At 35.9% G+C, this 57,671-nt stretch carries 41 protein-coding genes and 1 other RNA gene (2 of these 42 cut by a window edge); 17 read left to right on the plus strand and 25 right to left on the minus strand.

All coding sequences use genetic code 11. The features are described 5' to 3' along the window. Positions 1-249, plus strand: the end of a protein-coding gene (galU, locus tag GYW75_RS10665) for a UTP--glucose-1-phosphate uridylyltransferase GalU (RefSeq protein WP_174799340.1). It extends 666 nt beyond the left edge of the window; only the last 249 of its 915 coding nucleotides appear in the window; its start codon lies off the left edge, out of view; its stop codon occupies positions 247-249. A 558-nt stretch (positions 250-807) separates the two neighbouring features. After that, entirely contained in the window at positions 808-2,313 is a 1,506-nt protein-coding gene (locus GYW75_RS10670) for a hypothetical protein (RefSeq protein ID WP_174799341.1), read from the plus strand. A gap of 450 nt (positions 2,314-2,763) precedes the next feature. Here GYW75_RS10670 and gyrB read toward each other — a convergent pair whose 3' ends face one another. The 7 genes from gyrB to GYW75_RS10705 all read right to left on the minus strand — a co-directional run bounded on the left by gyrB (position 2,764) and on the right by GYW75_RS10705 (position 12,034). Further along, a complete protein-coding gene (gene gyrB / locus GYW75_RS10675; RefSeq protein ID WP_174799342.1) occupies positions 2,764-5,175 on the minus strand; it encodes a DNA topoisomerase (ATP-hydrolyzing) subunit B in 2,412 nt (803 codons plus the stop codon). A gap of 42 nt (positions 5,176-5,217) precedes the next feature. Further along, complete coding sequence (recF, locus tag GYW75_RS10680) at positions 5,218-6,291, minus strand: DNA replication/repair protein RecF (protein ID WP_174799343.1); 1,074 nt, start codon at positions 6,289-6,291, stop codon at positions 5,218-5,220. A 48-nt stretch (positions 6,292-6,339) separates the two neighbouring features. Next, positions 6,340-7,443 carry a DNA polymerase III subunit beta gene (gene dnaN, locus GYW75_RS10685; protein ID WP_065589226.1) on the minus strand — a complete coding sequence of 368 codons (1,104 nt, stop codon included), beginning with the start codon at positions 7,441-7,443 and terminating at the stop codon, positions 6,340-6,342. Positions 7,444-7,457: 14 nt separating this feature from the next. Beyond that, positions 7,458-8,816, minus strand: coding sequence for a chromosomal replication initiator protein DnaA (gene dnaA / locus GYW75_RS10690; RefSeq protein ID WP_034914300.1), 1,359 nt, complete (start codon positions 8,814-8,816; stop codon positions 7,458-7,460). Between the two features lie 165 nt (positions 8,817-8,981). After that, positions 8,982-10,067 carry a porin OmpA gene (gene ompA, locus GYW75_RS10695; RefSeq protein ID WP_174799344.1) on the minus strand — a complete coding sequence of 362 codons (1,086 nt, stop codon included), beginning with the start codon at positions 10,065-10,067 and terminating at the stop codon, positions 8,982-8,984. Positions 10,068-10,261: 194 nt separating this feature from the next. After that, entirely contained in the window at positions 10,262-11,170 is a 909-nt protein-coding gene (locus GYW75_RS10700; RefSeq protein ID WP_174799345.1) for a recombination-associated protein RdgC, read from the minus strand. Positions 11,171-11,284: 114 nt separating this feature from the next. Then, positions 11,285-12,034, minus strand: coding sequence for a MipA/OmpV family protein (locus GYW75_RS10705; protein WP_085164497.1), 750 nt, complete (start codon positions 12,032-12,034; stop codon positions 11,285-11,287). Between the two features lie 180 nt (positions 12,035-12,214). On the opposite strand from GYW75_RS10705, the gene GYW75_RS10710 reads away from it, so the two are divergent. From GYW75_RS10710 to GYW75_RS10720, 3 genes are all read left to right on the plus strand, one after another. Continuing rightward, positions 12,215-13,624, plus strand: coding sequence for an aspartate aminotransferase family protein (locus tag GYW75_RS10710; RefSeq protein ID WP_141671132.1), 1,410 nt, complete (start codon positions 12,215-12,217; stop codon positions 13,622-13,624). A 73-nt stretch (positions 13,625-13,697) separates the two neighbouring features. Beyond that, positions 13,698-14,747 carry a GNAT family N-acetyltransferase gene (locus tag GYW75_RS10715; RefSeq protein ID WP_174799346.1) on the plus strand — a complete coding sequence of 350 codons (1,050 nt, stop codon included), beginning with the start codon at positions 13,698-13,700 and terminating at the stop codon, positions 14,745-14,747. Next, the gene (locus GYW75_RS10720; protein WP_085164501.1) at positions 14,744-15,616 is read left to right on the plus strand and encodes an arginase family protein; all 873 of its coding nucleotides are present in this window, start codon (positions 14,744-14,746) and stop codon (positions 15,614-15,616) included. The genes GYW75_RS10715 and GYW75_RS10720 overlap by 4 nt, the downstream gene beginning before the upstream one ends. Before the next feature lie 76 nt (positions 15,617-15,692). Here the strand turns inward: GYW75_RS10720 and GYW75_RS10725 are convergent, their stop codons facing one another. The 4 genes from GYW75_RS10725 to GYW75_RS10740 are packed head-to-tail and all read right to left on the minus strand — an operon-like array spanning position 15,693 to position 18,024. Next, a complete protein-coding gene (locus tag GYW75_RS10725) occupies positions 15,693-16,094 on the minus strand; it encodes a DMT family transporter (protein ID WP_034914280.1) in 402 nt (133 codons plus the stop codon). Position 16,095: 1 nt separating this feature from the next. Further along, on the minus strand, positions 16,096-16,452 hold the full coding sequence (locus GYW75_RS10730) for an EamA family transporter (protein WP_034914277.1): 357 nt from the start codon (positions 16,450-16,452) through the stop codon (positions 16,096-16,098). Then, positions 16,452-17,285: an alpha/beta hydrolase gene (locus GYW75_RS10735; protein ID WP_034914274.1), complete on the minus strand. Its 834-nt coding sequence runs from the start codon at positions 17,283-17,285 to the stop codon at positions 16,452-16,454. The genes GYW75_RS10730 and GYW75_RS10735 overlap by 1 nt, the downstream gene beginning before the upstream one ends. Before the next feature lie 10 nt (positions 17,286-17,295). Next, positions 17,296-18,024: an MtnX-like HAD-IB family phosphatase gene (locus tag GYW75_RS10740; protein ID WP_174799362.1), complete on the minus strand. Its 729-nt coding sequence runs from the start codon at positions 18,022-18,024 to the stop codon at positions 17,296-17,298. 158 nt (positions 18,025-18,182) lie between these two features. On the opposite strand from GYW75_RS10740, the gene GYW75_RS10745 reads away from it, so the two are divergent. The 3 genes from GYW75_RS10745 (at position 18,183) to glnS (ending at position 22,190) form a co-directional block, all read left to right on the plus strand. After that, on the plus strand, positions 18,183-18,911 hold the full coding sequence (locus GYW75_RS10745; RefSeq protein ID WP_034914270.1) for a winged helix-turn-helix domain-containing protein: 729 nt from the start codon (positions 18,183-18,185) through the stop codon (positions 18,909-18,911). Continuing rightward, a complete protein-coding gene (locus GYW75_RS10750; protein ID WP_174799347.1) occupies positions 18,908-20,251 on the plus strand; it encodes an ATP-binding protein in 1,344 nt (447 codons plus the stop codon). The genes GYW75_RS10745 and GYW75_RS10750 overlap by 4 nt, the downstream gene beginning before the upstream one ends. Positions 20,252-20,513: 262 nt before the next feature. Next, a complete protein-coding gene (glnS, locus tag GYW75_RS10755) occupies positions 20,514-22,190 on the plus strand; it encodes a glutamine--tRNA ligase (RefSeq protein WP_174799348.1) in 1,677 nt (558 codons plus the stop codon). A 199-nt stretch (positions 22,191-22,389) separates the two neighbouring features. On the opposite strand, the gene GYW75_RS10760 is transcribed toward glnS, so the two are convergent. Both GYW75_RS10760 and GYW75_RS10765 read right to left on the minus strand, forming a co-directional pair. Beyond that, entirely contained in the window at positions 22,390-23,760 is a 1,371-nt protein-coding gene (locus GYW75_RS10760; RefSeq protein ID WP_174799349.1) for a DUF3999 family protein, read from the minus strand. A 129-nt stretch (positions 23,761-23,889) separates the two neighbouring features. Next, on the minus strand, positions 23,890-26,886 hold the full coding sequence (locus GYW75_RS10765) for a DUF2339 domain-containing protein (protein ID WP_174799350.1): 2,997 nt from the start codon (positions 26,884-26,886) through the stop codon (positions 23,890-23,892). 623 nt (positions 26,887-27,509) lie between these two features. Between GYW75_RS10765 and purL the strand changes: the two genes are divergently transcribed. Further along, a complete protein-coding gene (gene purL, locus GYW75_RS10770; protein WP_174799351.1) occupies positions 27,510-31,412 on the plus strand; it encodes a phosphoribosylformylglycinamidine synthase in 3,903 nt (1,300 codons plus the stop codon). A gap of 55 nt (positions 31,413-31,467) precedes the next feature. Here purL and GYW75_RS10775 read toward each other — a convergent pair whose 3' ends face one another. Continuing rightward, positions 31,468-32,553, minus strand: a complete 1,086-nt coding sequence (locus GYW75_RS10775) for a 3-deoxy-7-phosphoheptulonate synthase (RefSeq protein WP_174799352.1) — start codon at positions 32,551-32,553, stop codon at positions 31,468-31,470. A 398-nt stretch (positions 32,554-32,951) separates the two neighbouring features. Here GYW75_RS10775 and GYW75_RS12830 point away from each other — a divergent pair, with 398 nt between their 5' ends. Together GYW75_RS12830 and ssrA are read left to right on the plus strand one after the other, a co-directional pair. Then, positions 32,952-33,125, plus strand: a complete 174-nt coding sequence (locus tag GYW75_RS12830; RefSeq protein ID WP_174799363.1) for an NAD(P)-dependent oxidoreductase — start codon at positions 32,952-32,954, stop codon at positions 33,123-33,125. Positions 33,126-33,412: 287 nt separating this feature from the next. Then, positions 33,413-33,777: a transfer-messenger RNA gene (gene ssrA / locus GYW75_RS10785) on the plus strand. A 547-nt stretch (positions 33,778-34,324) separates the two neighbouring features. Here the strand turns inward: ssrA and GYW75_RS10790 are convergent. The 9 genes from GYW75_RS10790 to GYW75_RS10830 all read right to left on the minus strand — a co-directional run bounded on the left by GYW75_RS10790 (position 34,325) and on the right by GYW75_RS10830 (position 46,125). Continuing rightward, entirely contained in the window at positions 34,325-35,287 is a 963-nt protein-coding gene (locus tag GYW75_RS10790; RefSeq protein WP_174799353.1) for an aldo/keto reductase, read from the minus strand. Between the two features lie 407 nt (positions 35,288-35,694). Next, positions 35,695-36,879 carry an elongation factor Tu gene (gene tuf / locus GYW75_RS10795; RefSeq protein ID WP_065610821.1) on the minus strand — a complete coding sequence of 395 codons (1,185 nt, stop codon included), beginning with the start codon at positions 36,877-36,879 and terminating at the stop codon, positions 35,695-35,697. A gap of 68 nt (positions 36,880-36,947) precedes the next feature. After that, positions 36,948-39,050: an elongation factor G gene (gene fusA, locus GYW75_RS10800; RefSeq protein WP_065590403.1), complete on the minus strand. Its 2,103-nt coding sequence runs from the start codon at positions 39,048-39,050 to the stop codon at positions 36,948-36,950. A gap of 113 nt (positions 39,051-39,163) precedes the next feature. Continuing rightward, positions 39,164-39,634, minus strand: a complete 471-nt coding sequence (gene rpsG, locus GYW75_RS10805) for a 30S ribosomal protein S7 (RefSeq protein ID WP_034915550.1) — start codon at positions 39,632-39,634, stop codon at positions 39,164-39,166. Between the two features lie 99 nt (positions 39,635-39,733). After that, positions 39,734-40,108, minus strand: coding sequence for a 30S ribosomal protein S12 (rpsL, locus tag GYW75_RS10810; protein WP_034883792.1), 375 nt, complete (start codon positions 40,106-40,108; stop codon positions 39,734-39,736). A 302-nt stretch (positions 40,109-40,410) separates the two neighbouring features. Beyond that, a complete protein-coding gene (locus tag GYW75_RS10815) occupies positions 40,411-41,256 on the minus strand; it encodes a dimethyl sulfoxide reductase anchor subunit family protein (protein WP_174799354.1) in 846 nt (281 codons plus the stop codon). Continuing rightward, positions 41,253-41,867, minus strand: coding sequence for a DMSO/selenate family reductase complex B subunit (locus tag GYW75_RS10820; protein ID WP_174799355.1), 615 nt, complete (start codon positions 41,865-41,867; stop codon positions 41,253-41,255). The genes GYW75_RS10815 and GYW75_RS10820 overlap by 4 nt, the downstream gene beginning before the upstream one ends. A 21-nt stretch (positions 41,868-41,888) precedes the next feature. Continuing rightward, a complete protein-coding gene (locus GYW75_RS10825) occupies positions 41,889-44,342 on the minus strand; it encodes a DMSO/selenate family reductase complex A subunit (protein ID WP_174799356.1) in 2,454 nt (817 codons plus the stop codon). A 229-nt stretch (positions 44,343-44,571) separates the two neighbouring features. After that, complete coding sequence (locus GYW75_RS10830; RefSeq protein ID WP_174799357.1) at positions 44,572-46,125, minus strand: hypothetical protein; 1,554 nt, start codon at positions 46,123-46,125, stop codon at positions 44,572-44,574. Between the two features lie 541 nt (positions 46,126-46,666). Here GYW75_RS10830 and parE point away from each other — a divergent pair. From parE to GYW75_RS10860, 6 genes are all read left to right on the plus strand, one after another. After that, positions 46,667-48,556 carry a DNA topoisomerase IV subunit B gene (gene parE, locus GYW75_RS10835; RefSeq protein ID WP_174799358.1) on the plus strand — a complete coding sequence of 630 codons (1,890 nt, stop codon included), beginning with the start codon at positions 46,667-46,669 and terminating at the stop codon, positions 48,554-48,556. Positions 48,557-48,583: 27 nt separating this feature from the next. Continuing rightward, positions 48,584-50,812 carry a DNA topoisomerase IV subunit A gene (parC, locus tag GYW75_RS10840; protein WP_085165643.1) on the plus strand — a complete coding sequence of 743 codons (2,229 nt, stop codon included), beginning with the start codon at positions 48,584-48,586 and terminating at the stop codon, positions 50,810-50,812. A gap of 1 nt (position 50,813) precedes the next feature. Continuing rightward, the gene (djlA, locus tag GYW75_RS10845) at positions 50,814-51,659 is read left to right on the plus strand and encodes a co-chaperone DjlA (RefSeq protein ID WP_085165641.1); all 846 of its coding nucleotides are present in this window, start codon (positions 50,814-50,816) and stop codon (positions 51,657-51,659) included. Positions 51,660-51,673: 14 nt separating this feature from the next. Beyond that, positions 51,674-53,116: a TrkH family potassium uptake protein gene (locus GYW75_RS10850; RefSeq protein WP_065561201.1), complete on the plus strand. Its 1,443-nt coding sequence runs from the start codon at positions 51,674-51,676 to the stop codon at positions 53,114-53,116. 142 nt (positions 53,117-53,258) lie between these two features. Beyond that, complete coding sequence (locus tag GYW75_RS10855) at positions 53,259-54,833, plus strand: TerC family protein (protein ID WP_034913350.1); 1,575 nt, start codon at positions 53,259-53,261, stop codon at positions 54,831-54,833. Positions 54,834-55,033: 200 nt separating this feature from the next. Continuing rightward, positions 55,034-56,344: an NCS2 family permease gene (locus GYW75_RS10860; RefSeq protein ID WP_065610808.1), complete on the plus strand. Its 1,311-nt coding sequence runs from the start codon at positions 55,034-55,036 to the stop codon at positions 56,342-56,344. Positions 56,345-56,412: 68 nt separating this feature from the next. Here GYW75_RS10860 and GYW75_RS10865 read toward each other — a convergent pair whose 3' ends face one another. Together GYW75_RS10865 and GYW75_RS10870 are read right to left on the minus strand one after the other, a co-directional pair. Continuing rightward, positions 56,413-57,267: a 23S rRNA (adenine(2030)-N(6))-methyltransferase RlmJ gene (locus GYW75_RS10865; RefSeq protein ID WP_174799359.1), complete on the minus strand. Its 855-nt coding sequence runs from the start codon at positions 57,265-57,267 to the stop codon at positions 56,413-56,415. Beyond that, positions 57,261-57,671, minus strand: the 3' portion of a protein-coding gene (locus GYW75_RS10870) for a hypothetical protein (protein ID WP_174799360.1). 207 nt of this gene lie beyond the right edge of the window; the window shows 411 of its 618 coding nt (coding positions 208-618); its start codon lies off the right edge, out of view; its stop codon occupies positions 57,261-57,263. The genes GYW75_RS10865 and GYW75_RS10870 overlap by 7 nt, the downstream gene beginning before the upstream one ends.

The raw sequence follows: 57,671 nt of genomic DNA on the forward strand, positions 1-57,671 counted from the left end.
GGACGTTATGTTCTATCTGAAAAAATCTGGCCTCTACTTGCCAAAACTCCATTAGGTGCTGGCGGCGAAATTCAATTGACCGACGCAATTGCCATGTTACTTAAAGAAGATCGTGTTGATGCCTATTGCATAAAAGGTCGTAGTCATGACTGCGGTAATAAACTTGGCTATGTACAAACATTTGTACAATACGCAATGCGACATAAAAGCTTAGGTAGCGATGTTAAAGCTTGGTTAAAAACGCTTTAATTTTTGATTTAGGTTAGCTAGGTTTCGAATGTTTTGACCTTTTGTGGAAATAATTAACATCAGTGACAACATCCGAAACCAATACACTGCCCCCTCTAAGCCTGCAATAACCGTTAGGTTTATTTAAAAATAAAAATTTAAATAAAATCAATAGTTTACCTGAACAATTTTAGAGCAAGAAACACGCTTATAGCACTACAATGTTAATCAGCCAGCCTTATCACAGCATCAAAATATGCCGATAACGAAGTAAAGCTAGTACGCTAAACTAGGTTGTTGGGCGTGTTTGTGTTTTAGATGTTATCAGCAATATTAATCATTCCGCAAAATACAAAAAATTATAAAACTAACAGCTTATTTTAATTAGAAAATTCACCTATCTATAAAGACAAATCGTTTTTATATTTACATTTCTTTACAAAAAATTCCGCTAAAAAACTAGCCAACTATTTTATAAATGGTTATACTTTCGCCGTTATAGGAAAACAAGCTTATTAAATAAGCAAATAATTATAAAAATCTAAATAAAATAAATAATTAATTAATAGGTAAACCATAATGCATTATCATTCTAGGTACAAGCACCGGCAAACTTATGTCTTAAATTTATCAAATAATCCTATTCGACGAGTTTTTGCACGAAACTCATTTATATCATCGAAATTATCCACAAAACTATCTTTAAAAATCCCATTGGCATTAGCGCCGTTGTTGTTATTGCCGTACTCCTTAGAATCGCAGGCATTATCGGCTACTACTTTTAATTACATTCAGGGTACTGCACCTTATTTAACCTTTGATGGCGGTGTTACTAAAGTGACTAAAACAGAGGATTTATTAGGTATTAAGTTATCGGATGGTCGAACATTCGCACCGCAAGATAATCCTTCATCACCAACCTCGCCAATCGAGTTATCTAATGTAGGGGATACCTTGGCTGATATTGAAATGATAGTCCCGCCATCAAGCGACTCAATAAATATAAATGATTTAGTGACACAAGGTAAATGGAGAGACGATGATGGAGATGGACAGGGAGCAAGTGAAATTACTGCATCAGGAAGTATATCGTTATCAATAACGGATAAAGATGGCAATACCATTAATCGTAGTGATGCATTAGATATATGTAATGCACCTTATAAGGTAACTTTAAGTAGTACTGGAGGGAATTTAGCTACGCAGTATGGTGAGCCAAGAAGTAGTACTTTTAGTGGAGGAACAGCGGAGTATTATATCACTTTACCGTCACAGCCCGTTATTTGTGCGGTCAGGCCAAATCTAAATAACGGTACAGGCGATTATGCAGGTCCACCTAGCATGTGGAATCCAGCAAAGGGTTTTTTAGTTCAGTCAACAAATCCATCATCTTACGGTTTAAATTTTCCAACAACAGGTGCAGATAGATTGTATTTTGATTTGGATATAGTTGGGATAGATGCAAGTCAGTTGAGTTGGTCTGTTACCACATATGGTGGTAGTGGTGATATAACAGCAACGGTGAATTGGGTTTACTCAAACACGCGGGTAACATTGAATGGTCCTAAAGCTGATAGTACTCAGATGAATTCAGATAATCCAAGTCCACTTAGACGTCCTTCTTTGCCACAGACATTTGAGTTGGTTGGTAGGGATAGTCAAGGTAATGAGGTTAGGTATGGATTTGTGTTGAGGCAGTGGTTCGTTGATCGGGGAATTCGAGGAGATAGCCTTTCTAATCAAAGCACATGGTGTAATAGTTTGGGTTATCGTTTGTCACGGGTAAGGGATTTAACCAATGCGGTTTGTTCTGGTTGGGGCATGAATAGTTACGCTCCTTGTACTGGTGCAGTAGGTGCCACGCCGTCGTCTAGTGGTAATGGTTACATGCGTCATATAGGAGCAGGTTTTTTCACGGAGTGGGGCTACTTGCGCAACTATATTGGTGCGGGCTTCTTCAATAACACCTGTTGGACAAGCGACACGATCGGTAGCAATGGCTTCTTTGTTCCCTCGTCCGGCGGCTCCGTCGGCGGCACTGGCGCTTCTTCCTACGCCTTCGGTGCTGTTTGCACCACACCTTAGTTTTTAGCGTTTAGTTCTTAATCCTTAGGGCGCGGAAGGTGGTTATGGTGCCAGAGAGGAAAATATAAAAAAGAATAAAGCCCCAGCGCAAGTGTTGGGGCGCTGAGCAGGCAAAGTTTGTGAGCCTTGAGCTTTAATGGCAGAAAACCAAAATAGCACCTCGACCGATACGCCTTAAAAGCTTGCGCTTTTGCTATTAACTGGTTGTTATTAACAAGTTGTTATTAATAGCTATTATCAAATAACAAAAACGCTTTCCTTAAAAAGCCAAATTCAACGTAATAAAAAAATAGCTAGCCTATAATTGTTTGATTTCATTTAAAAATAAAAAATTTAATAAAATCAATGGTCTACCTGAGCAATTTTAGAGTAAAAAACAACGCCTAATTCCTTTGCACAAAAAAAATCAGACATTATGTCTGATTTTTTTACTTTTTATCACGACAATATTTAAAAATCTAAATTCGCCGCTTTAAGGGCATTTTCTTCAATAAATAGTCGGCGTGGTTCAACTTCATCCCCCATTAATGTGGTAAATAATTGATCCGCTTCAATTGCATCTTTTATGGTGACTTGCAACATGCGACGACTGGTTGGATCCATTGTGGTTTCCCATAACTGTTCTGGGTTCATTTCACCTAGTCCTTTATAACGCTGAATAGTTAATCCACGACGTGATTCTTTAATTAACCAATCAACAGCTTCATCAAAAGATTCTACGGGTTGTTTGCGTTCTCCACGTTGAATAAAGGCGCTGTCTTCAAGTAGATCTTTTAATTGTGCACCAAGGTGGCAGATATTACGGTATTCATTACTATGGATGAATACTTGATCTAATGGATAATGAGTATCTACACCATGAGTTTTTACTTTAATGATTGGCACATATAGTTGTGCTTTTTCATTATATTCAGCTGAATAAAGGTAGCTGCTACCATGTTGTTCTTTATTTGATAGTTTTTCAACAAGGTTTTTTGCCCAATTTTCGGCTTGTTGTTGGTTTTGTAAAATACTTTCGTTTAATACATCATGATAAACTAATTCCGATAGCAACGCTTTTGGATAGCGACGTTCCATTTTTGTAATAAGTTTTTCGACTTTTTGATATTCAGCAATTAGTTTTTCTAATGCTTCGCCTGCAAGTGCAGGTGCATGGTCATTGACATGTAACGATGCATCTTCAAGCGCTAAGGCAATTTGAAATTGCGTCATTGCCTCATCATCTTTGATATATTGTTCTTGCTTGCCTTTTTTGACTTTGTATAAAGGTGGCTGTGCAATATAAACATAACCTCGCTCAATGATTTCTGGCATTTGTCGGTAGAAGAATGTTAATAATAATGTTCGAATATGCGAGCCATCAACGTCGGCATCGGTCATGATAATAATGCTGTGGTAACGCATTTTGTCTGGGTTATATTCATCACGGCCAATTCCACAACCTAATGCGGTAATTAGTGTTCCGACTTCTTGAGATGAGAGCATTTTGTCAAAACGGGCTTTTTCGACATTTAAAATTTTACCTTTAAGCGGTAAGATTGCTTGATTTTTGCGGTTGCGCCCCTGTTTTGCTGAGCCCCCCGCAGAGTCCCCTTCCACTAAGTATAATTCAGATAAAGCTGGGTCTTTTTCTTGGCAATCAGCAAGTTTACCTGGTAATCCGCCTAAGTCTAAGGCGCCTTTTCGACGTGTCATTTCGCGCGCTTTACGGGCGGCTTCTCGTGCTCTTGCAGCATCGATGATTTTTCCGACAACAATTTTGGCATCACTTGGGTTTTCAAGTAGATATTCTGTTAACTTTTCGCCCATTACGGATTCAACGGCGGATTTTACTTCTGATGATACCAATTTGTCTTTGGTTTGTGATGAGAATTTTGGGTCAGGTACTTTAACTGATACTACCGCAATTAAACCCTCACGAGCATCATCACCCGTGGCGCTGATTTTGGCTTTTTTGCTGTATCCTTCAGCTTCCATATAGTTGTTTAATGTGCGCGTCATTGCTCCACGGAAACCCGCCAAGTGAGTACCGCCATCTCGTTGTGGAATGTTGTTAGTAAAGCAATAGATGTTTTCTTGGTAACCATCGTTCCATTGTAGTGCTACTTCAACACCAATACCGTCTTTTTCTGTGCTGAAGTAAAATATTTTAGGATGAATAGGATTTTTATTTTTGTTTAAGTATTCAACAAACGCTTGAATGCCACCTTCGTAGTGGTAATGTTCATTTTTGCCTGTGCGCTCATCAAGTAATCTTATTGATACGCCTGAGTTTAAGAATGATAATTCTCGTAGTCGTTTTGCTAATATTTCGTAGACAAACTCAATATTGGTAAATGTTTCTGGGCTTGGCCAGAAGCGTACATAGGTGCCAGATTCAGATGTTTCGCCAATTACTTTTAGTGGCTCTTGCGGTACACCTAAGTTATAAACTTGTTGGTGGATTTTTCCATCACGATAAATAACTAATTCTAATTTATCTGATAAGGCGTTAACAACTGAAACACCTACACCATGCAAACCACCAGATACTTTGTAAGAATTATCATCAAATTTACCGCCAGCATGCAATACGGTCATGATAACTTCTGCTGCTGAAATACCTTCTTCTTCATGAATACCTGTTGGAATACCGCGACCATCGTCACGTACAGAAACAGAGTTATCAGGGTGGATTGTTACTTCAATATGGTGACAATATCCAGCTAATGCTTCATCTATGGCATTATCAACAACTTCAAAAACCATATGGTGAAGTCCTGTACCATCATCAGTATCACCAATATACATACCTGGACGTTTACGGACAGCATCAAGCCCTTTGAGTACTTTAATGCTAGAAGAATCATAAGAATTGGACATGGATTTCTCGACTTTTTTGATTGTTTATATCGTTCTGTATATTTACGAAATTATACCAGATTTTATGTGAAAAATCTTATCATTTTCATCGATCATATGGGTAATTTGCGATTGGTTAACTGCAGTAATAAATACTTGTGAATTAGCTTGTTTTAAACGTTTGGCTAACAATTCGCGTTTATTGTTATCTAATTCAGATGCAAAATCATCAAGTAGGTAGATACAAGCTTGGGTATTTTGCTTAGAGTAATATTCACCTTGAGATAAACGTAATGCGCACATTAATAATTTTAATTGACCACGTGATAACAGATCTTCAACTGGAGTGTTATCAACACGTAATCGAATATCTGCTTTATGTGGTCCGGCTGATGTGTAGTTAAGGAGTTTGTCTCGTTCATACTGTTTGCGTAATATTTCAGCATAATCAGTACCATGCTCCCAACCTTGGTAATATTGGCAATTAAGTTGGTATTCGGGTAAAAAATCATGGCAAGTTTGTATAATTTCAGGAAAAATATGTTGTGAGTAGTTTTCTCTAATGTGGCTAATTTTTTCAGCGATGGGCGCAAGTTCTTTGTCCCAAGGTAATAATTGATTATAGTTATGGGATTGCTTTAATAATGCATTGCGTTGTTTAAATAAACGCTTTAAATTGTTCCATAAATGAACAAATTCAGGGTGATGATGAAAACATCCCCAATCAATAAATGCTCGGCGATATTTAGGTCCACCAGTCAATAAATCAAATCCTTCAGGTGTGATTAGTTGAATGGGTAATAATTTGGCTAAATCGGTTAATCGATAACCTTCATCTCCATCTATTCTGATTTTATTATCATTATTACGCGATTTAGCAAGCCCAATTGAGTGATTTTGTTGATTGGCTGTGTTTAGTTCGCTGAATAATACTAGTTCTGGCTGTTCGTGTTGAATAATTCGATTAGATTGAGTATGTCTAAATGCACGACCATGACCAAGCATATAAATAGCTTCAAGTAAGCTCGTTTTTCCACTCCCGTTATCGCCAACAATGAAGTTGAAATGTGGCGATAAAGATAATTGTGCATAACTAATATTACGAAAATGATGAACTTTAATTTTTGAAAGAGTCATATGCTTTAAATTATTCCGGACGAAGCCGGAATATTAAGTAAGATTGGATTATAAGCGCATTGGCATAACAACATAAGTTGCTGTTTGATTATTGATATCTTCTATTTGTACACTTGATGTTGCATCGGTTAATAATAGTTGTACGCTATCACATTTCAATGTATTTAATATATCAAGTAGATAGGTTACATTGAAGCCAATTTCAAGCTCTGCGGATTCATATTTTACGTCAATAACTTCTTCTGCTTCTTCTTGTTCTGGGTTGTTTGCTGTAATCTTTATTTGATTGTTATGGACATAAAGTCGAATACCACGGAATTTTTCATTAGATAAGATCGCAACTCTTGATAGGGCGTTTCTGAGTTCTTCGCAAGATACTTCAAGTGGTTTATCTGGGTTGCGTGGCAATACTCGTTTGTAGTCAGGGAATCTTCCATCAATGAGTTTTGATGTGAAAGTGAAATCACCAAGATTAACCCGTAAGTTATTATTACCAATTTGCATATTGATTAATTCTTCGTTATCACTAACCAGTTTTGCAAGCTCTAGTACCCCTTTTCTTGGTAAAATGACAGAATGATTAGTTTTAGTATCTTGTTCAATAGGTTGTGAGCATAAAGCTAATCGATGTCCATCTGTTGCAACTGATTTTAGTAAACCATCTTCAATTTCAAATAACATGCCATTTAGGTAATATCTTACGTCTTGATTCGCCATTGAAAATTGTACCGCATCAATAAGGCGTTTAATGGTTTTTTGTGGAACTGAAAGTTCAACATCACTTTGCCAATTTTCTAGATTTGGAAAATCGGTAGCTGGTAGTGTTGATAATGAAAATTTACTACGTCCTGATTGAATCATCAATCGGTTATCGTCAACGCTTATCGAAATTTTGGCGTCATTAGGTAAGTTTCGACAGATATCAAGAAACTTTCTTGCTGGCACGGTTGTTGCGCCAGGTTCACTTGGTTCAATTAATGGTAGATGAGATATCATCTCTATTTCAAGATCAGTTCCTGTCATCGATAGCGTGTTATCACTCACTTGTAATAATAAATTCCCCAAAATTGGTAGTGTAGGGCGACTACTTAATGGTGCACTTACAAGTTGTAATGGCTTTATTAGTTTTTCACGATCTATAATAAATTTCATAGTATTGATTCTTTTTAAGTTGATAATGTTCGAATTAAATTGGAGTAATCTTCTTTAATGTTATTACTTTCTTCTTTTAACTCTGCGATCTTTCTACATGCATGTAATACAGTCGTGTGATCTCTTCCACCAAAGCCGTCACCGATTTCAGGTAGGCTTTTATTGGTGAGCTCTTTGGCAAGCGCCATTGCTACTTGCCGTGGTCTTGCCACAGAACGAGAACGACGTTTAGAAAGTAAATCTGATACTTTAATTTTATAATATTCGGCAACTGTCTTTTGTATATTTTCAATGGTGACAAGTTTTTCTTGTAAAGCGAGTAAATCTTTTAAGGCATCTTTAACAAAATCAATGGTAATGGCCTTACCAGTAAAATTAGCATTAGCGATAACCCGATTAAGAGCGCCTTCTAATTCACGAACATTAGAGCGTAATCGTTTAGCAATAAAAAAAGCGACTTCTTCAGGTAATTTAATATGATTTTCCTCGGCTTTTTTCATTAAAATTGCAACCCGTGTTTCTAGTTCAGGTGGCTCAATTGCAATGGTTAGTCCCCAACCAAAACGTGATTTTAGTCGGTCTTCAACGCCATTAATTTCTTTAGGATAGCGATCTGACGTTAAAATAATTTGCTGATTACCTTCTAATAAAGAGTTAAAGGTATGGAAAAATTCTTCTTGAGATCGCTCTTTATTTGCAAAAAACTGAATGTCATCGATAAGTAAAGCATCAACAGAACGGTAGTAATTTTTAAATTCTTCGATAGCGTTATTTTGTAGTGCTTTGACCATGTCTTGCACAAAGCGCTCGGAATGCATGTAAACAACTTTGGCGTTGGCTTTTTTTGCCATTATTTGATTGCCAACTGCATGTAATAAATGCGTTTTACCTAAACCGGTGGAACCATATAAGAATAGTGGATTATAAGCTTTTCCTGGATTTTCAGCTACTTGTTTTGCAGCCGCAACAGCAAGTTGGTTTGATTTACCCTCAACAAAACTATTAAAAGTGTGCTTATGGTTAATACCTGAATGATACACATGATTATTATTGGTTTCTTTTGTTGTTTTCCATGCAGGAACAACCTCTGCTTTCTTTTGGTTATTTTGTTCTTTTTTATCTGCGGATACGGTTGAACCAACCTCAAGAAATAATTTTAGAGAATCGTCATTAATTAGTTTATTTAATAGTTGAGAAATAGTAGTTAAATATTTATTTCTTACCCAATCTAGGACAAATCTATTGGGCGCATAGATATAGAGTTTATTATCAACCATTTCCGCTTGCAACGGGCGAATCCATAAGTTGAATTCTGTTGTGGGGATTTCTTCTTGTAATTGAGAAAGGCAATCTTGCCAAATAGCGGTAGGCACGGCAACTCCTTTAACTTTGCTTACTAACAATATCGTGAAGTATTATAATCTTTTTTGTGGATAATTTGTAGATCTAAGGTAATATTTAATTTAGTTGTTAACAATAAAAATAAGAAAAACCCGGCTTATAACCGGGTCTTAATGAAGTATCTAAATAACAAAAAATTAATTTGTTTCATTAGTTACTTGAACTTCTTTCTCGTTAAGTGCTTTAACTTCAATTTCAACACGACGATCTGGAGCTAAACAAGCTTTTAAGCTAGCACCACGAAGGGCATTACATTTTGTACCAGTAACTGGTTGAGATTTACCCACACCACGAGCACTAATTAGGTTAGAAGGAACACCTTTAGCAATTAAATATTTCATTACTGAGTTAGCACGTTGTTCTGATAGTTTTTGGTTATAACTAACTGAACCGATACGGTCAGTATGACCAATTACTACGATAGCGCTTTCAGTTGGGTTAAGTTTAACAAGATTTGTTAGTAAGTTGTCTAATGCTTGGCGACCTTCTTCTTTTAAGTCAGCTTTCGCATAAGCAAATAGCACATCTTCATTTAATACATAGCGGTTTACTTCAGTTTTTAATTCAACTGGTGCTGGAGTAGCTGGTGAACCTAAACGATAAGTAATACCCAAGCTTACAGTACCTGCGTCTGGAGTTGCTTTGCTTTTAGTATGAATATGTTGAACATATTGGTATTCTAAACGAGTAGAGAAGTCTTCGTCTAAACGATAGTCAAGACCTAATGCATAAACTGGAGATAGGTCAGTTTTTGTGCCACCACGTCCGTATCTTTCTTTAATATCATTCTTCCATTTAGCAATAGTAACCATGCCTCCAGCACGACCATAAATATCTAGATCGCCAATGATAGGGTAGCTTAATTTACCGGTTAATGAAACGCCTTGTGCAGAAAGTTTACTATTACCCGCTTTAGTCTTATCATCAGTCCAAGTTCTTTTATATTTAGCAGAACCTAACCAATCATAACCTAACTCAAATGCTAAATATGGGTTTGCTTGGAAGCCAAGGAAAGCGCCACCAGCAACATTGCTACGATTTGAAGTTTTAATACCAACTTCATCTTTATCAAAGCCACGAACTTTATGTGCATCTAATCGATAAAGCTCTGACCAACCTAATTTAGCACCTGTATAAAAAGTGTTGTCTTCGTATGCTGCGTTAGCTGCAGTAGCTGTTAAACTTGCAACTGCGATTGCTAGAGCTAGAGTAGTTTTTTTCATTTTATTGCCTCAACTTATATGTTGTTATAGACGATGTTTAGTTTCTTTTATTGTTTAAAATTCATTTAAATTAAAAAGAACAATACTTATTTTTATATAATTATGTTACCCATAATCTGTTGTCAAGTATAGCATAGATAATAGGCAAATCTATAGTTATTGCAGTTACAATAAAAAAAATTTAGATAATTTTATCAAATAATTTTGTTAATTGTTATGTAAAAGTCATTAATAGTATTTGCTAATGCATTAGCCATAATAAAAAAGTCAGCTTCTAATCGCTTATTAAATTCATCTGAACCGATATCTTCGTTTTCATCCAAAATAGCAGAATCAAACTTAATTCGTTTAAATGTTAAGTCACTATTAACAATAAAGCTAACGCCTCTTTCATCAATAATTTTAATTTTAGTGATCCATTTCCCTGAATCGAAATGGACACGCATTTCATCACTGGTGATTTCTTGATTTTTACAGCTAATAATTCCATTTCCTTCAAGAGGATCTTTTAGTTCGGCTTGATCGCCTAATAAAAATGGTGGGAATTTTAGGTTTTCCTTAGCCCATGAGGTCATAACCTGTTCAAGTGGTTTATCAATCGATAAAGGGGTTAAAGCGAGTGAGCCAAGCTCTTTACGTAAAATCGCTAAGATATCTTCTGATTGTTTAAAGCTACTACAGTCAACAATAATGCGTTTATTATGCGTATCTAACCATAACCAATAATGATTATATTTACTAAAAGCCCTTGGCATTAGATCAATCATAACTTCATCTTTTAAAGTCGCCTTTTCGTTTTTAGTTAGTTTTCTGCTTAGTGCTTGTTCTTGTTTATCGATTTTTTCTAATAAAGCTTGTTTTATTACGGGTGCTGGTAATATTTTTGTTTCTTTTTTGATCCGTAATAATAAATGCCCTTGCATATCAACTATAAAATCATCTTGGTTATTATCATGATAAGGCGAAACCCAACCCATTTTTGTGGTGTCTAAATTACCACATGGAGTAAAAGGGTGAGACTTTAGCGCTTTTTCTATTGGATCTTTATTAAGTAACGTGTCGCTATTAAGTTGGTAAATTATGGCATTTTTAAACCAAAGCATACTTTTCTATTTCCTGCATTTTGTGATAAAGGGTTATCATTGTTTAAATAAGTAACAGCTTATAGAGAATAATAAGCTGTCATTATTTGGTTATTGAGTATAAATGTATATTTATCAGAAGCTATAAGATACACCCATATAAATCGAGGTTACCGTGCTATTGTCCACCATTGGGCTATCTGCCACATCACCAGTTAATTTGTCAATATGAACACCACCAAATGTCGCAATATTTGGGGTTAATGAATATTGTGCAGCTAATTCAGCATAAGGTGTCAATGACGCATCAGCATTAAAGTATCGTAATCCTGAACGAGAGGTTTCTTTATGTGAAACACCATAATAATAATCATTGTGCTTATTATTAGCCCAATTTATACCGATGGTGGGCGCAACAATCAAATTGCCTTGCATGTAAGGAATGGTATAATCAGCATTTACTAAAATACTATTACTTTCATTTAATACATCAGTTCCTACACTACTGGAAAAACTTCCCCAATTGGTATCAATAGAATACTCGATTTCTGCAAGTAATGTTGAATGGCGGCTATCAAGTAGTCTTAATTGGTGGTTATCTGAATCATGTGGCTTAAATTCGTTAGATAAATAACGTGCGCCAATAGACACGCTTTGATTGTCCTGATTATAAGCATAAATACCAGCTGACAAGTCATCGATAAAAAACAGACCATTATCATAATCAATATGAGGAATAGGGTAATAATTAGCACTATAACTTTTATACGGTGAATTAGTCCGACCCACACCAACCCCGATAGAGGTAGTGTCAGCTAATGCAATTTGGGTAACTCCTAAAGTTATTATTGATAAAATAGATAGTGTACAAAATGTTTTTTTCATTTTTCATACCCATATATAAAAGGTGATCACCTGTCGTTATTTATACTAATTTTATATCTTATTGATGGTTAGTTTTGTCGTCACACAATCTATACATTAATTGTACATTGTAACAAACAAATTTCCTGAATAATAATGACACATTTTATCATGTTTGAATATCAATTAGTGAGACAACTTATGAGTAAACCAACTTTAGAAATGATTAATAGCCGTCCTGATGATGCTACTTTGTTAGCAGATGAGGCAAAATATTGTTCTTTCGGTGATACAGTGCATTATGTAGAACCACCAAAAATTTTTGATGGCTGTGAAGGTAGTTATATGTATGACAAAGAAGGCAAAGCTTTCCTTGATCTGCAAATGTGGTATTCTGCATGTAACTTCGGTTATGCCAATGAGCGTTTAAATAATGTTCTTAAAAAGCAAATTGATACCTTACCACAATGTGCTAGCCAATATTTACACCCAACTAAAATTGAATTAGCTAAAACTATTGCTCAAGGTATGGAAAAGCGATTTGGTTATGAAGGGCGGGTACATTTCAATGTAGGTGGTTCACAGTGTATTGAAGACTCTTTAAAAGTTGTTCGTAATGCTACTGGTGGTAAATCATTAATGTTCGCTTTCCAAGGTGGATACCATGGCCGAACTCTAGGTGCTTCATCAATTACATCAAGTTATCGTTATCGTCGTCGCTATGGTCATTTTGGTGATCGTGCTATGTTTGTTCCATTCCCATATCCTTTCCGTCGTCCAAAAGGCATGACAGCGGAGGAGTATGGTGAACATCTAGTCGCAGAATTTGCGCGTTTATTTGAAACTGAATACCACGGTGTTTGGGATCCAAAAGTTGGGCAAGCTGAATATGCAGCGTTCTATGCTGAACCTTTACAGGCAACAGGTGGTTATATTGTTCCTCCTCGTAATTACTTTAAAGGACTTAAAAAAGTTTTAGATCAGTATGGTATTTTATTGGTGGTTGATGAAATCCAAATGGGCTTTTATCGTACAGGTAAACTTTGGTCAATTGAACACTTTGATGTTAAACCTGATGTTGTTGTTTTTGCTAAAGCATTAACTAATGGTCTTAATCCACTAGGTGGTTTATGGGCGCGTGAAGAATTAATCAATCCTCAAGTATTCCCAGTTGGCTCAACCCACTCAACTTTTGCATCAAATCCATTAGGTACAGCTGTTGGTCTTGAAGTATTAAAAATGACTTCTGAAACAGATTACGAAAAAATGGTAATGGATAGTGGTGCTTATTTCCTTGAGGGTTTAAAAACACTTGAGAAGAAACATAAAGAAATTGGTGAAGTTGATGGTTTAGGCTTGGCACTTCGCGCAGAAATTTGTACAGAAGATGGCTTTACGGCTAATAAAGCCTTAGTTGACAAAATGGTTGATATTGGTATGTCAGGTGATCTTGATTGGAAAGGTACCAAAATGGGATTAGTGCTTGATATTGGTGGTTACTATAAAAATGTGATTACTTTTGCACCATCATTACACATTTCACGTCAGGAAATTGATCAAGGTATTGAACTTCTAGATCAGTTAATTACCCGAGCGAAAAAAGAACTTTAATTGTTTGATCTTCATAATCCCGTCAATGTCTATTGGCGGGATTATGTGTTACAGCTAATCATAGATTTACCTTATGAAATACCTTAATCAGTTAGAACCTAATGAATTAATAGACAATTTTTTAGCCCATCCTCCGCAAGATTTTTCAGCATGGCTGAGCGAAGATGGTGTGCCTATTTTTTCTGCTAAGTTTGATCTTCTTACTACTGCAGATGATGATTTCAGGCATAAAGTTCAGAAACTTCCTTTTTATAATAAATGGCGGCGTTATTTACAACCTCATACTTGTTTTGTTGGTGCTACTGTTTCGGAATATGCATTATTAACTGATAACGTTGATGCGAATCAATTGGCTGAACACCTCAAAGCAGCTTATGCTAAGCAGTATCCTTTTTTTATTGTTAAAGATATTCCTGTTGCGTCTCCTTTACTAAACGAAAAAGACAACCATTATTCAATGGATTTTATTTCGTCATTAAAAGAAAATGGTTTTATCGAAGTTGAAGGGCAGGCATTAGCTTGGGTTCCGATTGATTTTGCAAATATGGACGAGGTTTTTTTACAGTTTTCTTATAGCCGACGTAAAAATTTTAGAAGAAAATTAAGATCACGTGAAAAATTAAATATTAATGTTTTGCATAGTGGTGATGATTGTTTTTTTAATGATACTGTTCTAGATGAGTATTATCAATTGTATCTTAATGTTTATCAGCAAAGTGAAATACATTTTGACTTATTGGCCAAACCATTTTTCACCCAACTATTACAATGTAAAACCCAAAATGCACATATAGTGACTTATCACTATAATGATAGGTTGGTGGGGTTCAATATTTGTTTTGTTGTTAATAATATGCTAGTTGATAAATATATCGGTATGGTTTATCCGCAGGCAAGGGAACTTAATCTCTATTTTGTAAGTTGGTTTGTTAATCTTGAATATGCTTTACAGCAAGGTTTTAGTCACTATATTGCAGGTTGGACTGATCCCGAAGTAAAAGCTTCGTTAGGTGCAAAATTCACCTTTACTAAACATCTTGTCTATATTCGCAATCCATTATTAAGAACCGTATTGCGTAGATTCATTGGTCATTTTGAAAGTGACAAGGAGAAAGTAACATGACATGTCCTATTATTCTCAATTTTGATAGAAGTGTTGGTGAAATTTATCATGCTAAAACGATTGATTTTACCCAATGGCAAGATGCGATTCGTTTTGGTTGTACTAAGAAAAAATTTCACCAATTTAAAAATGTGTTACAGCAATCTTTACCTGAAAACCATGGTACGGTATTAATGGGTAGCGGTGATTATCACCATATTTCATTATTACTGATTGAAAATCTAGCTAAACAATATTCTGCCGAAAATCCAATTCAAGTCGTGATTTTTGATAATCATCCAGACAATATGCGATATTTGTTTGGTATTCATTGTGGCTCATGGGTTAGTTATGTGGCAAGTTTGCCTTTTGTTAGTCATGTACATGTACTTGGTATTACGTCTCATGATATTGGGCTTTCTCATTTTTGGGAAAATAGATGGTCAGCGCTTTTTCATAAAAAGTTGACTTATTGGAGCTTGGAGGTCAATGTTGCATGGGCCAAAAAAATTGGTTTAGGACACGCTTTTCGACATTTTGCAACACCAGATGATCTTATTGCGAGCTTTTTATCAGAACAGTATCACAGTGCACAACCCGTTTACTTATCGATTGATAAAGATGTATTGAGCGAAGATGTAATTCATACCAATTGGGATCAAGGTAAGCTACAAACATATCATATTCTTGATACTATATCATCAATAAAACCTAGAATTATTGGTAGTGATATTACGGGAGAGCTATCTATATGGCAATCATCAAATTGGTTTAAACGTTTACTCAGTTCACTCGATAAACAACCTACCATATCGCCAGATAAGCTTATCAATTGGCAACAAGAACAACATCAACTTAATTTAACCTTATTAAGGGCATTAGCAGTATAAACTTGTAAAAAGGTTTTAGGAAAGCGGTACTTTAAGTATAAACCTTTACCTACCTTTCCATTATTGTGTTCAGAATTTAATGTTGATGATTGTGTAAATTTTGTTTAGATAATTTATTTTCAGCTAGGGCTAAAAAGAGAATACCTGAAACAATTAATATTGCACCTATTAACTTGAATAATGTAATCGGTTCGTGAAATAACCAGATTGAAACAATCATAACTGTCACAATTTCAAAGTGTGATGCAGCAAAAGCAGGACCTACAGGTGCTTTTTTTAATAATGTCATCCAAGTGAAGAAAGTAAGAATATATCCTACTATTGAAATATAAATCCAAGGATTGGTAAATACTCGGATTAACCATTGAATACTCATTTCTAATGGTTGAGCTTCGATAGCCGTTAATTTAAAACTACATTGCGCAATTGTGTCAAAAAAGAGCAATACAGAAAATCCAATTAAATAAAATCTAGCCATATTAAGACATTCCTACAAAAATGACACCAGCTGTAATTAATAGCATCCCAATTAAGCGATAAATAGTTAGTAATTCTTTAAAAATAATTCGACCAACTAACATAATCGTAATGATATTAAATGAAGCAAGTAATACGCCTTGAGAAAGAGGGACTAAGGTTAAAAAGGCTAACCATAATAAAAATTCAGCAATATAAGATATAACACCAACCCAAATCCACTTATTTTTCGATAAATCTAGCCAGTAGTACCAACCATCGCGATTATTTGGCGCGATGGCTGCAAATTTAAAAGCGACTTGTCCTAGCGTATCAAAACAGATATTACTAATCCAAAGTATAATAACTAATGGTGACATTATGCTTTTATTCCTTCTGCGATATTATCAAAGAACGATGCACACTCTTTGATTACTTCACGGCGTTGGCTGTCAATAGTAATTAAATGATAACTATCATTTAAGACCACTAATTTTGTTGAGCCTGATACTGATTTTTCAACTAATTTGGCATTAGTTTCTATATTGGCGATATCATCATTGCCTGAATGCATAATTAAACAAGGCGAAATTACTTTAGGTAATTGTTTGCGCATCTCTTTTGCCAATAACTGCATTTCGGCAAGTGCAGGAAACGGGTTACCAGCAAGCCCTGCTGATGCCGCATCGCCACTTAACATGCTTTCGGACACTACTGCGCGAATGCGTTCATCTTTAAGCCCATAAGGTGGTTTTTCAATGAAAACCTTTTTTTGAAAAATACCCAATTTTTTAAAATAGACTAATAAGAAGAAAAGTTTTTTTGCCCAAAATGGCATACTCCAACCATCATAACAAAATGTGGGGGCTAAAACGCCAACACCTTTAATTTGTTCAGGTCTATCGGCAGCAAGTTTTAGTGCAAGTAGCGCACCCATTGATAATCCAGCAACAAAAACATTATCTACATGCTGTGCTAAATAATCTGCGCCATCTTGTACGCTTTTATACCAATCTTGCCATGTTGTTTTACACAGATCTTCTTCAGTACCACAATGCCCAGCTAATTGGATTGCATAAACAGTAAATCCAGCTTTATTTAATCCATTAGCTAAAATGCGCATTTCATTAGGGGTACCAGTTAAACCATGAATCAAAAGTACGCCATTTTTGTTACCTGGTAGAAAGTAAGATAAATTTTGAATTGTACTCATTAATATTCCTTTATTTTACCATCATGACAGGGATAACGGCATGTTGTGCCCGTTTTAATGCCGAGGTTACATCTGCGAAACTAGTAATCTTACAATGTTCAATTTTATTTTTTTCACAATAATTAACTAACTTGTCTTTGGCAAAAACGAAATCAACATTATGTGATACGCAATAGTCTGATGTACCGTCACCAACATATAATATTTGCGAAAAGTGCTGTTGTTTTTTTACATGATTACATTTGCAATTGCCACTTTGCTTAATACAGTCCTTGTTTGCGTAAGGAAACTCAAGGCGCCAGCTGCGTGCGTTATTATGCATTAATTTATTAGCAAAAATTGGTAAATGTTCAATACCATGACGTTTTAAAATAAACTCAATGGCATAATCTAAACCGTCGCTGACCACATGAACGGGAATATTGTTCTGTTCGGTATAATGAATAAAAGCTTTAAAATCCATGTCTATTTCAATTTGTGATAAAACTTGATTGAGTTCATCTAAGCTTGCATCCATTAATGCAATTTGTTTACTCATACATTCTTGAGAGCCAATTTTACCGTTAACCCACAATTCTTCAAGCTCATCACAACCATTTTGACCAAAGTGGCTTAGTAAAGTATCGGTGACATCTTTAACACTAATCGTACCATCAAAATCACACAAAACAATTGGCGTGTGATTTTGTGGATAAGATGGATGAAAAAGATGGTTCGCTATTGATGAAAAAGTATTCATTTTGATAAAAAATAGTCTATTTATAGATATTGGCGTAAATTCTCTCATAGAGTTGCTATAAACTTTGTAGCCTCTTTGTATATATTTTGTAACGGGAAAAAAATTATCTGTATAATGAGGTATCTCTAGGTACAAGCTACAGTAATCGAGAACAGATAATGAGTGAACGTATATTAATCATTGAAGATGATCAGCGCTTAGCTAATTTAATTCAAGTTTATCTAATTCGGCAAGGATATCTTGTTGAATGGCATAATAGTGGAGAAGGGGCAGAAGAAAAGATTCAACAACTTAATCCCGATCTAGTTATTTTAGATGTAATGTTACCTGTAAAAACAGGTTTTGATATTTGTCGAGATATTCGTACATGGTTTAGTAATTTTATACTGATCATGACAGCAAGTGAAGATAATATTGATGAAATTGTTGGGCTTGAATTGGGAGCGGATGATTATTTAGCAAAACCAGTTGAACCCAGATTATTACTAGCGCGAATACGAGCTTTATTACGACGGAAACAGATAGAAACCGACAAAGACAATACGAAAGAGTTTGTTTTACCACAGAATAATAAAACTTTAATATTTGATAATCTAGTCATAGACGGTGAAAACCGAAAAGTACTCTTGCACGAGCAAGAAATTGATTTAACCACAGCCGAATTCGATCTGCTATGGTTGCTTGCTTATAATGCGGGAACTATTCTTTCTCGAGATGATATTTTTTCTCAAGTAAGAGGGATCGATTTTGATGGTAGCGATCGTTCTATTGATGCTCGTGTTTCAAGACTTCGTCGTAAATTACTCGATGATCCAGATAATCCGTCTCGCATAAAAACAGTGCGAGGAAAAGGCTACTTATTTATGCGAGAAGGAGAAAATCATTGAGTCAATTATTAGCCAAGCCGCTATTTTTTAATCGCCGTATTGTATTTTATCTAGTTATTTTACTTTTATTGCAAAGTATTATTGCTTATGGGGCTTTATTGGTTTTTGATTCATTACCTTCATCATTAACCGATATGCCAGATGATCATGTTGTATTTCGTGAATCTCAACGAGGTACAGTGAATCTGATTCGTATGCAAATTAAAGAACATAAAGATCGACCCCTTCAAGAAGTGGTTAATGAATTGCAACCTTATTTTGGCTACCCTATCGAAGTGTTACCAATTAACACACCGTTACCTGATACTGTGCTTAATGAGTTAAAAAAACTTGGTTTTTCTTATGATGGTGATAATGAGATTGTTTATATAGATTTAAAAGATGGCAATTTGCTTCAATTAGGCCCGATTGTAATGCGGGATATTTTGGCATCCAATACCATGTCCTTGACCATCTTTCTTGTTATTTGGGCTTTGTTTAGTGCTATTGTTTTTTTTATTTTAATTTATATGGCTTTTAGTGCCGTATGGAAGGATCTAGTTAATATCAGACAAACTGCCGAGCAGTTAGGGCAAGGTAATTTAAAAGCCCGAACCGAAAATGTTAAAGGTTGGTTATTTAAGCCGCTAGCAAATGTTTTAAATAATATGGGAACGCATATTGAACATCTAGTTGGTACCAATCAAACAATCTCTCATGCGATGGCTCATGAATTACGTACACCTCTTGCCCGTATGCGATTTGAACTTAGTATGCTTGAAGAGTCTACCGATGAAAAAGAGAGATTTTTGCTACAAAAAGGCATGAGTGATGATATTAATGAACTTGAGACATTAATCAATGCTAGTTTAAATTACTTTAAAATGCAGCAAAGCAATGTTGAATTAAACTTCACGAGGGTATCATTAAAACAGTGGAGTGAAAAAGTTTGCCAATCCTTAACATTATTTAAACCAAAAGGATTTGAACTAACTTGTAATAGCCAAGATGCATATGCAATGATTGATACTAATTTAGTTGAAACCATAGTTAAAAATTTGTTACTAAATGCTTTTAAGTATGCAGCACATAAAGCAGTTTTGAATATCACAAAACAAGAAAATCGAGTCATTCTTGAAATCGATGATGATGGTGTGGGCATTCCCTTTGATGCACGTGAAAAGATTTTTATGCCTTTTGCAAGACTTGATACGAGCCGAACTCGATCAACTGGAGGTTATGGACTCGGTTTAGCTTATGTAAAACTAATGGCAGAATTTCATAATGGTAAAGCCTTTGTTGTCACTAGCCCACTAGGTGGAGCAAGATTTGTGGTTTCATTGAAATCGGGTGATGAATAAAAATAATTAGTTGTATTTTTAGCGAAAACCGTCAGGTAGAGCTTTTATTTTATTTAATTTTTTATTTTTGTGTTTTTGCTAAAAAGATATGTTTTTTTGTTAAAAATAGCAGGGTTTAATCAAAGACTAATTTTGTCGATGGGAATCGTCTGTTTTCCATTTCAGAAATAAGAAAAATTTGTTATATTCGTTACATAATAAGCAATAATATAGCAAATATTCTCAATTTGTTATTAATAAATATATCACCAGAGGTTTTTTTATGAGCGGTTCATTACCGAGCGAAACAGATAATCGTCCATCTAATTTTATTCGCCAAATTATTGATGCTGATTTAGCAGCAGGAAAATATAAAACTACGCACACTCGCTTTCCACCAGAGCCTAATGGTTATTTACATATTGGTCATGCTAAATCAATATGTTTAAATTTTGGTATTGCGCAAGATTATAAAGGTAAATGTAATTTACGTTTTGACGATACTAATCCAGCTAAAGAAGATATAGAGTATGTTGAGTCGATTAAAGAAGATGTCCGTTGGTTAGGGTTTGAATGGGATGGCGGAATTTGTTACTCATCTGACTATTTCGACCAATTATATGAATATGCTATTGAGCTAATCAATAAAGGACTTGCTTATGTTGATGAGCTTTCAGCTGATGAAATCCGTGAATATCGAGGAACACTTACTCAGCCGGGTAAAAATAGCCCTTATCGTGATCGTAGCATCGATGAGAATTTAGCGCTTTTTACCCAAATGAAAGAGGGAAAATTTGCCGAAGGAAAAGCATGTCTGCGTGCTAAAATTGACATGGCATCACCATTTATTGTGATGCGAGATCCAGTGTTATATCGTATTAAATTTGCAGAACATCACCAAACAGGTAATAAATGGTGTATTTACCCAATGTACGATTTCACCCACTGTATTTCTGATGCGATCGAAAATATTACCCATTCACTTTGTACACTTGAATTCCAAGACAATCGCCGTTTATATGACTGGGTATTAGATAATATTACAATCGAGGCACGGCCTCATCAGTATGAATTTTCAAGATTAAATCTTGAATATGCGATTACTTCAAAACGTAAATTAAATTTACTTGTGTCAGAAAAGATTGTTGATGGTTGGGATGATCCGCGTATGCCGACTGTTTCAGGTTTACGTCGTCGTGGTTATACACCAGCTTCGATCCGTGAATTTTGCCGTCGAATTGGTGTGACAAAACAAGAAAATACCGTAGAAATGAGTACTCTTGAGTTTTGTATTCGCGAAGATCTTAACGAAAATGCGCCTCGTGCTATGGCGGTGCTTAATCCGGTTAAAGTTGTCATTGAAAACTTCTCGGATACTATTGATGAAGTGCTTAGTATGCCAAATCATCCAAATCGTCCTGAACTGGGTCATCGAGAAGTCACTTTCACTCGTGAAATCTATATTGATCGTGCGGATTTTCGAGAAGAAGCCAACAAAAATTACAAACGTTTAGTATTAGGTAAAGAAGTGCGATTGCGTAATGCCTATGTGATTCGAGCAGATCGAGTAGAAAAAGATGCCGAAGGTAATATTCAAACGATTTATTGTAGTTATGATCCAGCAACCTTAAATAAAAATCCTGAAGATGGTCGTAAAGTCAAAGGTGTAATTCATTGGGTTTCAGCTAAATTTGCAAAACCAGCCGAAATTCGCCTGTATGATCGTCTATTTAATACGCCAAACCCAGGTGCAGCAGAGGAATTTTTATCAACCATTAATCCTACTTCGTTAGTGATTAAGCAAGGTCTTGTTGAACCTAGTTTACAAAAAGCTCAGGCGGGGAAAGCTTATCAATTTGAACGAGAAGGTTATTTCTGTTTAGATAGCAAGTTTGCAACTGAAGATAAGCTAGTGTTTAACCGAACCGTAGGGTTAAGAGATAGCTGGAACGAAGCGTAATTTAATATGCTACAATTCGCCGGCTTAAGTCGGCGAATGTTTGTTACCACAATGACTTAAGCCAAAATCAAAGCCTTTTATTGTCTCTATCATCTTATCTAATTAAAAATTATCAGTATTTAGATGTGTGGTGCACTCAATGGAGTAAATTTCTATTAAGTGCTTATTTCTAGTCATTTTTATATTTTAGCTTTCATTTTTATGACTTTTTAACTTCGTTAAGTAATTTTAATGCAATAATAATTAATATGATAGCGCCAATAACTAAGCTAACCCAAATTAACCATTTAGGTAAAATTGAATCTCTTGTCGGATCATTATTTGCTTGGGATAATACTTTTTTACCTGCTAGTTTAATATTTTCACCAACAAAGGCTTGTGGCACATCAACTACAGATATTGAATCTGAAAGTAATGCTTTTTCACTTAACGATGCAGACGTTGCTTTTGCTGATCCCCAAGCTAAAATGAAGGGACCATTATTGGCGCTATTAAAAACAACACTCATGCGATTGCGGTAAGCTGTTAGTTGTGGTGCTTCATCAAAGCTTGCGTTGATGGCTTTAATTTTTACTTGTTTAATAATTAATCCAGCACTGATATGTTGGCTATGATCATTGCTATCTATGTTTCGAATAATATAGTCATCAAGTTTATGCCATGTTTTATCTTTGTCATCGGTTTTATAATAGATGCTAGTAGGTAAAACCATACGTGGGTTTTGTAGCTTAATTGATAACTCTCTAACTGGTTGAGGTGATGGTAACTGATAAGTTGCTTCTTGACCATCTGATGATGTTAGTTCGAAGTTAATTGGGAAAAGAGCTAATTTTGGTGTTTCTTTTCTTGAAGTAAATTCAATTTTTTTGACGTTAGGAACTGTGGATTGATCTGACTTTAATAATAAAATCCAATAGCGTGCTTTGTAATTAGTGTTTGTTGGTATATCAATTGTATTTACTCTAAGTGACTGATTACTATTGTTATCAGTCAAAGACATCATTGGAACATTATTGAGTGCAGTTTGCCAATTACTTAAATCTTGGCTATAAAGCAATTTAGCAATTGCTTGCCAATTTTGATTTTCAGCTACATCAAAATCAATGGATAAACGACTTATGGCTTGTTCTAACTTAACATTTTCGGGAATTTGCAATAAATACCTTGCGGTATAGTCACCTTGGCTATTTGCTTTATCGAGATAGATTTGAACATCTTTATTGTTGATATTGATATTATACTGTTCAATCGCCATTTTGCTTTGATCTTCATCTTTGTTTTCATTTAACGCGTAAATAGCCACTGGAAAAGTTTGATTATTATCACTTTGCTGATAAACATTGACTAATGCATAAGGTACAGGCTGACCTTTTTGGTTAAAAATGCGAATATCATCTAATGAACTTGATAATGTTTGTGTATAAACATCATGAGTCAGTTCTATTCTGCTATACATGCTAGTATCGTTGGAGATATCAATCATGGCACCATAGGCATACTGGTTAGTTTTGTCTATCGCTTGGCTAAATCCACTTATTAATAACAGCGAACTCAATAGAAATTTTTTCATAATTTTTTATCCATAATAATCAATGACATTCACGAATTTTTATTTATTGTTATATTAAACTGAATGATATTATCAGAATGATTTCTGAAAACGTCATTGTTAAACTTAAACCTATTTTTTATAGTGTATTTATTCATCAGTATCACCATTTTTTAACTTAGGCGGTAATGGTGCTAAATACCCAATTAACAGCATTAATAACGCAACACCAATAAAGGCAAATGCACGAAGTAATCCATCAAGCTCACGGATATCTACAAATATTAATTTAATAATAACGATCACTTGAATAAATTCACCGCTATACCATATTTTCCGAAGTGAATAACGGTGTCCAATAGTCACCAATATTACTGCAGTTAACATCCAAAGTAATGATGCAGTCATTTGGACAATATTATTGTGCCATAAAGAATTAGCTGTCCAAGATATGTCAAACATTTGGCTTAAGCAGCGTAAAACGATACTGTTTCCCCAGAAAAAGGTTAACACAATTAAAGGCACTAGAACCATATTAGGTAATGGTATTTTAAAGCTTGCAAGATTCATTATCCTGCTATTTAGTTGTAAATGGTTTATTGCAAGTTTTAACCAAACGCTAAACATCATTAAAGCAAAGATTGCACTTTCTTCAAGTGGATTAATGATAGGAACATAATTCCAATAAATGATTTGACCACTCATACCAAGCCCAACTATTAAATAAAATCCTAAATAGATAACAACAGGTAATAAACCTATCATCCAATAAGATTTAATTAATGATATTGTGGTCATAATTTGGCGTTTAATCAGTATATAAAATAGTAGAATAATGCTGCTAGCAATAGTTGCAGTTACACTCCATTTTATTACTTCGTATCCCCATGGTAATTGATTAAGTAAATGAGTAGATTCTCGTGTTATCCAGTATAAAATCATCCAAAATAAACTGATGTGTAACATATCAAATAAACGATAAGTATTTTGTTTATTTATTTTAAAACTACGATTTACAATACTGTTTGTGATAAGTGCCTTTCCAATATGTAAATAATAGTAAGCACTAACAAAGGCTATGATCCAAACCACGCTCCAAATGCCAGAGTTTAATAAATAGTAGGATTCGGCATAGCTTTTAAATAAAGCTAGTAATATCATTAGCCATAAGGTTAACCCAGAATAACAGAGCTGATGCCAATTGATTTTTTTCCCAACGATATACCATAGCCATGAAGAAAAAGTGAAGCATAATAAAATTGGTAATACTTTTGGTGTTGTATTGTCAATATGTAAATAAATACTTGATAAAATCCATATTACCCAAAATATAACAGCAACAGCGATAAACATCGTTTTAAGTAAATTATTTGTATTAATTCTACAACCATAGCAATGCCATAAACAGGCATTCACTAGCAAAATGGCACTTATAATACCAAGTAGTAGTGTAAGCGAGCTCGGATTTAATTGTTCATATTCGAAAGATATACAAGCTGAAACAATACCAAATAATGTAATTGCGACACCTAATAAAGCAGTACGATAATGTTTTTGCGAAAGCATAATCCAACTTAATGCTGTTCCTTCAAATAACCAAATTGTGGCAGTCCAATTGGCACTAAAGGCAAGTGGAATAGCCAACGTACTAAATGATAGACCAATGGCCAAGCCATAAAGCGAGATTTTTTTTGCTGAAGATTTCAATAAGCGCAGAATGAAATAAGAGCCAATAATATAAAACAGACCAAATGCCAATGATGAAAATGCAGGTCCAAATTCCCACTGATTGGTAATAGAATATTGTAATGCAAAACCGGATAACGGTGTGCCAAATAGTAAAATTAAATCAATAGCATTTTGATTATGTTCTTTATTAAAACTTCGAACCGAGAATAAAACAGCTAAAATACCATAAATTAACATATTGGCGATGATAAATATTTGGCATTCAATGTAAAACCCAGGGCGGAAATTACTCATTCCCCATAGTAGAGATATTACAAAGGTGAATAAAAATCCTAATAAATTAAGTATTCGCCAAGACTGCCAGATGCTAACAACTAAAATAGCACTGGAAATCATCAAATAATAACTAAATAAAGCAATATGATTGCCTGAACCATTGGATAGTAAAATCGGTGTCACATAACCGCCGATACAGGCTATAATTGCTAGACTCATAGCTCTTTGCAAAATGGAAAATAAAATGCTTGTTGAGCAAATAATTAACAAAATAGCAAACGTAATTAACATAGGTACAAGTTCGTATAACCTATAGGCGGCAAATATGGTCAGATATAAAATAGCAAAGGCACCGCCTTGTAATATTAAGGCGTAGATTTCTCGTTTATGTCTTAATTTCCAACCGATTCCTAACAAAACAAAACCTAATACTAAGGTTCCTAAGATTCTGATCTCAGGTGAAATATAATCATGTTCAATACTGTATTTAAATAGATAGGTTAGACCTAAAAATAAGATCACAATAGCAATTTTGGCAATTACATTGCCTTTAATTAACCAATTAAAAAAAATAAATAACGGATTGGGTCCAGTATTTGTAACTGGTCTGTATTGTGGGTTAAATGGATCTGCTGTTTGTAATGCAGCTTCATCAAGATTGATTTTTTCTTGTTCTGGAGTTTCTATCGCCAGAGATTCGCTAGCTAATGTTGGTAACTCTTCTTCCTGACTGAATTCTTGATATTGAGAATCGGGTTGTTCTACTGTTACTGAATCAAGTTGCATATTTTCTTGTAACAGGGCGGGTTCATTTTGCTCATTAAGTTGCAAAAGTCCATCGTTTAAATGGTTATTATTAGCTGCACAAGGTAAAGAAATTTCGGTTGGAGGCTCTATTTGAACAGCAATATCTGCTGTTTCTTCAGTAGTATTGCTATTTGAATATTCAAATTGCGAATTAGTATTATCGAGCTCAATATCCTCTTTTTCATCTGAATTTTCTTCTAACTCAGCCGAACTATTTTGTTGATAAAGTTGTTCTTTGAGTGATAAAAGGACCCCTTGTACCTCTGTTAACTGAATTCTTAACCGGACAATTTGATCTTTCAAACTAAAAAGATTAATAAATGCCACTATAATTATTACTACTGCGAAGAAGAAGAAATAAAAAAGAAATTCCATTCTAATTTTTCCTTATATTTTTTATTTCATGATTACTTATTTGTTTTTATAGTTAATTAAAATAATAAGTTAGTATTTTGCTGATGAACAGTAAATCAGTAATTAATCAATAAATCAATATGTTTGAATAAACTATCATTAGAGTAACTTGATAATAATTTGTTTTTTTATTTAAAATTTTAGTTAATTGAAATTTCTTTGCTAAAATTTAACAGTTAAATGAAATATAAAAGCTTTAGTACTAAATATCTTATAAATGCTTGATTTCACTAAAAACGCTTAAATAAAAATTTAATAAAATCAATGCTCTACCTGAATGATTTTAGAGTAAAAAGCTTTTCCATAACACAGCAAGGTCAATATACCTATCTTATTCCTGTATCAAAATATCCTAATCCTTACACTTAATTTATTTCACTTACCAAAATAGATCCAATTCTTGGTAAAAAATAATTTTCTATCATATTGATTTTGTTTTTCTTTTTTAGTTATTTCTTTTGGTTGAAAAACAGACTTTTTATCTATCTCTTGATTAACTGTATTTAATATAGCCACATCGTGCGCTTTCTTTTATAATATTGTCTTATTTCTTCTCTATTTTTAGCTTAAAAAGAGTAATTTTCATGAAAATTTTAGCTGGTTGCTCGGCCTTATCTGCATTTCGTATTAATAAAATATTATCTACTTGTTGTGAAAAATCTATTCCTGTTATCGATATTGAAGCCCAATATCTGCATTTTGTTGATTTGGTTGGCGAGTTGACGGCTGAACAACAGTTAACGTTAGATAAATTATTACAATACGGTCCAAAAAATGCACAAATCAATGTTAAACAAACGGCTAGTAAGCAACTCTTTTTAGTGGCGCCAAGAGTGGGAACGATTTCGCCTTGGTCATCAAAAGCAACTGATATTGTACATAATTGCGGTTTATCACAGATTCGCCGTATCGAGAGGGGGATTGCTTATTATGTGCAAGTAAGTTCAGAATTAACCGATTGGCAAAAAAACGATTTTATAGCATTAATTCATGATCGCATGATGGAAGCGGTCTTTAGCCATGTTGATCAAGCCGAGCAGTTATTTCATGTTGAATCACCTGCACCAGTTACAACCATTGATTTATTAGGTCAGGGGCGTGCGGCATTAGATGAGGCTAATCTTAAATTAGGTTTGGCGTTAGCATCTGATGAGATTGATTATTTAGTTGAGAACTTTAAAAAACTAAATCGTAATCCTACTGATATTGAGCTTTATATGTTTGCACAAGCCAATTCTGAGCATTGTCGTCACAAGATTTTTAATGCCGATTGGGTTATTGATGGGGTAAAGCAGCCTAAATCACTGTTTAAGATGATCAAAAATACTTTTGAACACACTCCTGATTATGTTTCGTCCGCTTATAAAGATAATGCCGCAGTGATGGATGGTTCAATCGTTGGGCGCTTTTTTGCGGATAATGAGAATAAAACCTACTGCTATCATCAAGAATATGCAGATATTTTAATGAAAGTTGAAACACATAATCATCCAACAGCTATATCACCTTGGCCGGGTGCGGCAACGGGCAGTGGAGGTGAGATTCGTGATGAAGGGGCAACTGGTCGAGGTGCTAAACCTAAAGCCGGTTTAGTAGGGTTTTCAGTTTCTAATTTACGTATTCCTAATTTTGAACAACCTTGGGAGCAAAATTTTGGTAAGCCTGATCGCATTGTGAGCGCCTTTGATATTATGATGGATGGCCCTTTAGGTGGTGCGGCGTTTAATAATGAATTTGGTCGTCCGGCTTTGTTAGGGTATTTCCGTACTTATGAAGAAAAGGTTAACAGCCATAATGGCGAGGAGCTTCGAGGTTATCATAAACCGATTATGTTAGCTGGTGGTATGGGTAATATTCGCCGTGAACATATCCAAAAAGGTGAGTTTCCAGCGGGCTCTAAACTGATTGTGTTAGGTGGCCCTGCTATGAATATTGGCTTAGGTGGTGGGGCGGCTTCGTCTATGGCGTCGGGTCAGTCTGATGCTGATTTGGATTTTGCTTCTGTTCAGCGTGATAATCCTGAAATGGAGCGCCGTTGTCAGGAAGTTATCGATCGCTGTTGGCAACTTGGTGAAGATAATCCTATCTTATTTATTCATGATGTTGGTGCTGGAGGTTTGTCTAATGCAATGCCTGAACTTGTTAGCGATGGTGGGTGTGGCGGTCAGTTTGAGCTTCGTAAAATACTTAACGATGAACCAGGTATGTCACCACTAGAAGTTTGGTGTAATGAATCGCAAGAGCGTTATGTGCTTGCGATTCATCCCGATAAATTGGCATTATTTGCTGAACTTTGTCAGCGTGAGCGTGCACCTTATGCGGTGATTGGTGAGGCGACCGTCAATAAGGCGGTTACCTTGCATGATGAGCATTTTAATAATCATCCTATCGATTTGCCATTAGATGTGCTACTTGGTAAAACGCCTAAAATGCAACGTGATGTTAAAACTTATCAAGCACATGGTGATAATTTTTCAACGTCTGAAATTAATTTATATGATGCGGTCAAACGTGTTCTACATTTGCCAACCGTTGCCGAAAAGACCTTTTTAATTACCATTGGCGATCGTTCAGTGACGGGTATGGTTGCTCGTGATCAAATGGTCGGACCTTGGCAAGTACCGGTTGCTGATTGTGCTGTGACTACTGCAAGTTTGGATAGTTATTATGGTGAGGCTATGTCAATCGGTGAGCGTGCGCCAGTTGCGTTACTTAATTTTGCTGCATCAGCAAGGCTTGCAGTTGGCGAGGCAATTACTAATATTGCCGCAACCAATATTGGTAATATCAAACGGATTAAGCTTTCAGCTAACTGGATGGCGGCGGCAGGACATCCGGGCGAAGATGCTGGGCTTTATGAGGCTGTTAAAGCTATTGGTGAAGAGCTATGCCCAGCTTTAGGGCTTGCGATTCCTGTTGGTAAAGATTCGATGTCCATGAAAACGACATGGCAACAAGATGGTGAGCAACAAACCATGACTTCACCATTATCATTGGTGATTTCAGCATTTGCCCGTGTTGAAGATGTGCGTAAAACAGTGACACCACAATTGCGTACTGATCAGGATAATACATTATTGTTGGTTGATTTATCGAAAGGCCATCAAGCACTAGGTGCCACCGCACTAGCCCAAGTGTATCGTCATTTAGGGCAAAAAACAGCGGATGTCCATGATCCTAAAGAGCTGCTTGCTTTTTATAATGCGATTCAGGCTTTAGTAAGCCAAAATGCTTTGCTTGCTTATCATGATCGTTCTGATGGTGGACTGTTTGTGACATTGGCTGAAATGGCTTTTGCTGGACATTGTGGTGTTGATGTAGATATTGCCTCGTTAGGCCATGATGTGATTGCTTCGTTATTTAATGAAGAATTAGGTGCGGTTATTCAAGTATCTAATAATCGTTTAGATGATGTGATGGCTTGCTTTAAGCAGTTTGGCTTATCTCATGCAGTTCATGTTCTTGGTAGTGCTAAAACTGGTCAACAAATTATTGTACGTGATAACTCGGCTACGGTATACAGTGAATCACGCTTAACCTTGAGAACATGGTGGGCGCAAACGACATGGCAAATGCAACGTTTACGTGATAATCCTCAATGTGCAGATCAAGAACATCAAGCTAAACAAAATGAAGATGATCCAGGATTAAATGTGCACCTAACTTTTGATCTGCAAGCCGATATTGCAGCACCTTATATTGCTAAAGGAACAAGACCAAAAGTCGCTGTTTTACGTGAGCAAGGCGTTAATTCACACGTTGAAATGGCGGCAGCATTTGATAGAGCTGGCTTTGAGGCAATCGATGTTCATATGACAGATTTACTTTCTGGTCGAATTACACTTAGTCAATTTAGTACACTGGTTGCTTGTGGTGGCTTCTCTTATGGTGATGTTTTAGGAGCAGGTGAAGGTTGGGCTAAATCTATTTTATTTAATGAAAAAGTGCGTGATGAATTTGAACAATTCTTCCATCGCAAAGATACTTTATCGTTAGGGGTTTGTAACGGTTGTCAGATGATGTCGAATCTTAAGGATCTAATTCCGGGAGCGGGTTTGTGGCCTCGTTTTGTTCGTAATTTGTCAGAACGTTTTGAAGCTCGTTTTAGTTTAGTGCAAATTCAATCAAGCCCGTCGTTGCTATTTACTGATATGGCTGGTTCGCATATGCCAATTGCTGTTTCACACGGGGAAGGACGTGTTGAAGTGGGTGATGATGTTCATTTAAGCCGTTTAGAAGCATCAGGATTAATTGCCGTACGTTATATTGACCATTTTGGCAAAGTAACGCAGCAATACCCTGCTAATCCAAATGGTTCGCCAAACGGTATTACTGCAGTGACATCTCAAGATGGACGGGCAACTATTATGATGCCACATCCAGAACGGGTATTTAGAACGGTAACTAATTCATGGCATCCTGATAACTGGGGTGAAGATAGCCCTTGGATGAGAATATTCCGTAATGCTCGTAAGCAATTAGGTTAAATAAAACAAAGATCGCCGATAATGGTGTCGGCGATATGTTTATTTATTGAGTAGTTTAAGTAGTAACTGAGTGCTTTTGTCTTTCGATAAGTGGCTGCGCTAAAATGTGATCCATTTTTCGTAATAGTGCGTCTGTTTCTTCCCAGTTAATACATGCGTCAGTCACAGATACGCCATATTTAAAGTTTTCTGGTGGTTGCTCGGAAGGCTGATTTCCTTCAAATAAGTTACTTTCAATCATTACACCAATAATCGAATTATTGCCTTTTTCTATTTGCTCGATAATGGAATTAGCAACAATAGGTTGATTTCGATAATCTTTATTTGAATTTGCATGGCTACAGTCAACCATTAAGTTAGGTAACAATCCTGCCTTTTTCATTTGTGTTTCGCACAATGCGACATTTTCAGCATCATAATTTGGTGTTTTACCGCCACGCAAAATAACATGGCCGTGTGGATTGCCTGTCGTTTGTAAAACCGTTACTTGTCCTTTTTGGTTAATTCCTACAAAACGATGAGGCATAGAGGCTGATTTCATGGCATTAATTGCAACATCTAAACTGCCATCAGTTCCATTTTTAAAACCAACAGGCATTGATAGGCCAGATGCCATTTCTCGATGCGTTTGTGATTCAGTAGTTCTTGCCCCGATTGCAGACCAACTAATTAAATCGCCAATGTACTGTGGTGTGTTGGGATCTAGTGCTTCAGTTGCAATAGGCAAGCCAATTTGAGTAATATCAAGCAGTAATTTACGGGCTTTTTTTAGTCCATGCTCAATATCAAATGAGCTATCCATGTGAGGATCGTTAATCATACCTTTCCAACCAACAGTGGTTCTTGGTTTTTCAAAATAAACACGCATGACAATAAATAAGTGATCCTTAACTTCGTCCGATAGTCTTTTTAATTTATGCGCATACTCAATTGCTGCAACAGGATCATGAATAGAGCAAGGACCACATACAATAAGCAAGCGGTGATCACGTCGCTCTAAAATATCCACAACAGTTTGGCGTGATAAGGCAATTTGGTTTTCTAAATCATGAGAAAGAGGGTAAAGCTGTTTGATTTCTTCTGGTGTGATTAACATATGTTCGTCTCGGATTCGAACATTATTTAAAGCATCTTTTAACATTTTATTTTCCTTGTTAAAATCATTTATATTTTTAAATGTAAAATAATAATTACATGTTCGGTTATTATGTAAACACAAAATTACACAATAGTAAATGAAATTTTTATTATTTATTCAATTATAATTTTTTTATCATTGTTAGTTAATTATGAATTTGGTTTAAAAAGTAAGTGTGATAACAATTCAAATAAATGTTGTAATAAAATATTTACATTTTATGGTTGTTTTTTGATGGCTATTTTATGTTGTCAACGCATAATATTCTGCTGATGATAAGGCGTTATTTGGGCTATGTATATTTATTGGAATATTTAATGATTACTTTGATATTAAGTGACATAGCTGAAAAATATTTATGTTCTGCTACTTTACCAGCTAACTTAGCCGCATGATTATATATTTTAGGCGATGTATTAGAACAAGCCAATTTTGTTGTTACCATTCTCCCATTAACCAAAAAAACTATTCAACTATTCACAAAAGAAAAATTAGCTTTAATGAAGCCTTCGGCAATACTTATTAATGATGCCTGTGAAAAATTGTTGATCAACAAGCACCGCTTGAAGTACTAAAAATAAAACGAGCAAAGCCACAGGACTTGATGCGTTTGAAGTTGAGCTACTACCTATCAATTCTCCTTTTACGACAAACATTTAAAATGTTTTATTATCACCTCAAGTCGGCTCTACAACGGCTGAAATGCGATATGTGAAGGCAAAAATATGCTGTTGATAATGTGCAGCATTAAAAGATGAAAAATTTGCTGATAGCTAGACCAACCTTGAAGCTGACTAACTTGTATTCCATTTTAAATTCACCTATAATGCCCTAATATTGTTTTTAGTTACAATTCACAATTGGGGCTGATTCTGGATTCGACGGGATTTGCGAAACCCAAGGTGCATGCCGAGGTGCGGTAGGCCTCGTAAATAAACCGCAAAAAAATAGTCGCAAACGACGAAAACTACGCACTAGCAGCTTAATAACCTGTATAGAGCCTTCTCTCCCTAGCCTCCGCTCGTAGGACGGGGATAAAGAGGAGTCAAACCCAAACGAGATCGTGTGGAAGCCTTGCTTGGGGTGGAAGCATTAAACCTAATCAAGCTAGTCTATCAGTAGCGTGTTTGTTCGCAGCGGGTAGATGAAATTCAAAAACAAACTACGCATGTAGTACCGAGGATGTAGAGATTTCGGACGCGGGTTCAACTCCCGCCAGCTCCACCACTATATTGTTTATTATAATTCAATTCTTTTATAATATTTTTATGCTTTTGGCTAACTGTGCTTCCATTTGTCTCAATTTTTGTTTGTCTATTTTATATGTACCTTATTTTTACTCATTAGAGTTGTTCAAAATAGGCAAATACACAAACTTATTTGTGGGTTTTGTCAAGATCATCAAAATAAAAAAATGAAAAAAAGACTGAATTACTTAAAAAGAGGATCTAAATTCTAAAAAAGGTTACTTTTACTCTGCCAGTCAGAAATAACAAAGTACGGGTTTATCAAAAAACAAGACGAATTCTAAACAATGGCTATCTATGTTATTTTTTGGGCTTTGATTGGGGTTATTTTTAAATGCTTGCTTGATACGTTAAAAAGAGAATGGGTATATCCTCTTTTATTGTTGGAATAAAACTAATTAGCTGTGTCAGAAAACTTAACTACTACATTAGGGAGGCACAAATTCCCTCCCAAATCATACTGCTATTTATTTCATCAAATGGCTAAAAAGTTTGCTAACTTCTTCGTAATCATCTTATTTCACAAATCAAATCGCCCCAACAATACGATGCGGTATATACGGCTCTTCTAAATAAGCAATATCATCTTCCGATAACAAAACCTTAATAGCTCCAACTGCATCATCAAGATATTTAGTTTTAGTCGCTCCAATAATTGGTGCTGTCACTCCTTTAGCAAATTGCCACGCTAGTGCTATTTGTGTCATGGTTACCCCATATTTTTCGGCAAGTTCATTAACCTTTTGTACAATGCTGGTATCGGCTTTTTGCGTGCTGTCATATTTAGACTTGGCGACTTGGTCGGTTTGGCTGCGTAAGGTGTCGGCTTGCCACTCTAAACGAGCAAGTCTGCCTGCGGCTAAAGGGCTATAGGGTGTTAAAGAGACATTAAATTGTTGGCAGATAGGAATAAGCTCACGTTCGTTTTCACGATATAGTAAATTGTAGTGATTTTGCATAGAAATAAAAGGTGTCCAACCATTTTGCTTTGCCACAAGTTGCATGTTATAAAATTGGTATCCATACATAGCCGAAGCTCCTAAAGCTCTGACTTTTCCTGCCTTGACAAGATTGTGTAAAGCTTGCATTGTTTCTTCCATTGGTGTTGTATCGTCAAAGCGATGAATGATGTATAAATCAACATAGTCAGTGCCAAGTCGTTTAAGCGATCCGTCTATTTCCCTTTCAATTGCGGTTTTTGATAGGTGTCCTTCGTTAAAATAGACTTTTGTTGCCAATATGACTTTGTCGCGAGCGATATTTTTTTTGATTGCCCGTCCTAAATATTCTTCGCTTGTACCGGCAGAATAAGTGTTGGCAGTGTCAATAAAATTAATTCCTAAATCTAGTGCATGTTTAATAATTGTTTCGCTTTGATCGGGATTAAGTGTCCATGCATGCATTTTACTGGCAGGATCACCAAAACTCATACATCCTAAACAAAGATGAGACACTTTAATCTCAGAGTTGCCAAGTTGTAAATATTCCATAAAATCCTCCCTTGTAAAAATTAATTTGAATAAACTTTATCCTTCTAACAATAAGCGAATAATATATTTTCGATAAATTATTCTAACCCTTATATTTATTGAAATAAATAAGTTTCTAATTGATAGTATCATGAATTAAATTCACTAATAACAACCTTATGTATAACTGTTAATAGTAAAAGTATTAATAGACATTTAGAATAATTGGCTAAAGGCTTTCTTTTAACGGAAATATGTTCGAGGCTTGACGTTTTATAATGCTGTAGAAAATATAAGGTTACTGCGGTTAGTTAACTTTAAGTATATATGAAATTATTGATTAAAAAATAAAAAAGGCACACCTAAATGCACCTTTTTTACTGATTATAAAGAGCATCAATAGTTGCTCTTTATTACGGTAAGTTTGATTACTTAATAACTTTAGCAACAACACCCGCACCAACAGTACGACCACCTTCACGAATCGCAAAACGTAAGCCGTCTGCCATTGCGATTGGGTGAATTAATGATACTGTCATTTTGATGTTATCTCCAGGCATTACCATCTCTACACCTTCTGGTAATTCGATAGTACCAGTTACGTCAGTTGTACGGAAGTAGAACTGTGGACGGTAACCTTTGAAGAATGGAGTGTGACGACCACCTTCATCTTTGCTTAAAATATACACTTCTGATTCAAAATCAGTATGTGGAGTGATTGAACCTGGTTTTGCAAGTACTTGACCACGTTCGATTTCTTCACGTTTTGTACCACGTAGTAATACACCAACGTTTTCACCTGCACGACCTTCGTCTAGCAATTTACGGAACATTTCAACACCAGTACAAGTTGTTTTAGTGGTTGGCTTGATACCAACAATTTCAACTTCTTCACCAACTTTGATTACACCGCGTTCAACACGACCAGTTACTACTGTACCACGTCCTGAAATTGAGAATACGTCTTCAATTGGTAATAGGAATGGTTTGTCGATATCACGCTCTGGCTCTGGAATGTAGCTATCTAATGCTTCTGCTAATTCAACAATTTTGTCTTCCCATGCTGCATCGCCTTCTAACGCTTTAAGCGCAGAACCACGAATTACTGGAGTATCATCACCTGGGAAATCATATTGAGATAGAAGTTCACGTACTTCCATTTCAACTAATTCTAATAATTCTTCGTCATCAACCATATCACATTTATTTAAGAATACGATGATGTAAGGAACACCTACTTGACGACCTAAAAGGATGTGTTCACGAGTTTGTGGCATAGGACCATCTGTTGCTGCTACTACTAAGATAGCACCGTCCATTTGTGCCGCACCAGTGATCATGTTTTTAACATAGTCAGCATGGCCTGGGCAGTCTACGTGTGCGTAGTGACGAGTTGGTGTATCGTATTCAACGTGTGAAGTGTTGATGGTGATACCACGTGCTTTTTCTTCTGGTGCGTTATCGATTTGATCGAATGCACGAGCTTGACCGCCGTATTTTTTAGCAAGTACAGAAGTAATTGCAGCAGTTAAAGTTGTTTTACCGTGGTCAACGTGGCCGATTGTACCAACGTTTAGATGGGGTTTTGTACGTTCAAATTTTTCTTTAGACATCTTAATGTTCCTTTATTAAATCACTTCCCTTAAGTGATTAAGGGAAGTGTTACTTTATTTAGATAAAATTATTTCGCTTTACGAGCTTCAATAATTGCGGTTGCAATATTTGTTGGTGCTTCATTGTACTTCAAGAACTCCATTGAGTAAGAAGCACGACCTTGAGTTTGTGAACGAAGGTCTGTTGCATAACCAAACATTTCTGAAAGTGGAACTTGTGCTTTAACAGTTTTACCTGTTGCAGTATCTTCCATTCCTTCGATCATACCACGACGACGGTTTAAGTCACCGATAACATCACCCATATAATCTTCTGGAGTTTCAACTTCGACTTTCATAATTGGTTCTAAAAGCACAGGTTTAGCTTTCATGAAGCCATCTTTAAATGCCATTGAACCAGCAATTTTAAATGCCATTTCTGATGAGTCAACATCATGGTAAGAACCATCAAAGATAGTGACTTCAACATCAACAATTGGGTAACCAGCAAGAACACCGTTTTTCATTTGTTCTTGACAGCCTTTATCAACCGCAGGGATGTATTCTTTAGGAACCACACCACCAACGATTTCGTTGTTGAATTTGTAGCCTTCGCCACCAGCTTCCAATGGTTTGATTTTTAACCATACATGACCGTATTGACCACGACCACCAGACTGACGAACAAATTTACCTTCTTGTTCTACTTCATTGCGAATTGTCTCACGGTAAGCAACTTGTGGTTTACCAACATTTGCTTCCACTTTAAATTCACGTTTCATACGGTCAACGATGATTTCTAAGTGAAGTTCACCCATACCAGAAATAATAGTTTGACCAGATTCTTCATCAGTGTGAACACGGAATGAAGGGTCTTCTTGTGCTAGTCGACCTAAAGCAAGGCCCATTTTTTCTTGGTCAGCTTTAGTTTTTGGTTCAACAGCAACCGAAATTACCGGCTCAGGGAATTCCATTCTTTCAAGAATAATTGGTGCACTTTCAGCACAAAGAGTATCCCCAGTTGTGACATCTTTAAGACCAATTGCAGCAGCAATATCGCCTGCGCGAACTTCTTTAATTTCTTCACGTTTGTTAGCATGCATCTGAACGATACGACCAAAACGTTCTTTCTTATCTTTCACAGAGTTAAGAACAGTATCACCAGAGTTAACAACACCAGAGTAAACACGGAAGAATGTTAAGTTACCAACAAATGGGTCTGTTGCAATTTTGAACGCTAATGATGAGAATGGCTCATCATCACTTGAGTGACGTTCAGCAGCTTCACCATTTGGTAATTCACCTTTGATTGCTGGTACATCAGTTGGCGCTGGTAAGTATTCAATAACAGCATCAAGCATGAATTGCACACCTTTGTTTTTAAAGGCACTACCACAAGTTACTAAGATGATTTCGTTGGCAAGTACGCGCTCACGCAATGCGGCTTTCACTTCTTGCTCAGTTAACTCTTCACCACCAAGGTATTTTTCCATCAACTCTTCACTTGCTTCAGCTGCAGTTTCTATTAAGAAAGAACGCCATTCTTCAACCTGGTCAACCATGTCAGCTGGCACATCTTCATAAGTAAATGTTACGCCTTGATCTGCATCATTCCAGTTAATTGCTTTACGTTTAAGTAAATCAACAACACCAGTAAATCCTTCTTCAGCACCGATTGGTAAAACTAAAGGAACTGGAACCGCTGCTAAACGAGTTTTGATTTGATCAACAACACGTAAGAAGTTAGCTCCCATACGGTCCATTTTGTTGACAAATGCAATACGTGGAACTTTATATTTGTTTGCTTGACGCCATACAGTTTCTGATTGAGGTTGCACACCACCAACCGCACAGTAAACCATTACTGCACCATCAAGAACACGCATAGAACGTTCAACTTCGATTGTAAAGTCAACGTGTCCAGGGGTGTCGATGATGTTGATACGGTGTGGTTCAAATTGTTGACCCATGCCAGACCAGAAAGCTGTTGTTGCTGCAGATGTGATAGTAATACCACGTTCTTGTTCTTGTTCCATCCAGTCCATGGTAGCTGCACCATCATGAACTTCACCAATTTTGTGACTAACGCCAGTATAAAACAAAATACGTTCAGTCGTTGTTGTTTTACCTGCGTCAATATGTGCACTGATACCGATGTTACGGTAGCGTGCTATAGGGGTTGTACGAGCCATATTAATCCTCTGTTTAGAATCGTTTGCTTAATAAAACATCATTTTGGTGACCGATAGCAGATAAGGGCTATCAGTCCAAATTCAAGTCACTTATACAATTATAAGTGCGAATATTACCAACGATAGTGTGCAAACGCTCTATTAGCTTCAGCCATACGATGAACATCTTCGCGTTTTTTCACAGCGGTACCTTTGTTTTCAAAAGCATCCATAAGTTCATTCGCTAGGCGTAAAGCCATTGATTTGTCGCCACGTTTACGTGCAGCATCTACAATCCAACGCATTGCAAGTGCATTACGACGAACTGGACGCACTTCAACAGGAACTTGGTATGTAGAACCACCAACGCGACGTGACTTAACTTCTACAGTTGGTCTTACGTTATCTAATGCAACTTCAAAAGCTGCTAAGTGGTCTTTTCCACTACGCTCAGCTAATTTATCAAGAGCTGAATATACGATTGATTCTGCGATAGATTTTTTACCATCTATCATTAAAATATTTACAAATTTCGCCAGTAACTCTGAACCGAACTTCGGATCAGGAAGAATTTTTCTTTGACCGACAACATGACGACGTGGCATTGGAATACTCCGTTTATATGTTATAAATTTTCAGGTTTACCCAAAACTCAAATGAGTTAAATGGAATTATATAGTTTGGCCTTACTTAACGGAGTTCCATTAAGCTTTAGGTCGTTTAACACCGTATTTTGAACGGCTTTGTTTACGATCTTTAACACCTGCGCAGTCTAATGCACCGCGAACAGTGTGGTAACGAACACCTGGTAAGTCTTTAACACGACCACCACGGATTAAAATTACACTATGTTCTTGTAGGTTATGACCTTCACCACCGATATAAGAAGTAACTTCAAAACCGTTGGTTAAACGTACACGACATACTTTACGTAATGCTGAGTTTGGTTTTTTCGGTGTAGTTGTGTAAACACGAGTACAAACACCGCGTTTTTGCGGGCATGCTTCAAGGGCAGGAACGTTGCTTTTTGCTTCCTTTAGTGCTCTTGGTTTGCGTACCAGCTGATTAATTGTTGCCATTAATAAGCTCCTGATTAATTAAAATAAATTTAAAATTGCTTTTTAGATACGTAATTAATAACTGTAGACCAAAACCTATGTGTATAAGTTTTGGGTCGCAAGATTCTAGACCCCAGAGGAGATAATGTCAAGTTTTTGCTATCAATAAGTGCTTGATCTTGGTATTAATTATTTATAGAAGATAGTCGTTATTTTTATAGAAAGACACTAGTATATCTGTTTATTTTTTGTTAAAAAAATCAACAGTCCCTATTGTATAGTATGTTTTTATTGTTATTAAAAACATTAAAATGTTATTAATTTTACATTTGAATAGTCCATAAATTATAAAACGCAATTCTTCCACATAACTCGGCAAATAAAACAATAATAAAAGCAACAGAGTAAATTATTGTTGATTGCTTAGATCGATAAATATTTACAAAAACTAAAACAAGTGCGAGTACTAATAATAGGCATTGAATTAACATCCAAATATATTGTTTTGGGGTAAGTTCAGGTGATACTGAGGTTATTAAATTAATATAAGGAATTTTTAATAACAGAATCGATATTACTCCAATAAAGAAAGAAATTATGCCAATTCGATATATCCCAAAAACTATTGCAACAATTCCTCCTAACACTAGCATAGAGGTATACATCTGAATGGCTGTGTAATAGGTATTCCAGGTTTTAACCGTTGGTAGCATATAAGTAAGAGCAATCATCCAAACAAAAATTAAACTAAAAAAGATCAACAATAAAGATAATATTTTAGAAAAATTGGGGATTTGATATATGCGTTGACAAAGTGAGTTGACCAATAGCCATTTTTTACCATCATTATGATAAGAAAAATAAGTTAGTAATACACATACTAATGTTATTCCAAACAAGAGACCAAAGGAAAAAATTTCATTGCTCATCGGCGAACGACCAATACCCCAAATAACATTAAGAGCCCGAAAAGGATGACCTAAATGTAGCGAAGCAATAAGCATTGCAACAGCCATTACAATCAGAGCCGCCATATTCATTTTATTTATCTTAATTAAACTGTATGAATAATGGCTTAAAGATGATATGCCACCAATCAGCACCATCCCAGCAGATAATTGACCGAGTACCGTAAAAAATACCAATGGTAATTCATGCATATAACTCATACCTCCTCAGGATTAAGTACTTTACCTAAGGTATCACCAGATGCTTTAGCATGTGCATGTGGTTTTATCACAATATTAGGTTTAGTCAGCTGTGAACTTGGTAGTGGTGCAATATTGCATTCATCACCATAACAGTGACGTAGTTTTTCAATTTCGTCAAAATCTAACGCACGCTGAGGGCAAGATTCAACGCATACTGGTTTTAAACCTTCGGCTACACGTTCATAACAGCCATCACATTTTGACATGACTTTCTTTTGATGATCAAATTGCGGTGCTCCATAAGGACAACGCATTTCGCAATATCGACAACCAATACAAACATCTTGATTAACAACCACTAAACCATCTTGCTTTCGTTTATGCATCGCACCTGTTGGGCAACCTTGTACACAAGTTGGTTCTTCACAATGATTACACGAGATAGATAAATAATAGGCAAAGGTATCGTTTTGCCACATATCATCAACCAACTGCCAAGTACCTCCACCATATTCATAAACACGGCGAAAATGAACACCTAAAGCATTGTCTTTCTCGTCTTTACAACTGAGTTGGCAGGTTTTGCAACCGGTACATTTTGAAGAATCAATATAAAATCCATATTGCATTTTTATTATCCGCTCTTTAATTTACGACGTTAATCCTGAAACCGATAATGGTTTAACTTCAACCAGATTGGTATGCTGCGGATTCGATTTTGCAAGTACTGTTGGGCGCAATGATGTTAACCGATTAATACATCCGCCAATATCAATCCCTATAGAATTGGTTTTTGCCCACATTCCTTGCGGAATCGCAATCACTCCTGGTAATATACGTGGCGTAACTTTAGCAGGAATATACAAACGACCACGATCGTTATAAACCTCGACCAATTGCCCATGCTTAATCTGCCTTTGCTCGGCATCGAATGGATTAATCCAAAGGCTGTTAGCAACAGCTTCACGCAATTGCGGTAAATTACTATAAGAGGAATGGCATTGCCCTTTAGTATGAAATCCAATAAGTTGCAACGGGTATTTTTTACGTTTTGGTTTATCTTCGCTCCCTTCGATAGCAGGCAAATATGCTGGAATTGGGTACAGAACATCTTCGGCATCAAGCTCCCATTTGTTGGCAATATTAGCTAATGCCTCTGAATAGATTTCTATTTTTCCCGACGGCGTGTTTAATGGGTTTTTAATAGGATCATCTCTAAAAGCTTTTAAACCAATTTGTTTATCACTATCGGCAAGCCTACGCTCAATTACTCCCATACCATCGGTATCAGCAAAAGGAGGTAAATTAGGTTCATTTTTTCGCAATTGCTCATAACAATATTCTATCCATTCATCTTGAGAACGACCTTCAGTAAATTTATCTTTTACGCCTAGCTTTTCAGAAAGATCGGTTAATACATCATAAGCTGCACGGTTTTCCCAAAGCGGATTAATTGTACGTTGCATACGAATTAAATAACTATACGCACCAGATGAATAAGAGTTATTAATCAAATCATTATTTTCAACTGATGAAACATCAGGCAGCAATAAATCAGCATATTTGGCTGATGCAGTCATATGCGTATCCCAAACAAGAATAAATTCACATTTAGATTCATCTTGTAAAATTTGGTGAGTAAGATTTAGATCTGAATGTTGATTGCCAATTACATTACCAGCATAATTCCAGATAAATTTAATACCTACATCCAACTTCTCCTTACCTTTGAGATAAGAATTTCTAGCTGTCATACTTGGCCCATCTTCAATTGCCTTCGTCCATAGAAAGAAAGGAATACTGGTTTTAACAGGATTTGGAAGGTTAAAACTAGGTATAGGATAAATAACACTCCCACCCCACGTCCCAATATTGGTACCAGGTTTACCAAATTGTCCTGTAATAATAGGTAGCATCATAATCGCACGTGCGGTATGTTCGCCATTTTGCCAGCGCTGTACACCATAACCTTGAGAAATCCATGCAGCTTTAGCGTTAACAATATCCAGTGCTAGCTTACGAATTTGTTCCGCAGGAATACCTGTCTTTTTAGCTGCCCATTCTGGTGTTTTAGGCGTTCTATCGTTACTCAATCCGAGAATATAAGATTTAAAATCACTAAAAGGCGGTGCACTGTCAGGCAATGACTCAGTGTTCCAACCAACACAATATTGATTGAGCATTGCATCATCAATACGATCTTCTTCAAGTAAAGCATAGCCAATAGCAGCAACTAACGCAGCATCGGTACCGGGAATTATCGGGATCCACTCAGCATTATACGCCACCACACTTTCGCTGCGACGGGGATCAATTATAATCACCCGGGCATTACTTTGTTCTAATGCATGAAAAAGCTCTGTAACTTGCCCTCCACCCGACATTCGGGTCTCGGCAATGTTATGTCCAAACATCACAACTAAATCAGAATGCTTTATCTGATCAAGTAAAGAATCCTTAGCATTACCAAAAATATAAGGGCGAATAGCTGAAATCTGCCCACTCGAATAATCGCCATGATAATTTAAAAAACCACCAATTGTACTTAAAAAACGCTTACATGCATTACGCCCAGAAAGATTAGCTCCTGTTGTACCTGAACCATATTGGTAATAAATTGCCTCATTGCCATACTGATTAATGGTATATTTAAGTTTATTGGCTAGTAGACTAATGGCTTGATCCCATGAAATACGTTTAAATTTACCCTCACCACGTTTACCAATGCGTAGCATAGGATACTTTAAACGTTCAGGATCATAAGTTCGCCAACGAACAGATCTACCACGAAGACAAGGGCGAATTTGATGCAAGCCAAAAACGGAATCATTAATCCCATCTTCTGATGATATTTTAGTAATAATATCGTTTTTGACATGAACTTTTAAAGGACAACGGCTACCACAGTTTACTAAACAAGCACTATAAACAATCTTTTCTTCATCTGTGGAATTAGTAAGGATTATCTTACTTCTAGCATTGGTGTTTGGCTCTGCATAGACAAAAGGCAATTGTATATTATTCGTTAGTACAGATACACCTGCTATAGTTAATGATTTTTGTAAAAAATTACGTCGGGTTATTTTATTCTGTAGTTTACTCACATTATTCCCTGATATAAATATGGGATTTGTTGATAATAATACTAAAAAAGAAATAAACAAACTAAAAACGAAAACTGTTTAAATTAATAAGAATCGAATGAAATGATGATTAAATAGATAGCTGTTAGAATTATATAAGATTAAACCCCATAAAGCGATTTCGGGGAAAACGCTTTATGAGTTTTTAACGGGTTATTCTAACCATAAAGTGTAAATAATCCAGTGTTTTCTAAAAGTCACTCATCCAAGTAAAACAAGCAACCCTGTCACTAGAAGGGTGATTGAATAGAAAATCTACATCACCAAATTGAGCGAAAACATTATATCTTTTACCCTGAGATTCATTAATTACCCAATAGTCGCCAAAATCCCAACCTGCATCACGATAATCATAAATAATTCCCCATTCATTAAACAATCCTCCAACCCATTTATTATTAGAAGAATTCCAATAACTAATTCTGCGTTGATACGTATTGCCTTGTCCTGGCACCCCAAAGTTCCAACCAAAACCATTTGCGTTTGTATAATCTTGTACTTCAGGGACAAAATACGTTTGTGGTGAAGAAAGATTTTTACAAAACGAAAGCGCATTATTGAAATTTTGACCTGTATCCCCTGATTTTACGATAAACCAATGCTCTATTTTAAATTGATAAATCAAGTTTTTTTTTGCTTTATCACTATAAAGTTCAAATCTTGCTGGGTGAAACGTTTTATTTATCGAATTCTGTGTTGGTCCTTTTAAGGTTATCCGAACAATATTACCCTCTAATGCATTATTTTCAGCTGACAATGATAGCGTAATCCCCTTACCTAATACTGGATTTACTTTATTGCCATTAATAGCAATCATTTGCCTTGCTGTCATACCTTCAAGTATTAATTTAAAATATAAATTATTTGCTCCAGTTGTAGGGAAATTCTTTGATGCATTGCCAAGGTCTTGTACTTTAAATCCATGATTTGGATCCCATTGTTCCTCTGGACCAGCATATTCGTTCGTACCATAGTTTAAATTAGGTTGAGCATAACACACCAAAGGTTTATTGATATTGGGTTTGATGTAATATGAGTGGCTAGCCCCAGAGAATTCACTTTCTCCTGGTATACCATACGTTGTCTGTAACCTAGTATCAGTTGCGGTTAATGTTAGTTTATAAGGTGCATTACAAATATTTAATGGCTTATTTGGTTGTTTTTTAACCTCATTAGTAATGTCTTTACCATTTTTGTCTTGCCATTTAATCGTTAATTGACCTGATGCACTGATGCTACCATCCCCGTCATCATCTCGACCATAAGCATTAACCAAATTAGTTAACGAAACTTTAGGATAATTTGAAATAGGCACTATGGTTTGAATATCGGCGAAAGTGTTGGTTATATTTGGCATTTCTATTGGGTTATTTGCATTTGAGGTATCTACCGTTGCATTTGGGTAAAGAGCGCTATTTATACCTGGTGGTATATAGCTACTATTCGGCAGTTTTATGCCTAACAACCCTTCAACGCTTTTTACCTTGGTTGCTCCACCATCAAACGTTAAATACGGCGCACTACCGCGTATTACTTTATTGGTCGTTGCTGATAAAGCGATTGCACTATTTGCAGGTAAAAGAAGATAAATACAAGTAAATAGAGTTAAACGTGAAGAGAAAAATTTTATAAGTGAAAGAAGGTGTTTACATGGAGGATAAAATAGCTGTACCTTACAATTAAAAAGTAACGATCTCAGAGAAATCAAATTTTTTGGTTGTTGAAAAGTATGATTAAATGACATTATACCATTACCTATTCTATTTTGTGAATTTACGATTATTTTAAAGAATTAAATATTTGAGTTATTATTGACCATTAATTAATGGTGTTTCTGTAGTATTAATGCACAAAATATCACCCATTAAGAGGATATTGATTTAATTTTAAACAAGAAATAGTATCATTTAAAGATAAAAAATATTAACTTTTGTTAAGATTCGTTAAGATTTGTTAAAGGTGTTGATTTTGTTATAAACTATATTGACAATATAAAACGAAAAATAAATACAACACTTGTTCTAGGTATTAAATTATCAACCGTAATTCACGATCAACAATACATTATGAATTTATTTGCACATAGAGATTTAGGTATAAAATTCAATTAAAGGACAGCGCCAATGATTCACTCTCAATAAGTTGTCCACCTTAATCATTATGATTAATTTATTATGATAAATATAGTTTAGCATTGCAAATCAAACGCCTTCACCATTGATCTTGGTCTTATTAAACAAAGATTGGTATAATAGCCGTCATTTATTCGAATAAATAGAAAAACTATGTCACAATCTACTTATAATGCCGTTGATATTGAAGTATTAAAAGGCCTTGATCCAGTTCGTCATCGACCAGGAATGTACACTGACACAAGCCGACCAAACCATTTAGGGCAAGAAGTCATTGATAACAGTGTTGATGAAGCTATCGCAGGTCATGCTCGTAAAGTTAAGGTTACCCTTTTTCAAGATAATTCACTAGAAGTTATCGACGATGGGCGAGGAATGCCGGTTGATATTCACCCTGAAGAAGGTGTACCAGCGATTGAATTATTGCTTTGTCGTTTACATGCTGGCGGAAAGTTCTCGAACAAAAATTACCAATTTTCAGGTGGTTTACACGGTGTAGGTATTTCGGTAGTCAATGCATTATCAAAACGTGTTGAAGTTACAGTTCATCGTGATGGACAAGTGTACGAAATAGCTTTTGAAAACGGTAATAAAGTTGAAGATCTGCATATTACGGGCACTTGTGGTCGTCGTAATACAGGTACCAAAGTTCATTTTTGGCCTGACGAAAAATATTTTGATTCGCCTAGATTTTCTGTCCCACGCTTATCACATCTACTAAAAGCTAAAGCGGTACTTTGCCCTGGCCTTGAAATTATTTTTAAAGATGAAATCAATAATACCGAACAACGTTGGTGTTATGAAGATGGCCTAAAAGATTATCTAATGGAATCTGTCAGCGGTTACTCTCTTTTACCTGAAACGCCTTTTACAGGTAATCATACTGGCGAAACAGAAGCTGTAGAATGGGCACTGCTTTGGATGCCAGAAGGTGGAGAATTATTAACTGAAAGTTACGTTAACTTAATCCCAACCGTACAAGGTGGCACCCATGTTAATGGTTTACGTCAAGGATTATTAGACGCAATGCGTGAGTTTTGTGAGTTTCGCAATTTGTTACCACGAGGATTAAAATTAACCGCCGATGATATATGGGAACGCTGTGCCTATGTTATTTCAGTCAAAATGCAAGAGCCTCAGTTTGCGGGTCAAACTAAAGAACGTTTATCATCGCGCCAAAGTGCGGCATTTGTTTCGGCTATTGTGAAAGATGCGTTTAGTCTTTGGTTGAATCAAAATGTACAAATAGCCGAATTACTAGCTGAAATGGTAATTTTATGTGCACAAAAACGCTTAAAAGCGTCCAAAAAAGTCATTCGAAAGAAATTAACCAGTGGTCCAGCATTACCAGGCAAATTGGCTGATTGCTCATCACAAGACTTAAGTCGTACTGAACTGTTTTTAGTGGAAGGCGATTCTGCGGGAGGTTCGGCTAAACAAGCGCGAGATCGTGAATATCAAGCCATTATGCCTCTTAAAGGCAAAATCTTAAATACATGGGAAGTCTCGTCCGATGAAGTACTCGGCTCACAAGAAATCCATGATATTTCTGTTGCTATCGGTATCGATCCAGATAGCGATGATTTAAGCCAATTACGTTATGGTAAAATCTGTATTTTAGCCGATGCTGACTCAGATGGACTACATATTGCAACATTACTTTGTGCTTTATTTGTTCGGCACTTTCGTACGATGGTTGAACATGGGCATGTCTTTGTTGCTATGCCGCCGCTTTACCGCATCGATTTAGGAAAAGAAGTTCATTACGCCTTAGATGAAGAAGAAAAAGAAGGCATTTTAGAACAGCTTAAACGTAAAAAAGGCAAGCCCAATGTGCAGCGCTTTAAAGGTCTAGGTGAAATGAATCCACTACAACTACGCGAAACAACAATGGATCCCAATACGCGTCGTTTAGTACAGCTTTCGCTTGATGATGCTGAGCAAACGATGGCATTAATGGATATGCTACTTGCTAAAAAACGCTCAGAAGATCGCCGCGAATGGTTACAAGAAAAAGGCGATCAAGTTGAACTTGATGTCTAACAAACAGAATGATTTAGAGGAACAATAATGAGTGAGATAACTCATGACGGAGTAGAAATCCAGTCGTTACGCACTTTTACCGAAAGTGCCTATTTAAACTACTCAATGTATGTCATTATGGATCGTGCCTTGCCATTTATTGGAGATGGCTTAAAACCAGTGCAACGACGCATTGTTTATGCTATGTCTGAATTAGGACTTAACGCACAAGCCAAATTTAAAAAATCTGCGCGTACCGTCGGGGATGTGCTTGGTAAATATCATCCTCATGGTGATAGTGCCTGTTATGAAGCGATGGTGCTCATGGCGCAACCATTTTCATATCGCTATCCATTAGTTGATGGGCAAGGTAACTGGGGGGCACCTGATGATCCTAAATCATTCGCCGCTATGCGTTACACTGAATCACGTTTGTCAAAATATGCCGAACTACTATTAGGTGAACTAGGACAAGGAACGGTTGATTATACGCCTAACTTTGATGGTACTTTACAAGAACCTAAAATGTTACCGGCTAGATTACCCAACATTTTATTAAATGGTACAACAGGTATCGCGGTCGGCATGGCAACTGATATACCGCCTCATAACCTTCGTGAAGTCGCGAATGCGGCAATTATGCTTGCTGATAACCCCAATGCGACGCTAAACGAAGTAATGGCTCACATACAAGGCCCCGATTTCCCAACAGAAGCTGAAATTATTACTTCACCAGAAGACATAGCGAAAATCTATAAAACGGGTCGTGGTTCAATCCGTATGCGTGCTGTCTGGAAGAAAGAAGAAGGTGATATTGTAATTACAGATCTGCCTCATCAAGTTTCGGGTGCTAAAATCTTAGAACAAATAGCTTCTCAGATGCGAGCCAAAAAACTACCTTTAATTGAAGATTTACGTGATGAGTCTGATCACGAAAATCCAACTCGTCTGGTCATTGTGCCACGTTCAAATCGAGTAGATTTAGAGCAAGTGATGAATCATCTATTTGCCACAACCGATCTCGAAAAAAGTTATCGGGTTAATATGAATATGATTGGGCTTGATAATCGCCCATCAGTAAAAGGCTTAGTTGAAATTCTTACTGAATGGTTAGAGTATCGAAAAAATACCGTCACTCGACGTTTAAATTACCGTTTAGATAAAATATTAAAACGACTCCATATTCTCGATGGCTTATTAATTGCTTTTTTAAATATTGATGAAGTTATCGAAATTATTCGTCACGAAGATGAACCTAAACAAGAATTAATTAATCGTTTTGCCTTAACTGAAATTCAAGCCGAAGCGATTTTAGAGTTAAAACTTCGCCACTTAGCCAAACTTGAAGAGATGCGCATTAAAGGCGAACAAAGTGAGCTTGCAAAAGAGCGTGATCATCTGCAAGCTTTGTTAGCTTCGCCTAAAAAATTGAGTAATTTAATTAAAAAAGAGCTAAAAGAGGATGCTGAAAAATATGGCGATGACCGTCGTTCTCCAATTGTTGAGCGCAGTGAAGCTAAAGCTATTAGTGAACAAGAGTTAACACCATCTGAACCTGTTACTGTCGTTTTATCTGAAATGGGTTGGGTAAGAACAGCAAAAGGTCATGATATTGATCCTGCTGGTTTAAGTTATAAATCTGGTGATAGTTTTAAAGCTGCCGCCAAAGGCAAAAGTAATCAACCTGTTATTTTCATCGATTCAACGGGACGTAGTTATGCTATAGAACCAAACACGTTACCATCAGCACGAAGTCAAGGCGAACCATTAACTGGTAAATTAGCACTACCCGCTGGTGCAACAGTTGAACATGTGCTCATGTCTCAAAATGATGATCAAAAATTATTACTTGCTTCAAGTGCTGGTTATGGATTTATTGGTAAATTTAGTGATTTGATTGCTCGCAATCGTAATGGTAAAGCAATTATTAATTTGCCTAAAGAATCTAAAATATTGCCACCAATTGAAATCACATCTGAAGATAGTTTACTACTATCAATCACCAAAGCAGGTCGAATGCTCATATTTCCTGTAAAAGATTTACCTGAACTTGCTAAAGGTAAAGGAAATAAAATAGTATCACTTTCAGGTGCTGATGACTGCCTTACTTATACTCTATTAATTACACAAGACACTTCAATAACGTTATATGTTGGTAAACGCAAACTTACATTATATCCTGCTGATTTACAAAAATTTAAGGCAGAGCGAGCACGAAAAGGTACACCATTACCGAGAGGTTTACAAAAGATAGATAAAATAGAGGTGAACGAATAATATGTCTTTTATCTGGGCAATAATTGCAGGCTTTGTTTTGAGCACTGTATTAAAAACAGGATGGGGATTTATTCTTGGGCTTTTTGTTGGGCCAATGCTTTACCGCATGTTTTGTAATAAATTGACCGAACAAAGAACACAAGCAAATCCAACACTTTATTTAACTGTTGTTTTTGAAGTTCTAGGTCACTTAAGTAAAGCTAAAGGGGTCGTTACACAAGATGATATTAATCTTGCCAGTCAATTTATGGATAGATTACAACTTGACCGAAACGGCCGAAAACTAGCACAAGATTCATTTAATAATGGTAAAGCAAGTGACTACCCACTAAGATCTCGTTTGGCTGAGCTATACGCACAATATCGTTTTCGACGTAATGTGTTAAATATTTTTTGTGAGCAATTGATCCAAGCCGCATTAGTTGATGGCGTTTTAGACGAAAAAGAACAACAAATTTTATTTATTGTGGCTGAAGAATTTAATATTCCACGTCAACAAATGGCAATATATATCCAAATGATGATGGGAAGTTATCACTTCCGTCAAAATGGCTATAGTAACCAATACGGACAACGAGACCAATACCAACGCAGTAATAATTATGGAAATTATCAAGGTCGCTCACCACAATCCGACCTACAAAATGCTTACAAAATTTTAGGTGTTGCAGCTACAGCTGAAATCTCAGAAATAAAAAGAGCTTATCGTAAATTAATGAATGAGCATCATCCTGATAAGTTAGTATCGAAAGGCTTACCGAAAGAGATGCTTGAAGCCGCCAAAAAACGTGCACAAGAGATTCAAGCGGCCTATGATCTTATCAAAGCATCACGTGGATTTAAGTAGAGACTATCATCATGATGCATTGGCGATCAATTTTACGAATTATCGGTTTATTAGTATCCCTATTATCGATATTCATGTTATTACCAGCACTTGTTGCATTAATCTATCGCGATGGGGCTGGTGCAATTTTTGTTCGCTCTTTTTTTGTTGCCTTAATTTTAGGAATTGCACTATGGTTTCCTAATCGTAATCATCGCCACGAGCTGAGCACACGTGAAGGCTTTTTTATCGTCGTACTATTTTGGGTTGTTCTAGGATCAATTGGCGCTTTTCCTTTTATTTTTGATACACATATTAATTTAAATTTAAATACTGCATTTTTTGAATCATTTTCAAGCTTAACCACAACAGGTGCCACCACAATTGTTAAGTTAGATCATCTACCTAAAGCTTTACTTTTCTATCGCCAATTATTGCAATGGCTTGGAGGGATGGGGATTATCGTGCTAGCTGTTGCTATCTTACCATTACTGGGGGTAGGGGGAATGCAACTTTATCGTGCCGAAATTCCCGGTCCGCAAAAAGACAGTAAAATGCGTCCACGTATTGCTGAAACAGCTAAAACACTTTGGTCAATTTATATTTTGCTAACAACGCTTTGTGCTATTTGTCTCTGGCTGGCTGGTATGAATGTATTTGATGCTGTGTCACATAGTTTCTCTACAATATCAATGGGAGGGTTTTCAACCCATGATGATAATTTAGCCTATTTTAATAGTCCGGTAATCAATTACATCGTCACCCTCTTTTTGATTTTATCCGGCTGTAATTTTGCGCTCCATTTTGCCGCACTAAGTGGCTTTTCGATTAAAGAGTACTGGCGTGATCAAGAGTTCAGAACATTTATATTTATTCTACTGATACTAGTTGCTATCTGCACAATTGTTATTTATTTCTATAAACCACACCGCCTGAGCATTGATAAAATTATCTTACAAGTGGTATCCATATCATCAACAGCAGGCTTTAGTGTCGATGATATCAACACATGGCCATCATCATTACCAATCTTTTTATTGTGCGCTTCATTTATTGGTGGTTGTGCGGGATCAACGGGTGGCGGTTTAAAAGTGGTTCGTGTGTTAATTTTGTTTATGCAAGGCTCACGTGAACTAAAGCGCCTTATTCATCCTAACGCTATTTATACTTTAAAATTAAATAATCGCGTGGTTTCTGAACGCATAATCGAAGCAATTTGGGGATTCTTTTCTGCATATACGTTGGTCTTTTTAGTTAGCTTATTTATTATTATGGCAACAGGCATTGATGCCACTGACTCTTTTTACATAGTAGCATCATCACTTAACAATTTAGGGGTTGGTCTTGGTAGTGTAAGTGATAATTTTGCTAGTGTCAGTGATATAGTAAAATGGGTAATGGTGGTTGACATGTTATTTGGGCGATTAGAAATATTTACCTTACTAGTTTTATTCACACCAACATTTTGGAAAAGCTAAATTTATACTGAAACACATAGTTACCTGAAAGTTTTTAACAGGATATGCAATTTTTATAAATATTTTATTGATTATTTGCTCAATTACAGACAGAATTACAACGCAGCATGTGCTGTATTTATTAGAGGTAATCACCTGACATATGGAATGGATCATGGATCCTACAATCTGGATTGGCTTATCCACTCTGGTTGTACTTGAAATCGTCCTTGGTATTGATAACATTGTTTTTATAGCCATTCTTGCCGAGAAACTTCCACCCCAACAACGAGATAAAGCCCGCGTTACCGGTCTTGCTTTTGCATTAATCACTCGAATTTTATTATTAATGTTTACGGGTTGGTTAGTCACACTCACTACACCGCTATTTTCGATATCCGAGATCAGTTTTAATGCCCGACAACTAATTATGCTAATTGGTGGTATATTCTTGCTATTTAAAGCTACCATGGAGCTCAATGAACGCCTTGAAGGCACATCAAATGAGGATGGTAAACCTAAAAAGACATCCCACTTCTGGACTGTCGTTGCTCAAATAGTTGTACTTGATGCAGTGTTCTCGCTTGATTCAGTTATTACAGCTGTTGGAATGGTTGAACATATCCCAGTGATGATTATTGCCGTTTGTATAGCAATAGGCATTATGATGGTTGCAAGCAAACCATTGGCTAATTTTGTCAATGCCCATCCAACCATTGTGATCCTATGCTTGAGCTTCTTATTAATGATAGGATTTAGTCTTGTTGCCGAAGGTTTTGATTTTATTATTCCAAAAGGTTACTTATATGCGGCGATCGGTTTCTCAATCATGATTGAATTTTTTAATCAATTAGCCATACTAAATCGCCGTAAAGCATTAAATAAAAAACCGCTACGAGAACGTACTGCCGAAGCTATTTTACATCTACTAAAAGGTGATGCTGAGGAAGATCCCGATACTCATAATATTGATATCGTATCTGATGCTAATAAAAAAGTATCAGTGTTTAATCATCAAGAACTCAGCATGGTTGAACGAGTACTTGGACTTGCACAGCGTTCGGTCAGTAGCATTATGACATCTCGACTTGATGTTGATATGGTCAATATTAATGACGATCGTGATGTTATAATAAAAGAAATCTTTGATAATCCTCATTCTCGTTTAGTTGTCACTGATAATGACTCAATTGATGAGCCTTTAGGCATTATCCAAGTTAATGACCTTTTAAAAGATGTACTACAAAGCAAAGCACCGATTGATATACACTCACTAATCAAACAACCTTTAATCTTTCCAGAAACCGTATCGTTACTGGTTGCATTAGAACAATTTAAAAAGGCCAAAACTCATTTTGCTTTTGTGGTTGATGAATTTGGTTCAATGCAAGGGGTTGTCTCGGTAACAGATATTATCGAAACCATTGCTGGTGATTTTCCAACAGAAGAAGAGGAAATTGATGCTAAACATGATATTCAATGTCTAGATGATAATAGCTGGATTGCTAATGGTTATATTCCAGTTGAAGAGCTAGTCCGTTTTGTACCAATACCGATCGATGATAAACGTGAATATCATACCCTAGCGGGGCTATTAATGGAAAAAGCTCAACATTTACTCAATGTTGGTGAAACCTTGCAAATTGGCGATTATTTATTTGAAGTAGCTGAAATAGAAAGTCATAGAATTCTTAAAGTAAAAATCACGTTAAATAAACCTGATTCTGTAGCATTATAATACAGCAAAGAGAAATAACTAGAATAACGCTTGACCAAAATAAATAACTAGCAATAATTGACGCTGAAAAATTTTTGTTTATTTGAAGGTGTGGAGTAAATACTCCTCATCTTTTTTATTTTTCCCCTTTAGTAAAAAAATAGGTAAAACTGTTTATAAACTTTTACTCTTACTTATCAATTTAAATTAGGCCTAAACTTATGAAGTCAATATTCGAAAAAACCTTTCAATTGAAAGAGAAAAAAACAACTATCGGTACTGAAATTATCGCTGGTTGTACTACCTTTTTAACAATGGTTTATATCATCTTCGTGAATCCTTCCATCTTATCAGCAACAGGTATGGATACTTCTGCTGTTTTTGTTCTAACTTGTATCGTAACAGCCTTTGCTACCATTTTAATGGGGCTATTTGCCAATTTACCAATTGCATTAGCACCTGCCATGGGGCTTAACGTCTTTTTTGCCTATGGCATATGTGGGGCAATGGGCTATTCTTGGCAAATTGGTATGGGAGCGATATTTTGGGGTTCTTTAATCTTTTTTGCGTTATCACTATTTAAAGTTCGTCACTGGTTAATTGAACATATTCCACAATGTTTGCGTGTAGGTATTAGTGCAGGTATTGGACTATTTATTGCTTTTATGGGATTTCAAAATATGGGCATTGTAGTCGCTTCTCCTTCCACACTATTAACTATGGGGAATATCTTATCGCTTAAAGTCCTATTAGGATCACTAGGTTTTTTTATCATTGTTATTTTAGCGGCTCGTAACTTTCATGCAGCAGTATTAATTTCAATTTTAGTTGTAACTTTATTAGCACTATGGCTCGATCCAAATATCAGTTACCAAGGTATTATATCTATGCCACCAAGTGTAACTAGCGTTGTTGGTCATGTAGATTTAGCTGGCTCGCTTAATATCGGTATCATGGGCGTTATTTTTTCAATAATGATTGTCAGCTTATTCGACTCATCAGGCACTATTTTAGCACTAACAGATAAAGCAGGCATTAGTGACGAAAAAGGTCGATTCCCCAAAATGCGTCAAGCGCTGTTAATTGATAGTTTTAGCTCCTCTTTAGGTGGATTATTTGGTACATCATCAGTGTTAACCTATATTGAAAGTTCCGCAGGTATCTCTGTGGGTGGTCGAACAGGATTAACCGCAGTAGTAGTTGGACTATTATTCTTATTGGTAGCCTTTTTCTCGCCACTGGCACATTTAGTACCTACCTATGCAACATCAGGCGCACTTATCTTTGTTGGGATCTTAATGGTTTCAAGCTTAGTTAAAGTTAACTGGTCTGACTTAACAGAGGCAACACCAGCTTTTATTACAGCAATTATGATGCCATTTGCCTTTGCAATTACTGAAGGGGTTGCACTAGGTTTTATCTCTTATGTAGTGTTAAAAACCTTTACTGGCAAATTTAAACAATTAAATCTTTGTGTAATAATTTTTGCTTTACTATTTGCTTTAAAATTTATTTTTATTGATCATCATTAAAAATGACTCCCCATCGTTACTTACGATGGGGAAATTTTTCAAGAAATTAACGCATTGGATACTTATGGTTAATATAAAGGATCAACTCCATTTAGCTCTCTAATGATGAAATTTCCTGTTTTTCCAACGTCTAGTGTTGTTTTTAGCCATGGCAAAATTGTATGCATTTGTTCGTGTAATTTCCATGGTGGGTTAATTACTATCATCCCTGATGCTGTCATGCCTTTTTGGTTATTATCAGGCTTTATTGCCAGCTCAAATTGTGAAATTCGTTTTATGCCTAAGTTAACAATATTATCAATCATTTTTTGAGTTTGTGTACGAGATACCACAGGATACCAAATTAAGTAAACACCTGTTGCAAAACGTTTATATGCTTCAAATAATGCTGTAGGGATTTTTTGATAATCGTCTTTAATTTCATAAGAAGGATCAATCAATATTATTCCACGACGAGATAGTGGAGGTAACTTTGATTTTAATTGGGAAAATCCATCTTCACGTAAAACTTTTGTTCGTTTATCTTTACTAAATTCTTGTTTTAATAAAGGGTAATCAGTTGGGTGTAACTCTGTAAGGTTGAGCTTGTCTTGTTCACGTAATAATTGCTTCGCAATTAATGGTGAACCAGGATAATATTTTATTTCCTCAAAAGGATTATAGCGTCTTAGTACCGATATGTATGTATTAAGCAATTCAGGAATATTAGATTGTTGCCATAGTAAATTAATTCCTGATAAATATTCACCCGTTTTTTCTGCATGCTCACTTCTTAATAGATATCGTCCTGCCCCCGAGTGTGTATCTAAATATAAAAAAGGCTTTTCTTTTTCCTTTAATGATTCAATACATAACGTTAAAACAATATGTTTTAATACATCTGCATGATTTCCTGCATGGTAACTGTGGCGGTAGCTTAGCATAGGGAATCTACTCTCTTTTTTTCATTTTTTTGCATATAAAAGGTTATTAAGGATAAACAAAGAAGACAAGGAATTTCCATTAATTCTTCAATGAGATCTTTTCGCTCTTTTGTTATAACTAGAAATTCATGTCCAATACGGCGATGTTCTGCAATATCAGCTATACCTAAGAATAAAAAAGCAAAGAATATATGCCAAAATGGTATTTTTTCGTATTTGTAGCGACGAGCAATTTCTCGGCGAATCGTGAGTAAAAATATACTTAGTATTGGGAGCGCTATTAATATACTCGCAATGATTTTATAATAGAAACGAGGTACCTCAGGGAAAAAGTCTCTTCCCCAACTAATTCCTCGACCAAAAATCATAAACCACCAGAAAATTGTCCAAATCCAAAATCTATA

Source organism: Gilliamella sp. ESL0232 (genome assembly GCF_013346885.1).
Lineage (GTDB): Bacteria > Pseudomonadota > Gammaproteobacteria > Enterobacterales > Orbaceae > Gilliamella > Gilliamella bombi.

Bases quoted from the DNA above. Each gene is read 5' to 3' on its own strand.
- GYW75_RS10670 (WP_174799341.1), top strand. From the start codon at position 808: ATGCATTATCATTCTAGGTACAAGCACCGGCAAACTTATGTCTTAAAT.
- GYW75_RS10850 (WP_065561201.1), top strand. From the start codon at position 51,674: ATGCATTGGCGATCAATTTTACGAATTATCGGTTTATTAGTATCCCTA.
- glnS (WP_174799348.1), top strand. From the start codon at position 20,514: ATGAGCGGTTCATTACCGAGCGAAACAGATAATCGTCCATCTAATTTT.
- GYW75_RS10745 (WP_034914270.1), top strand. From the start codon at position 18,183: ATGAGTGAACGTATATTAATCATTGAAGATGATCAGCGCTTAGCTAAT.
- rpsG (WP_034915550.1), bottom strand. From the start codon at position 39,634: ATGCCACGTCGTCATGTTGTCGGTCAAAGAAAAATTCTTCCTGATCCG.
- GYW75_RS10765 (WP_174799350.1), bottom strand. From the start codon at position 26,886: ATGGAATTTCTTTTTTATTTCTTCTTCTTCGCAGTAGTAATAATTATA.
- dnaN (WP_065589226.1), bottom strand. From the start codon at position 7,443: ATGAAATTTATTATAGATCGTGAAAAACTAATAAAGCCATTACAACTT.
- GYW75_RS10730 (WP_034914277.1), bottom strand. From the start codon at position 16,452: ATGTCACCATTAGTTATTATACTTTGGATTAGTAATATCTGTTTTGAT.
- recF (WP_174799343.1), bottom strand. From the start codon at position 6,291: ATGACTCTTTCAAAAATTAAAGTTCATCATTTTCGTAATATTAGTTAT.
- fusA (WP_065590403.1), bottom strand. From the start codon at position 39,050: ATGGCTCGTACAACCCCTATAGCACGCTACCGTAACATCGGTATCAGT.
- GYW75_RS10710 (WP_141671132.1), top strand. From the start codon at position 12,215: ATGAGTAAACCAACTTTAGAAATGATTAATAGCCGTCCTGATGATGCT.
- purL (WP_174799351.1), top strand. From the start codon at position 27,510: ATGAAAATTTTAGCTGGTTGCTCGGCCTTATCTGCATTTCGTATTAAT.
- GYW75_RS10740 (WP_174799362.1), bottom strand. From the start codon at position 18,024: ATGAATACTTTTTCATCAATAGCGAACCATCTTTTTCATCCATCTTAT.
- GYW75_RS10815 (WP_174799354.1), bottom strand. From the start codon at position 41,256: ATGAGTTATATGCATGAATTACCATTGGTATTTTTTACGGTACTCGGT.
- GYW75_RS10865 (WP_174799359.1), bottom strand. From the start codon at position 57,267: ATGCTAAGCTACCGCCACAGTTACCATGCAGGAAATCATGCAGATGTA.
- GYW75_RS10860 (WP_065610808.1), top strand. From the start codon at position 55,034: ATGAAGTCAATATTCGAAAAAACCTTTCAATTGAAAGAGAAAAAAACA.
- parE (WP_174799358.1), top strand. From the start codon at position 46,667: ATGTCACAATCTACTTATAATGCCGTTGATATTGAAGTATTAAAAGGC.
- GYW75_RS10735 (WP_034914274.1), bottom strand. From the start codon at position 17,285: ATGAGTACAATTCAAAATTTATCTTACTTTCTACCAGGTAACAAAAAT.
- GYW75_RS10775 (WP_174799352.1), bottom strand. From the start codon at position 32,553: ATGTTAAAAGATGCTTTAAATAATGTTCGAATCCGAGACGAACATATG.
- tuf (WP_065610821.1), bottom strand. From the start codon at position 36,879: ATGTCTAAAGAAAAATTTGAACGTACAAAACCCCATCTAAACGTTGGT.
- GYW75_RS10725 (WP_034914280.1), bottom strand. From the start codon at position 16,094: ATGGCTAGATTTTATTTAATTGGATTTTCTGTATTGCTCTTTTTTGAC.
- rpsL (WP_034883792.1), bottom strand. From the start codon at position 40,108: ATGGCAACAATTAATCAGCTGGTACGCAAACCAAGAGCACTAAAGGAA.
- parC (WP_085165643.1), top strand. From the start codon at position 48,584: ATGAGTGAGATAACTCATGACGGAGTAGAAATCCAGTCGTTACGCACT.
- GYW75_RS10705 (WP_085164497.1), bottom strand. From the start codon at position 12,034: ATGAAAAAAACATTTTGTACACTATCTATTTTATCAATAATAACTTTA.
- djlA (WP_085165641.1), top strand. From the start codon at position 50,814: ATGTCTTTTATCTGGGCAATAATTGCAGGCTTTGTTTTGAGCACTGTA.
- GYW75_RS10790 (WP_174799353.1), bottom strand. From the start codon at position 35,287: ATGGAATATTTACAACTTGGCAACTCTGAGATTAAAGTGTCTCATCTT.
- gyrB (WP_174799342.1), bottom strand. From the start codon at position 5,175: ATGTCCAATTCTTATGATTCTTCTAGCATTAAAGTACTCAAAGGGCTT.
- ompA (WP_174799344.1), bottom strand. From the start codon at position 10,067: ATGAAAAAAACTACTCTAGCTCTAGCAATCGCAGTTGCAAGTTTAACA.
- GYW75_RS10720 (WP_085164501.1), top strand. From the start codon at position 14,744: ATGACATGTCCTATTATTCTCAATTTTGATAGAAGTGTTGGTGAAATT.
- GYW75_RS10855 (WP_034913350.1), top strand. From the start codon at position 53,259: ATGGAATGGATCATGGATCCTACAATCTGGATTGGCTTATCCACTCTG.
- GYW75_RS10715 (WP_174799346.1), top strand. From the start codon at position 13,698: ATGAAATACCTTAATCAGTTAGAACCTAATGAATTAATAGACAATTTT.
- GYW75_RS10820 (WP_174799355.1), bottom strand. From the start codon at position 41,867: ATGCAATATGGATTTTATATTGATTCTTCAAAATGTACCGGTTGCAAA.
- GYW75_RS10700 (WP_174799345.1), bottom strand. From the start codon at position 11,170: ATGCTTTGGTTTAAAAATGCCATAATTTACCAACTTAATAGCGACACG.
- GYW75_RS10760 (WP_174799349.1), bottom strand. From the start codon at position 23,760: ATGAAAAAATTTCTATTGAGTTCGCTGTTATTAATAAGTGGATTTAGC.
- GYW75_RS10830 (WP_174799357.1), bottom strand. From the start codon at position 46,125: ATGTCATTTAATCATACTTTTCAACAACCAAAAAATTTGATTTCTCTG.